Origin of the sequence: Erythrobacter sp. SG61-1L, from assembly GCF_001305965.1 — a bacterium.
GTDB lineage: Bacteria > Pseudomonadota > Alphaproteobacteria > Sphingomonadales > Sphingomonadaceae > Andeanibacterium.
Window position 1 is genome coordinate 1,413,401 of record NZ_JXQC01000003.1, and the last position, 57,076, is coordinate 1,470,476.

Here is a 57,076-nt window from a genome sequence, read left to right on the forward strand (position 1 = left end):
GGAAGATCGCAGATTCTCGTTCCATTTCCGCCAAAGCGCTAAGAATCCCTGCTCCCTGGCGTTCGACAAGCTAAGGACGAACGTAGTGGAAGGGGGAAGAGAGCGCTGCCCTCCCCCCCCTCGTATCACTCACCCGTCCGTTTCATCAGCCGCAACTGGCTTGGCTGCGCCTTTCGTCTTGGCCGGCTTCACTTCCGAAGCCACGACCGCTGTGCGGCTGGCCGGAACAGGCACTTCCGCCTCTGCCGGTCCCTTCACCAGTCCATTCAGCGAACTGCCATCCAGCCCGAGTTCCTTCATCAGCCCGTCCAGCACCGGGGCCTGCGCGCGATAGGCGAGTGCGGCGGCGACTGCGTCATTCGCCAGATTTCCGCTGCCGCCGCCCGCCGCAGGGGCTGCCGTGCTGCTACCCCCGGCCTTCTGGGTAAGCCCGTCCACCTGCACGATCTTGATCGATTCGATGGCTTCCATCGGCTTGGCGCTTTCGCGCACCAGCTCGGGCAGAACCTTGAGCAGGGCGAGCTTGGTCTGGAGCGAAATCTGATCCATCGAGAGCAGATTGGCCGCTTCGTTCACGGCGCGCTGGCCCGCTGCCTCCACTTCGAACCGCACCCGGTCCGCCTCGGCGCGCAGCTTTTCGGCATCGGCCTGACCTTCCGCCTCGCGGCGCAGGGCCTCGGCGCGGTTGGTTGCGGCATCGCGTTCCGCCTCGGCCTGCACCTTGATGCGGATCGCCTCGCGCTCGGCCGCCTTGGCCGCCTCGATCAGTTCGATGCGCTTGTCACGCTCGGCCACTTCGGTCTCGCGCGCGGTCACCACGCCTTCTTCGGCGGCAACGGCCTTGGCACGAGCTTCGTCCGCCTCGGCGCGGGCCTGGCTTTCCTCGCGGCTCTTGTTCTGGACCGCGATCTGCTGTTCCTGCCGCGCGATTTCGAGCGCCTGGGTCTGAGCGATACGGGATTGTTCGACCGAGCGATCGGCATCGATCTGGTTGGAATCGATCGCACGCTTGGCCTCGATCCGCGCGGCTTCCGCTTCCTGATTGCGCTCGGCCTGCTGGCGGGCGATTTCCGCCGCCTGTTCGGCGCGGCGCATTTCCACTTCGCGTTCCTGCTCCAGCCGGGCAAATTCATTGTCGCGGCTGATCTCGAAACTGCGCTTGGCCGCTTCCAGATTCTTCGTCTCGATCTGAACGCGCGTATCCTGCTCGATGTCGTTACGGGCCTTCTTGCGCAGTTCGATCTGCTCGGTCAGCTTGGTCAGACCCTCGGCGTCAAAAGCGTTATTGGCGTTGAAATGCTCGATGCTCGTCTGGTCGAGGCCGGTGAGCGAGACCGATTCCAGTTCCAGACCGTTCATGGCCAGATCGTTGGAAGAAACCTGCTGCACCTTCTGCACGAATTCCGCCCGCTGTTCGTGCAATTCGTTCATCGTCATGCCTGCCGCGACCGAGCGCAGAGCGTCGACGAACTTGCCTTCCACCAGATCCTTCAGCGCATCCGGGATCATGGTGCGCTGGCCCAAGGTCTGTGCGGCCATGGCGATGGAACCGGCATCCGGGCGCACGCGGACATAGAATTCCGCCTTCACGTCGATCCGCAGGCGGTCGAGCGTGATCAGCGCGTCCTGGTTCTTGCGTTCCACCGCCAGCCGCACGGTGTTCATGTTCACCGGCATGGTTTCATGCAGCACGGGCAGCACCAGCGCGCCGCCATTCATGATCACCTTTTCCCCGCCAAAGCCCGTGCGCACGAAGCTCACTTCCTTGGTGGCGCGGCGATACAGCTTGGTGATCGTCAGGCCGATGATGAGGACGACGAGAAAGCCCGATCCTCCCCAGATGCCGACTTCGATCAGATTATCCATCCCAATACTCCCGTAATTCAGTCGGCAGGCGCCAGCCGGCGATCCTGCAAGGCTATGCCGTAAAATGTTTCACCCTCGCGGCGGACGAGCAGCACTTCCTCGCCCTCCCCGATCTCGGCGCCATCTTCGTGGGGAACGACCATCACGTGATGGGGATGATCGTGAATGTCGCGCACCTGCGCGCGGGCAGGCGAACCGGCCCGCGACTTGCCGGTGACGATCCGGGCACGGCGACCCACGAGGCTGTCCAGAGTGACGGCGCTCGTCTCGTCACGCGGAAGGATCCGGGCGAGCGGGCGCGAGACCAGTCCGGTTACCGGCAATGCGGGCACCACGGTAAGGGCCGCGGCCAGCCAGCGGTCCAGCGGTGCGCCCAGCAGGCCCTGCGCCAGCGACTGGATGCCAACACCCAGCCCCGCGAACAGGAACAGGAAGAGCGCCAGCCAGACAGTGAACGGCACCCGGCCGATCCCGAACAGCGACAGCAGCCCTTCGACAAAGCCGAGATCGCCGTCGCCATCCAGATCGGCGTCGAAGCCCGCCTCGCTGTCGAAATCCAGCGCGCCGAACAGCTGCGCCAGCGCCAGCAGCAGCATTACCGCCAGTGCCGCCATGAATGGCAGATTGTGGTCTGCAAGTAGGTTCATGCCGAACCCCTCGCCGCAAATCCGGACATTTCCCCCCTCCGAATCGTCACCCCGAGCGGGCGGCTGGCGGCATTGAACCGGCACGGGGGCGAAGAATCCAGCATAACCGGATGAGCCGCCGCCGAATTCCGTACCGATACGGATAAGTCCTTATCGCCCCGCACCTTGCCGCAGGAACCGCATTGCCGCCTGCCCTCCGGATGGTAGGAAGCGGCCATGCGCTTGCGATTGCCTGTCCTTCTGCCCGCCCTTGCCGCTGGCCTGCTTGCCGCCCCTCTGGCGGCGAAGGACAGCCTTGGCGTGTTTTCCGATTGGGGCGCCTTTCGCGATCCGCAGACCCCGCGCTGCTATGCCATCGCCATGGCCCTGAACTCAGGCGCAGCACATGATTACCAGCCCTTCGCCAGCGTCGGCACATGGCCGAAGCGGCAGTTGCGCAACCAGATCCATTTCCGCCTGTCCCGCAATGTCAGCCCGGCGAGCAAGATCGTGCTGACGGTGGGCCGGGGCACCGCTTTCGAGCTTACCGGCGGCGGCGGGGATGCCTGGGCACAGGATCGCAAGATGGATGCCGCTATCATCGCCGCCATGCGCTCTGCCGGGGGGATGACGCTGACCGCGCGCGATCGCAACGGAGCCAGCTTTACGGACCGCTATAGCCTGTCGGGAGCAGCCACCGCGATGGATGCGGCCACCGTGGGCTGCGCGAAACTGCGTTAGGCCGCTTTCGCCCGACCATGCGAAACGGGCCGGGATTGCTCCCGGCCCGCGGCATGTGCGCTTCCGTGCTGATCCGAAATATCAGAAGCGCACGCCAAGGCCCGCAACAACCTGATGCCGGTCGAGATCGACATCGAAGCGATCGCTCTCCAGTCCGCTCGGAGCCTCGGCCTCGCCTTTCGCGTAATTGGAATAACGATATTCGCCCTTGAGGAAGACGTTCTTCGTCAGGGCGAATTCCGCGCCTGCGCCAAGGCGCCAGCCGTCCAGATCCACGTCGGTTTCCGTGTCCGTCGTATTGTCGGTGGCGAGGACATTGAAGCGGGTATTGGTGTAGCCGCCCTTGGCATAGACCATGGCCGAAGGCCCGATGGGCACACCCACGCGGACGCCTGCATAAAGGTCTCGCCCGGCATCGGCATTGGCCACGCCGAAGCCCGAGAAGGCCGCCGTGTCATATTCGGTGCTGGCCTGCGATTCCATCCACTCGCCTTCGACGCCCAGGATCACGCCGCCGGCATTGAAATCATAGCCTACGCCGACACCGTAGGTAACGTCGTCGATCGACTGGTCGAGATCGTCGGCATTATCGATATCCTCGGTGCTGCCGGGCCGCACGCTGTCATAACCGACCAGACCTTCGAGGCGGAATCCGGTGAAGGCATCGGTCTGTTCCTGGGCGGCGGCAGGGGCGGCAATCGCCGCTGCGGTGCCGGTAGCGATGAGGAAAAACGTCTTCTTCATGGGTTCACTCCCTTGCTTTTCACGCGGCGGGTCTGCCGCGCTTCTTGTTGGGTGAGACCGAAAATGCCCTCGCCAGATGAACCTGAGGCAACAAAATTATTGTTGTAATTCAGCCACATCGTCCTGTGGTTGAACTGTGCTTCTCAGGCGGCGAGATGCCCGGAACGCCCTGCCGCCAGCGCCCTTTGCGCGCGACGAAACTCCCCCTATATGCGGCGCATTGTGACAGACACTCCGCTTATCCCGATCCCCGGTCAGTTTGACCCGGTTCCCGTCGCGCGCGACATCACGCCGCGCGAGGATGGCCGTATCGACCTGATCGGCTTGCCCAAGGCCCGCATTGCCGAACTCTTCGCCGAGGCCGGACTCGATGCGAAACAGGCAAAGCTGCGCGCCAAGCAGGTATTCCACTGGCTCTACCATCGCGGTGTGACCGAGTTCGAGGCGATGACCGACATCGCCAAGACCATGCGCCCCTGGCTGACCGAGCGGTTCGTGATCGGCCGTCCGCAGATCGTGGAAGCCCAGCATTCGACCGACGGCACCCGCAAATGGCTGTTGCGCACGGCGGACGGGCACGATTTCGAAATGGTGTTCATCCCCGATGCGGATCGCGGCACTCTGTGCGTATCCAGCCAGGTGGGCTGCACGCTCAATTGCCGCTTCTGCCACACCGGCACCATGCGGCTGGTGCGCAACCTCACGCCGGGCGAGATCGTGGGTCAGGTCATGCTGGCGCGCGATGCGCTGGGCGAATGGCCCAAGGGTGCGAACGACCTGCGCATGGCCACCATGGCCGGCCTCGATTATGACGAGGACAGCGACGAAGGCGAAAGCAGCTACACCTCCGACGGGCGCCTGCTGACCAACATCGTGATGATGGGCATGGGCGAGCCGCTGTATAATTTCGATAATGTGCGTGATGCGCTGCGTCTGGTGATGGATGGCGACGGGCTGGCCCTGTCCAAGCGCCGCATCACCCTTTCCACCAGCGGCGTGGTGCCGATGATGGAACGCTGCGGCGAGGAAATCGGCGTGAACCTTGCCGTCTCGCTCCATGCGGTAAGCAAGGAAATCCGCGACGAAATCGTGCCGATCAATCGCAAATACGGGATCGAGGAACTGCTGCAGGCCTGTTCCGACTATCCCGGCGCTTCCAATGCCCGGCGCATCACCTTTGAATATGTGATGCTGAAGGACAAGAACGACAGCGACGAAGACGCGCATGAACTGGTGCGCCTCATCAAGCAGTATAAGCTGCCCGCCAAGGTGAACCTGATCCCGTTCAACCCCTGGCCGGGCGCGCCCTATGAATGTTCCTCGCCGGAACGGGTGCGGGCCTTTTCCAACATCGTATTCGAAGCGGGCATTTCCGCCCCCGTGCGCACGCCGCGCGGGCGCGACATCGATGCCGCCTGCGGTCAGCTGAAAACCGCCGCCGAGAAGAAGAGCCGCGCCGAACTGGACCGGCTCGCGGCGGAAAAACAGGCCGCACTGGAAGCGGATTTTCCGCAAGGATAATCGTCATTGCGAGGGCCAGCGGCCCGAAGCAATCCAGGGCCCAACGCGTTACGCTCTGGATTGCTTCGCTACGCTCGCAATGACGAAGTGATCTGAAGTAAAGCTGCCGCTATCTTGCGTGACAGGGCGGAAACCCCGCCCTATCCCTGCGCCATGCCCTATATCTATCTGCTGATCGCCATCGTGGCGGAAGTCATCGCCACAACGCTGCTCAAGGCGGCAGACGGCTTTTCGAAACCCCTGCCAACCATCGGCTCGGTGATCGGCTATGCCATTGCCTTCTATTTCCTGTCGCTCACGCTGCGCACTGTGCCCACAGGGGTCGCCTATGCGATCTGGTCCGGCGTGGGGATCGTGCTGATCACCACCGTGGCATGGCTGCTTCAGGGCCAGAAGCTCGACAGCCCGGCCCTGATCGGCATGGGCCTGATCACAGCCGGCGTCATCGTGATGAACGTGTTTTCGAAAACCGCCGCGCACTGAACCGGCGCAGGTGCATCAATCCTCGTCGCATTCCGCATCGAATTTCGCGCGCGCATCCGCGATGGCTTCGCGATTGGTCACGGCCCAGGCGCCCAGCGCCTTCACCGGGCATTTGAGCGAATGGCCAAGCGGTGTGAGCGAATAATCCACCCGCGGCGGAATGCTGGGTGTGACCGCGCGGCTCACCAGCCCATCCCGCTCCAGCCCGCGCAGGGTGCGGGTCAGCATGCGCTGGGAAATCCCGTCAATCGCGCGGCGCAATTGGTTGAAGCGCACCGGCCCTTCATCGAGGCACATCACCACCTGCATTGACCATTTGTCGCCCACGCGGCTGAGCACTTCGGTAACGGTCCGGCAGGCGCCGCTATGCGGCACGTCGAGGGCGACGAAGGCCTCCATGGGAACATCGATGTTCCTATCGGACAATAAAGTGCCTTCTTGCGCGAGAGTGGTAGTAGTTTCCATATGGCCCTTGGTTATCGTTTGTTACCGGAGAATTCCAGATGAAGATTCTGCATATCGACAGCGCCACGACCGGCCCGAACTCGGTCAGCCGCGAACTTACCAAGGCGATCGTCGATCATTTCACGGCCAAGAATCCCGGTGCTGAAGTCTCGGTTCTGGACCTCGAATCGAACCCGTTGCCGCACCTCACCAATGTGACCACCGGCGCCATCCGCATGCCGGCTGAAGCGCATACCCCCGAAATGGCTGCTGCCTTCCCCGCCGAACGTGCAGTGCTGGACCAGTTCCTGGCTTCCGACGTGGTGGTGATCGGCGCGCCGATGTATAACTTCACCATTCCCAGCTCGCTCAAGGCATGGCTTGACCGTCTCGGCGTGCCGGGTGTGACCTTCAGCTATTCCGAAGCCGGCCCCCAGGGCCTTGCCGGCGGCCGCAGGGTGATCGTCGCTTCCTCGCGCGGCGGGGAATATGGTTTCGACGGCCCGATGGAGCATCAGGAAACCTACCTGCGCGACATGTTCGGCTTCATCGGCGTCGACAATGTCGAATTCATCCGCGCCGACAAGATCGGCTACGGCCCGGAAGTCCGCGCGGCTTCGATTGCAGCAGCCAAGGAAGAGATCGCGAAGCTCTGATCTCTCTTCGTCATTGCGAGGAGGCGAAGCCTGCGAAGCAATCCAGGGTCCGGACATAACGGCCCTGGATTACCGCGCGACCTGCGGTCGCTCGCAATGACGACTATCCGAATGAGGGCACCACGCCCCCGCTGGAAATCGTGGCCACCCTGCCCCCGACCCACACCGCATTGTTCTTGTCCACCGAGCAGAACACTCGCCCATCGGCGCCCACCATCCGGCCCTGCGCCGCGACATAGCTTTCCCGCGCGAGGCCGGTGCCGAACAGATACATGGCCGCTGCCGCGTTGAAGCTGCCGGTCACCGGGTCTTCCACCAGCAGTCCCTTGTCGTTGACGAAGAAGGCGCGGATTTCCCACGCGGCGTCAGATCCTTCGGCACAGGGTCCCGCCAGGCCAATGTCGGTCGGCACAGGCGCGCGCGACAAAGGCTTGGCCGCCAGCACATCCTCTGCCGAGCGCAGGCGCAGCATCTTCCAGCCGGGGCCGTTATCGGCATGGACGGCGGAGACGATGGCACCTTCTTCTACTCCGGCAATCCGCGCGGCTTCGGCGCGTTCTTCCGCGCTGAGTTCTCCGCCCTTCAGCAGCGGCGGTGCGCAGAAGGACAGCATCGCGCCGTCCTGCTTCACTTCAACCAGCCCCACGCCGCATTCCTGCACCACCACGCCATCCCGGCCCGGCTTGCCGCCTGCTTCCAGCCACGCATGGCACGTGCCCAGAGTGGGATGCCCGGCAAAGGGCAATTCGCCTGCCGGATAGAATATCCGCACCCGGTAATCCGCCGCCGGATCGGTGGGCGGCAGGAGGAAGGTCGTTTCCGAAAAGCCGAGCCACTGGGTCAGCCGCAACATCTGTTCCCCGCTCCAGCCATCCGCCCCGCGCACCACCGCCAACGGATTGCCCTTGAGCGGGGCGGAGCCGAAAACATCGACGAGATCGAGCAGGATGGGGTCACTCACCGGGAAACGCCTTTCTTCAGAACAGCCACTCGCAATGACGGGGCCGATCACCTAGACCCTCACCATGGACCCGCAGACCGCCGAATTCTACCGCACGCGTTCGCGCGAATGGGCAGCCGCCCTGCCCCGCGAGCTTCGCCCCGAACTCGATGCTTTTCTCGATGGCCTCGCCCCCGGCGCGCGTATCCTTGAGCTGGGCTGCGGTGACGGGCGCGATGCGCAGCGCATGATCGAGCGCGGCTTCGACGTTGATACCAGTGACGGCGTGCCCGAAATGGCTGAGCTCGCCAGCGAGCGGATCGGCCGGCCCGTGCCGGTGATGCTGTATGAGGAACTGGAGGCCGAAGGCGAGTATGACGCAGCATGGTGCCATGCCTCGCTGCTCCACGTCCCGCTGGCCGATCTGCCCGGCATCCTCGCCCGTATTCACCGCGCCCTGAAGCCCGGCGCGCCCTTTTATGCCAATTACAAGGGCGGCGATGGCGGGCACCGAGACGATTTCGGAAGGTATTACAGCTACCTATCCGTGGCCGATCTTGAAGCAGCCTATCGTACGGCGGCCGATTGGGCGGAACTGGGATTCGTCACCACGCAGGGCGGCAGCTTCGGCGGCACGCCCACCATCTGGCACTCAGTAACGGCTCGGAAATAGCGTTCCGCCTCCACCTGCCGCTCAAAATCCACGGCTCGGCTCCTGTCGGCAAATCCAACGGTTTGTTCAGCTAAGGTTTTGCCAGTCTGAACGAAACCGTGGTCATTGGATTTGATCGAGCAAGGAAAGGATCGAGCCATGAAGAAGTTTATGATGGCCATTGCGGCCGCCGGCCTGGTTCTCCCCGCCGTTCCCGCCGCTGCCGACCCGCCGCGTCACGCCCCGGCCTACGGCTATCGCGACAAGCACGGCCACGACATCTACGACAGCAAAGGCCGCTATCGCGAACCGCGCCGCGTTTCCCGCAACGATCGCATCTGGCGCGGGAACGATGGCCGCTATTACTGCAAGCGCGATAATGGCACGACCGGCCTGATCATCGGTGCCGCAGGTGGCGCTCTGGTCGGCCGCGCGGTGGATACCGAGGGCGATCGTGCCGTCGGCACCATTCTGGGCGCCGCCATCGGCGGTCTGCTGGGCCGCGAGATCGACCGTGGCGAGGCTCGCTGCCGCTAAGGCACAGCCTTCCACAAGCTGAAACAACGAAGGGCTGCGTGGTGAAATAGCTGCGCGGCCCTTTGCCTTTTCGTGTTATTGCCATTGCGCGTCGCGACCATGCCTGCCATGTCGAGAGCAAGCTAAGCAATAATTTTCGGAGAGACCCCCATGATCGAAACGCCGCTGGTTTCCTGCGACGATCATCTCGACCTCAACATGCTGCCCGCCGATGTGTGGACCCGCCGCATGGCCTCCAGCTGGGGCGAACGTGCGCCGCATATCGAAGAGAACGAGCGCGGTTGCCACTGGGTGTGCGACGGCCAGAGCTGGGGCATGTGGTCGGGCAAGCCGTTCAATTTCGGCCCCGGCCCCAAGCCGATCAAGACAGCCTATGATCGCGGCGGCGTGGAAGACACGACGCAGCTGCGCGCCGGCCATCCCAAGCTGCGGCTGGAAGACATGGACCGCGACGGCGTGTGGGGCCATCTGGTGTTCGGCCCGGTCACTTCGATCAAGACCGATGACGAGGCGCTGATGCGCGCCTGCTATTCCTCCTTCAATGACTGGCTCTACGAAGATTTCTGCTCCGCCGCGCCAGACCGGCTGATCGGCGTGGCCATGCTGCCCCCGCATCCCGAACCGGCGATTGACGAGTTGAAGCGCCTCGCCAAGCGCGGCGGCGTGAAGCAGGCCAATCTGCAGATCGCCGTGGCCGAACCGCGCCTTGAAGATCCGCGCTGGGAACCGCTTTTCGCGCTGCTGGAAGAAACCGGCATCGTCCTGTCGTTCCACGTCACCGTGTTCCCTTCCGCCACCAAGGCGTTCGACAAATACAAGGGCAGCCCGGGCGCGACCTTCCTTCACGCCAAGATGTTCATCGACCAGTTCCTCGATCCCTTCGTGGATTTGTTCGCCTGGGGCATTCTGGAACGCCATCCGGGCCTGAAGATCGTGATCGCCGAAAGCGGCGTGGGCTGGGTTCCCTGGGTGGTCGAGGAATTGGACTATCGCCATTATCGCCTGTGGGAATGCGCCGATTACTGGGACGACAAGGGCGGCATCCCGCACAAGATGAAGCCTTCCGAAGTGTTCCAGCGGCAGGTCTACGGCACCTTCCAGCAGAGCCCCACAGCCATGCGGCTGCTCGAATTCTGGGGGCCGAACAATCTCCTGTGGGCCAGCGACTATCCTCACCCGGATTCGATCTGGCCGAACAGCCAGTCCACCATCGCCAGGACGATGGGCCACATGAACCCGGAAGACGTGCGCAAGATCGTCGGCGGCAATGCGGCCAAGCTCTATGGGCTGGACCTGAGCAAGGCGACCGTGCTGGGCAAGCTGGCCATCGGTCGGGAGGCTGTAGCGGCGTAAGGGCCGCGCTCACCGACCTCCCCCGCTCAGCCTGAGCTTGTCGAAGGCCACGGGAAACCGTCAGCCAGGCACCCCTGCTGGGTGGCCGTTGGCGCGTGGCCTTCGACAGGCTCAGGCTGAGCGGGGGTTTGCCGAGGGAAAAAGAAGAAGGCCGCGCTCCCTTATCGGAAACGCGGCCTTCCCTGCCCCACTCGGAATTTCGTCAGTTCGGCAGTTTCGATCCATCCGCCCAATTGCCATGCAGGCCGGAACGGATCCGGATCGGCAGTTTGGCCCGGCCAATCGGGCCCTCGCTCATGTGCAGCGCATCCAGCACCACCAGATCGCTGTAATTGGTGATCAGATTGTCCACCAAGGCAATGATGTAGCCATCGCCTTCCGCGCTATCCTTGTGGCGCGGCACGAAGCAGGGTTCCTGCACGATGGACTGCGGCCCGGCCCACCAGAAATCCTGCTTGCCGGTGGCATGGTCCCAGTGGCCGATCTTGTTCATCTTGAAGCCCGAGGCCCGCCCGCGCAGGAATTCCATCGGCATTTCCGGGTCCATCACCAGCCCCCAGCCATGGCGATAGGGCTGGCCGACATAGCGTTCGTCGATCCGGGGGAATTCGTCGATCCAGTCGGTCAGCTTCTCGACGGATTCGAACTCCTCGCCATTCGATCCCATGTCCACCGTCCAGCGGTGCAGATAGGGCAGCGCCGCCACCGGATCGAAGCTGTCGTCATGAATGTCGGGGAAGAAGGGGAAGCTGTTCCCTTCGGCCTGCGGCACGTCGAAGTGGATCTTCGTGCCGTTCTGGAAGGCGTTCATCACATGGCTGGCGAAGATCGTCTTGGGCGCCTTGAACCAGCGCATGTCCTTGTTCGTCACCCCGCTGCCGCGCGGCAGGATGCCCAGATAGACAGGCAGCGTCTTGTCGAAGCCGAAATGCGGTTTGCCTGCCTTCAGCCGGTCCCAATTGCCGGTGGAGGGCACGATGTGGAAGATCGCGTAATCTTCTGTCAGGCCGTAATCGTGCATCATGCAGTAATAGGGCACGGTGAAGAAGGTCTCGAACAGCACATTGCCTTCGGGATCGATCTCGAAATAGCTGCAATCGGTGGTGAACAGGCCGGTGGCCGCATAGCCGAAATTGCAGAAATTGCCCGTCACCGGATCGATCTTGGCATGGGCGGAAAAGGTCTGGTTTTTGATCTTGCCGCCGAAATCGGTGTAACCCTCGGTCTCCAGCGTCAGCGGGTCCATGATCAGGCAGGGGCTGTCTTCCTTCATCGCATAGAGCTTGCCCGCATGGACCATCACATTGGTGTTGGCCGTGCCGCGGATCATGCCCTGCACGCTGTCCTCGTCGGTCAGCGGGTTGCGATAGGCACCGAACAGGCTCCGCCCTGCCTCACGCTCTGCCTTCCACTTGTCGGTCTGGGCATAGCGCTGCTTGAAATCCACCTTGCCGTCATGGAAATGGAACATGCTGACCATGCCATCGCCATTGAAGAACTGATCGTTCTCGAACTTGGGCGGAAATTGCGCATCGGGATGGACGCGGTGGAAAGTGCCGTTGAGCTGGGAAGGAATCTCGCCCTCGATCTCCACGTCGAGAATATCGCCCTCAAGGCGGATGGGGCGGAGCACGCCGGTGAAGCCGGGTGTGTCGGGATAGTGAGCCAAGGCAACTCTCCAGGTTCATTGATATTTCATCAATCTAGCGAGTAGCTTTCGGAGCGAATTGATCTGGCGCAAGAAACGCGCGAAAGCGGCAGGGATTTTTTGCGGGAGACAGCGCGTGGCATACCGGATCGAAGCCATCCTCACCGGCAAACCCGTGCCTTTTCGCGGCGAGGAAAAGAGCGCCATCGCCAAACAGCCCGCCCCCGGCCCCGTTGCGGTCGGCCCGATGGGTCTGGCGGGGGACGAACAGGCAGACCGGGTGCATCACGGCGGCACGCATATGGCAGTGCACCACTATCCGCTGGACCATTACGAAGGCTGGCGCGAAGAACTGGACGGCCATCCGCTGCTCGCCGCGCCGGGCGCCTTTGGCGAGAATGTCTCCACTCTCGGCCTGACTGAAAGCACCGTGCTGATCGGTGACCGCTATCGCCTGGGCAGCGCACTGGTGGAAGTCAGCCAGGGCCGCCAGCCCTGCTGGAAGATCGACCACAAGTTCGAGCGCAAGGGCATCACCGCCAGCGTGCTGAAAAGCGGCCGCTGCGGCTGGTACTACCGCGTGCTTGAACCGGGCACGGTGGCCGCGGGCGACAGCTTCGTGCTGGAGACACCCGGCCACAAGGGCTGGAGCGTCGAGCGGGTGTTCGCCCTGATGTTCCACAAGGGCGCGGATCTCGGCGAACTGGCGGAACTTGCCGAACTGGATGCGCTTTCGCCCGAATGGCGGACAAGGGCTGCGGCCAAGGTTGGGTGATACTCCCCATTCGCGGGAATGACGATTGTGGTGAGTGTACTGCGCCTGATCTCGCCTTTCCCACATGGCCGAAATATGGTCCATTGCGTCATGTTAAGAACCCACACGCCAAGCCCCGTGCTGCTTCTCGCTGTACTCCTCGCATCCGCCCTGTGGCTGGCCCCGGCAGAGGCGCGGGCGCAGACCGACCGGGGCGATGAAATCATCGACCATTACGATCCCGAACCGATCCGCTGGGTGGCAGGCCAGATGGGCTGGACCGTTACCGCATCACAGCCGAACGCTGCCGGCGAAGTGCTGGTGGTGGAGGCGGGCAGCGGAGTGCCCATCGTGTTGGGCGGCGCGGAATGCAACCCGCCCCCCGCGCATGGCGGCGCCCGGCTGTGCGAGGCAGTCAACATCATGGCCACTGTCAAGAGCAGCGGCAAGCCCGGGGTCCAGCAGGTGGTCGACCAGTTCAACACCGAGGAACGCGTGGGTGTGGCGGTGGTGATGAAGGACGATTGGGTGGCGCTGAAGCGGTTGGTGCTGCTGGAAGGCGGGATGACCATCGTGGCGCTGGCGGTCAACATTCATCAAATGAATGGCGATGTGGCCGATCTGGCCAAGATGCTGGCCGCGAATTGAGGAGCGCGCAATGACCGCGATGACCAAGCCTATCCGCTTGCTGCCCGCCCTCGCCTCCCTGCTGCTGCTGGGCGCGGCACCGGGGCCCGACCTGATCGGGGAATTCGATACGGCGCAGTTGCGCAAGCTGGTCGAGGATATGGGTTATGTCTGGGTCGATTCCTATCACCCCGACAGTGTGAGCCCCTGGGCGGTGATCGAGGCGCCCGACGGGCGGCGCCTGCAATTTCGCCTCAACAGCACCGAATGCACGAAAGAGGATGGCGAATGGTATTGCACCGCCTTCCTGATCGAGCCTTTCAACCCCGCCGCCGTGGGCGTGGCGGATGTCGCCGCCTATGCGCGCAGCCTGAACGAATCCCAGTCCTTCGTCCGCGTCCACGCCAATTCCGAAACCTTCCAGAGACAGAAGACGATCGCGCCGGTCCATTATGTCAGCCTGGGCGGGGGTGTGACCGCAGCCAATATCCAGGCCCAGATCCGCATGTATGCCAGGCTGGCCGACGCCGCCTATGGCCCGGCCGGAACAGTTGCAGGCGGCGGCACGAGCGCGGTCCAGACCGCCAGCGGGCTGGCGCCGGGGCTGTATTCCTTCTCGACGCGCGCCAGAACCTTTAACGACAGCGGAACATTCTGCATCGACCAGACCAAGAAGGACTACAATCTCGGCCGCATCATCGCCCAGCAGATTAGCGGAACCGGCGGCTGCACCGGTTCGGCGCCCAATGGGTCCTCGGTCAATCTGAGCTGCCATGGCTCCATCGCGGATTCCACTCTTGGGATCACGAGGGGTTCTACTTCATACAACTTTTCCGGCGATATAATCCTCGAAACGGATGGCTTGGGCGGCCGCGGGCGGTTGTTCATCGAAGGCCACGCCAATCGGGTGGGGGACTGCTAAACCAACCTTCGTCATTCGCGCGAAAGCGGCAACCCAGCAGCAGCCGTTGAACTGGGTTCCCGCGTGCGCGGGAATGACGAAATATTGTGGGCGCATTTCCCCCAATCACGCCTTTCCTACACGGCCGAAATATGGTCCATTGCCCTGGATGAAGCGCCCCATTTACCACCGCCAAAGGTCACACCCAAACGCCCGAAAAGGCAGGGAATTTCACCCGACCCACCCCCTCGGAATCCAACCCATAGGAGGGTGTAACACGTGTAACACCCCCCTCCCCGCATGACTGGCCGCGCATGACCCGGCCCGCTGTCCTTGTAACCGGCGGTGCGAAACGGATCGGCGCGGCGATCGTGCGGCGGTTCGCCAGCGATGGCTGGCATGTGGTGATCCACTGCAATCGCTCTCGCGGCGAGGCCGATGTGCTGGCCGCCGCCCTGCCCTCGGCCGAAGTGGTGGTGTGCGATCTGATCGACAGCGAAGCGGCCATCGCCATGATCGAAAGCCTCGCCGCCCGGCTGCCGGACTGGCGGGTGCTGGTCAATTCCGCCTCGATCTTCGTGCCGGACGAAGCAACCGGGCTGGACCCTGAAACCAGCCGCCTTTCCATGCGCATCAATGCCGTATCGCCGGTGCGCATGTCGCAGGCCTTCCTCGCCAATGCGCGCAGCCCCGCCGGGCGCAAGGTGATCGACATCACCGATCAGAAGCTGGCCAATCCGAACCCGGATTTCTTCTCCTACACCATGAGCAAGCACGCGCTGGCCGCCACCATTCCCATGCTGGCAATGGCCGACCGGCGCCGGCGCGACCGGATTTATGGCCTTGCCCCCGGCGCGATCCTGCCCAGCCATGACCAGACGCCGCAGGAATTCGAAGTATCGGGCCGCCTCAACCTGCTGAATCGCCTGACCAGCGCGAAGGAAGTGGCCGATGCGGCCTATTTCCTCGCACAGGGCTGGCTGGAAAGCGGCACCACCCTGTTCGTCGATTCCGGCCAGCATCTGCTTTCCCAGCCTCGCGATGTGCTCTATCTAGCCCGCGAGGAGGACCGGCCTTGAAGAAGCCCGCCCCGAAGAGGAAACACGCCCTGACAACGCGCCTGTGGCACTGGCTGAATGCCGTGTGCCTGGTGGTATTGTTCATGTCGGGCCTTGGCATCTCCAACGCCCACCCCCGCCTCTATTGGGGCGCCTGGGGCTTCGAGCGCTCGGAGGCATGGCTGCATCTGATCCGCTTCCCCAACTGGATCACCATTCCCGGCTATTACAGCCTTGCCGAAGCGCGCCTTTGGCACCTGCTGTTCGCATGGCCTTTCGCCTTCGGGCTGCTGCTGTTCATGCTCGCTTCGCTGGTGAACCGGCATTTCGTGCGCGATCTGGTAACCCGCCTTTCCGAATGGCGCTGGCCCGCGATCCGCGAGGATATCGTCAAGCATCTGAGGCTGGATTTCGAACATCACGGCACGAAGTTCAATTTCCTCCAGAAGCTGAGCTACGGCGTGGTGATCTTCATCCTGCTGCCGCTGATGATCTTCACCGGCCTTGCCATGAGCCCGGGCATGGATGCCAACTGGCCCTGGCTGCTGGACATCTTCTTCGGCCGCCAGAGCGCGCGCTCGATCCACTTCCTTTGTGCATGGACGCTGGTGGGTTTCCTGCTGCTGCATGTGGTGCTGGTGCTGCTTTCCGGCCCCATCGGCCAGATCCGCGACATGATCACCGGCGGGCGAGTGAAGGAGGATAGGCCATGAAGCGCCGCTCCGTCCTCGCAGGCGCCATGGCCTTTTTCGCCACGGGCTGTTCCAAACTGGCGGAAAGCGGGCCGGTTTCCTCCCTGCTTTCCTCGGTGGAAAACTGGAACAAGGGCCTGCATGAACTGCTGGGCCGCCGCAAGGCGCTGGCCCCGGAGTTCCAGCTGGACGATATTTCGCCCGTCTTCCGCGGCAATGGCACGACCGATCCCGACGACGAGGCCTACAAGGCCCATGTCGCAGCGGGCTTTGCCGATTGGCGGCTGGATGTGACCGGGCTTGTCGCCACGCCGCTCTCGCTCACTCTGGAAGATGTGAAGGCCCTGCCCCAGCGCACCCAGATCACTCGCCACGATTGCGTGGAGGGGTGGAGCGCCATCGGCCAGTGGACCGGGCCGCAACTGGCGCATATCCTTGAAAAGGCCGGCCTCCGGCCGGAAGCGCGCTTCATCGTGTTCCACTGCGCCGACATGCTGAACGGCAGTGCCTATTATGAAAGCGTGGATCTGATCGATGCCTTCCACCCGCAGACGATCATCGCCCACAGCCTCAATGGCGAACCGCTGCCGGTGAAGAACGGTGCCCCGCTGCGCATGCGGATCGAGCGGCAATTGGGCTACAAACACGCCAAATATCTCAGGGGGATCGAAGCAGTCGCCAGCCTGGACGAGATCGGTTCCGGCAAGGGCGGCTATTGGGAAGATCGCACCGGTTACCAATGGTATGCCGGTATCTGATTTGACAGACGCCAGCCGATTGACAGGGACTTGCCGCCCTGTTCAAAGTCCGGCGGCGGGGGCCTTAACTGGCTAGGGGAGAAGGCCCATGTGGCTGCTCGAGAAGATTTTGCGGCAAGTCATCCGGCAAGGACGGCTGGTAATCACCGATTACGATGGCCGCACCTATGATTTCGGAGACCGGGCTGAAGAGCCGATCTCCATCCGGCTGACCGACAAGGGCGCCGCGATGCATATCGCCCGCCACCCCGATCTCGGCGCGGGCGAATGCTATATGGACGGCCGCCTTGTGGTGGACCCGCCGCATGACATTCGCGACATGATCCTGCTGGTGATGCGCAATGCCGGGCGCAAGGGCCTCAAGCCGCCGAATCCCTTCCGCAAGAGCCTCGATTTCGTGGCCGCCAAGCTCGACGGGATCAATCTGCGCACCAAGGCGAGCAAGAACGTGGTTCACCACTACGATCTGACGCGGCGGTTCTACGAATTGTTCCTCGATGAAGGCCGGTTCTACACCATGGCCTATTATCGCGATCCGGCGAACTCGCTGGAACGCGCGCAACTGGACAAGCTGGCGCTGATCGCGGCCAAGCTGCACATCCGGCCCGGTCAGGGCGCAGGCATGCGCATTCTGGACATCGGCTGCGGCTGGGGCGGCCTCGCGCTTTATCTCAACCGGCACTATGGCTGCGAAGTACTGGGCGTCAGCCTCGCCCCCGATCAGGTGAAGTTCGCCAATGAACGGGCCGAGGCGGCAGGCGTGGCGGACAAGGTCCGCTTCGAACTGCGCGATTATCGCGACGTGCAGGACAAGTTCGACCGGATCACCAGCGTGGGCATGATCGAACATGTCGGCGCGCTGCATTATGGCGAATATTTCGCCAAGACGAACGAGTTGCTCGCCGACGATGGCGTGATGCTGACCCACACGATCGGCCGGGCGCGCGGACGCGGAACGACCGACAAATGGACCCGCAAATACATCTTCCCCGGCGGCTATATCCCCGCGATGAGCGAACTGGTCTTCGCCATGGAACGCACCGGCTGGGAAGTGGGCGACGTGGAAGTGCTGCGCTATCACTATGCCCATACGCTGGCCGAATGGTATCGCCGCGCCTGCCAGCATGAACGCGAGATCGTCGAGCTTTATGACGAGCGGCTGTTCCGCATGTGGCAGTTCTATCTCGCCGGGGCGGAACAGAGCTTCATCGCCGGCGGCATGGTCAATTTCCACCTTCAGTCGGTGAAGAACCGCGAGGCTTTGCCGATGACGCGGGATTACATCGCGCAGGAAGCCGCCCGCCTGATGGCCGCCGACGAAGCGCCCGAATGGCACCTCGCCCGGCAGGCGGAAGCGGCAGAGTAAGGCGGGCCCCAGCCCGCTTGTCACACCATGGGCCTCATGCAATGGGCGCCCATGGCTTCGCCCCTCACCCGCCGCGCCATCTTCGCGCAGGCCTGGCCGATCATGCTGGCACAGGCGACGATCCCGCTGGTCGGGCTGGTCGACACTGCCGTCATCGGGCGTACCGGCGATGCCACGGCACTGGCGGCGGTGGCACTGGGCGTGGCCATCGTCAATTTCCTCGTCTGGGCCTTCGGCTTCCTGCGCATGGGCATTACCGGCCTCGTCGCGCAGGCACGCGGCGGCGGGAATGACGGCGAGGTAAACGCCCTGCTGGCCCGCGGCGTGCTGCTGGGCGGCTCGCTGGGCATCGGCCTGTTCGCGCTGCAATGGCTGATCGTGCCCGGTACCCTCGCTCTGATGGCCAGCGGCGAAGCGCTCGACCGGGAGGCCGCTGCCTTCATCCACGCCCGCCTGTGGGGCGCCCCGGCGCTGCTGGCCTTCTATTCCATCAATGGCTGGCTGCTGGGCATGCGCCAGACCCGCGCGGCGCTGGCGCTGCAACTGGTGATGAACGGCGTGAACATGGCCGCCGACATCACGCTCGTCTGGGGTTTCGACATGGGCGTGCGCGGCATCGGCTATGGCACGGCCATCGCCGAATGGACCGCACTGGCGATGGGCCTGTGGCTGACCCGCAGCGTATGGAGCAAGCCCCCTCACCGAGACACGATCCTTGACCGGGCAGCGCTCGGAATGCTGTTTGCCGTCAATCGCGACCTGATGATCCGCACCATTGCCCTGCTGGGCCTGTTCACCTGGTTCACGAATGCCGGGGCGCGGTTGGGTGAGGAAGCACTGGCCGCACAGCAGGTGCTGATGCAGTTCGTCTCCGTCACTGCCTTCGTACTCGACGGGTTCTGCTTCACGGCGGAAGAACGGGTGGGCAGCGCCATCGGCGCCCGTTCCCGCGCCGACTTCCTGCGCACCGTCAGGCTGGTGGCGGAATGGTGCCTGTGGGCGGCCCTTGCCTTTACCGCGCTGATCCTGCTGGCGGGGCAGCCGCTGATCGCCCTGCTCACCACCAGCGAAGCCGTGCGCGAAGCCGCCGCGCCGCTGCTGTGGCTGGTAGCACTGGTACCGCTGGCAGGCCTCGCCTCATGGCTGCTGGACGGCGTGTTCATCGGCGCCACCGAAGGGCGCGCCCTGCGCAATGCGGCGATCTTTGCCACGGCCGCCTATATCGCCACGGACCTGTTGCTGCGCCCAATGGGAGCCACCGGCATCTGGCTCGCCCTGCTGGCCGGCTATGTCTTCCGCGCCCTTGCGCTGGGTTTCCATTGGCCCCGCCTGCTCGCCCGCCTTGCACCGGGGCGCGATGGCGCATAGAGCGCCGGGCGATTCCATAGTCTCTTATCCGGAGCCGCCCATGTCCGATATCAAGCGTGTCGTCCTCGCCTATTCCGGTGGTCTCGACACCAGCGTGATCCTCAAATGGCTGCAGGTGACCTATAATTGCGAGGTAGTGACCTTCACTGCCGATCTCGGCCAGGGCGAAGAGCTGGAGCCTGCCCGCGCCAAGGCCAAGCTGATGGGCGTGCCCGATCACCACATCTATATCGACGATCTGCGCGAGGAATTCGTGCGCGATTTCGTCTTCCCGATGATGCGCGCCAATGCCCGCTATGAAGGCGACTATCTGCTGGGCACTTCCATTGCCCGCCCGCTGATTTCCAAGCGCCTGATCGAGATCGCGCGGGAAACCGGCGCCGATGCCGTGGCCCATGGCGCCACCGGCAAGGGCAACGATCAGGTGCGCTTCGAGCTGTCGGCCTATGCGCTGGAGCCGAACATCAAGGTCATCGCCCCGTGGCGCGAATGGGATCTGACCAGCCGCACCGCGCTGATCGCCTGGGCCGAGGAACACCAGATCCCCGTGCCGAAGGACAAGCGCGGCGAAAGCCCCTTCTCCACTGATGCCAATCTGCTGCACACCTCTTCCGAGGGCAAGGTGCTGGAAGATCCGTGGGAAGAAACCCCGGATTACGTCTATTCGCGCACCGTGAACCCGGAAGATGCGCCGGATAGCCCGGAATATATCACCATCGACTTCGAGAAGGGCGACGGCGTTGCCCTGAACGGCGAAGCGATGAGCCCGGCCACGCTGCTCGCCGCGCTCAACGATCTGGGCCGCAAGCATGGCATCGGCCGCCTCGATCTGGTGGAAAACCGCTTCGTCGGCATGAAAAGCCGCGGCATGTATGAAACCCCGGGCGGCGAGATCTATGCCCGCGCCCATCGCGGCATCGAACAGATCACGCTGGATCGCGGCGCGGCTCACCTCAAGGACGAGCTGATGCCGAAATATGCCGAGCTGATCTATAACGGCTTCTGGTTCAGCCCCGAGCGCGAGATGCTGCAGGCGGCGATCGACCACAGCCAGGAAAAGGTTTCCGGCACCGTGCGCCTCAAGCTCTACAAGGGCAGCGCCAATGTGGTGGGCCGCAAGAGCCCCAACAGCCTCTATTCCGAACGCCACGTCACTTTCGAGGACGATGCCGGCGCTTACGATCAGAAGGATGCGGCGGGCTTCATCAAGCTCAACGCCCTGCGCCTGCGCCTGCTGGCCCAGCGCGACCGGGGCTGATTGCCGCCCTGCGGGGCGCGATTCTTGCGGCAACGCAACAAAATCGCGCCCTACAGCAGGGATTTCTCGCAGCCGCAACACAGATTCCCAAGTTATCCACACTTATCCACCGCCAATTCTGGCGAAAGTGGATAAGTCGGCCTTGCGCGCCTTGAACGACTCACTCCTTGGGCGCACCTTCCAATCATCGAGACGGGAAATCCGGACCGAAACCGCAGAAAGCCGCAAGGCCGGACGGGGTGGAAGGCAAGGAAGACGCTTCTCGAGGCGATGGCCACAACCGCGCAATTCGGAAGCAGGCATGATCGCGACAGTCCTGGGATGCAAATCTTCGGACAGGCGCGTGGCCGGTGAAAGGAATGTGAGGGGCAGACCATCGGTTGGCCGGAAAGTCCGGCTCGGCATGGATGGGAATGCACGGCTTCGGCTAGGCAGGCCCAGGTGAAACGCAGGGCCCCCAACGGACAGGAAAGCCGCGGAACCGCCGGGCGGGAGTGAGAGTGCCTTCGGGCTCCATCCCCCGCCTGACGGGACCGGATGCCGGCGCGAGCGCCGGGCGACACAGCGCCCTCTCGGGGGTCGCCAAACGCCGGTAAACGCAGCCGGTGCAGTGAGGGTGGCAGCGATGCCGCCCTCATTTGCATTTGGGCGCTCTCGTTCTCTTCCTCCCTCGCCTCCACCCCCATCGTCATTGCGAGCGGCGAAGCCGCGCGGCAATCCATGGCGAGGCGTAGCGTATCCTGGATTGCCGCGGGACCTCCGGTCCCTCGCAATGACGAGTAATCTCGAACGTCCCATCACCACCGAATCCTCCTTCCGCCACCCGATTCGCCCCGAAAATCAGCCCACACCGCCTCCGCGCCCGGTGGAAAACCGCCTCCACTCACCGCAGATTCCGCCGATGAGTCGGTGAACCGTTCATCGTCAGCGACAGGTTGTGGGGCGTTAATTCCCTCCTCCACCAGATGCTGTATGCGCTGCCCCCGATGAAAAGCGGTTCGACCATTTTCGCCCAGCCCTCCCGGCGGCTCGTTTCCGGGATCGCCGCGGCGATGCTGTTTGCAGGCCTTGGCGCCAGTGCGCCGGCCCATGCCGAAACCGGCGTCGCGCCGGTTCTGGTGCCCGCTGGCGTGCAGATCAGCGCGTTCGACACCGCTTTCGCCCCGCTGGACACTGCCCCCAAGCCCGCCGCCGTCGAAGCCATTACCGAACAGGCCGAAGGCGAGCTGCTCGGTTCCGGCCTTGCCAGCTGGTATGGCAAGGAATTCAAGGGCCGCCGCACCGCCAGCGGCGAAAAGTTCGATCCCGCCGAACTCACGGCCGCCCACCCCACCCTGCCCTTCGGCAGCCTGGTGCGCGTGACCAACACCAAGACCGGCCAGAACGTGGTGGTCCGCATCAACGATCGCGGCCCCTATACGCACAAGCGCATGATCGACGTCAGCCAGGCCGCCGCCCGCGAACTGGGCCTGATCGGCCCCGGCAGCGGCCAGGTCAGCATCGCGCTGCTGGGCGAGTAAACGCCTCCATCTTTGCAGCGAACGGCCCGCGCGGCTGGCCTGTTACACCTGTTACACAATCCCCTTGCCTCGCCTCGCCCTCGCGCGGCTCAGCGAAACCTGCCCGGCTCTTGACCTCGTAAGGTTGCTTCGGCGGCAGGGCATCCACTTCCTCGGCCACCCTGTCCAGAATATCGTCCTGTGCGCGGCAGAGCGCATCGATCCGCGTGCAGAGAGCCGCATGGGCCTCGTCCCATTCGGCCCCGGCGCGGGCGCGCGCTTCCTGCGCGGCGACAAGGATCGGATCGGCGCCAGTGCCATCCCAGTCCGCCGCATGCTCTCCCTCGCTTTCCCCGTCCCCATCCTCGTCCTCGTCCTCGTCCTCATCCCCGTCCTCGTCGCCATCCCCATAGGGTTCGAAATCCTCGGTCCAGGGATCGTCGGGAAAAGCCACTTCCAGCGCCGCGCGCCTGGCCTCGGCTTCCGCCTGCGCCACATGCTCACCGCGCGAAGGCAGCGCCGTTTCGCCCTCTTCCAGCCCACCCAGCCGGGCCAGCAGCAGGTCGAAGGCCTCCACATCGCCCGACGCGCCATGCCCGCCCCGCGCATCCAGCGCCTCGCAGCGCCGGTCCAGCCGGGCGAGATGGGCCAGCAGCAGCTTGCCGTCATAGCGCTGCCTGTGGCCCACCAATTCGCCGCCATGGAACACCGGCTCGGCAATGCCCTCCAGCGCGCGGTCGGCCAGCACCGCTTCGGCATGATCGCGCGCCAGTGCAAGCGCCCGGTCCCATACCTGCGCGAACAGCGGATCGCGCCGCCGCGCGCGATAGGCCGTCATGGCGGAAATGCCGCTCGTCGCGCAGGCCAGCCGCACATTGCCGCAGGAGGCCAGCCGGTCGCAGAAACGCATCCGGCGCTCAGGCGTGAAGGCAGTGTGGATTGCGCCTCCGGCCCCCGCCCCAGCCACCACTTCCGCCAATCCCGCAAAGGCAGATTGGGCCGCATCCGGCCNGTCAACGCCCGAACCTCACCCGCACAAGGTCGATCCAGCCCCGACCGGCTGGATGGACCTTGTGCGGGTGAGGTTCGGGCGTTGACGAGGCAGCCTCTGCATCCAGCCGGGCCTGTTCCTCCCGCGCCTCCCGCGCCTGCTGAGCCGCCCAGCGCGCGCGATAGTCGGCCTCATAGGCCCGCTGCCGCTTGCCTTCGGCATCTTCCCAGAAGGCCACGTCCATGAAGAAGCTCACTTCCTCCGGCGGCGGCAGACGCATGGCTGCCTCCCCCTGCGGCGCGGTGGAGGACGTGGAGATATTGCTGTGCGAAAGTGCTGACATGGTTCACCTCGTCATTTCGAAGGAACCAATTCAGTTATACAGACCGGGGCCTGTAGGAAAGTTGGAAATAGGCCGCGCCTTCCCCGTCAGAGCCACGGAGGACGCGCACAGAAGCGCGCCCCACCTCACCCATTCGTCACCCCGGACCCGTTCCGGGGTCCCGCTTGGTCGCGTGCAAACGACGGTGCTTGCGGGATCCCATCAGTAATTCCGCAATCCAGTCTATCGGCACACCATTGCCGGACCATCGAAGCCATGACATTCAGCAAAGGTTACAGGAATTTGCGGGATACAAATGGCGTTCTGGGACGGCCTGATATTTCTCTATTGGGAACTGGGAGCCTTCGTCAGAAGGTTTTGGTGGAGCGTGGTTCTTTTGGCGCTTCCCGATCTGATCTACTTCGGATTGCAGATAATTCCATCTTCTCAGGACTGGGCATTCTGGCGCGACGGACTTGCGCCATACATCTGGCGCACAGCGGCGCTTGTCCTCCAAGTTTCAGTCTTTTACGTGCTGATCAGATTTCTGGCCCTGAACCGCGACGCACAGGGCGCGACGAGGCTGGACCCAAGTTCAATAAAGACATTTGCGCCCTTCGCGGTGTTCTACGTCTTCTTGCACCTCGCCTTGTATTTCGCAGGGACAATGGTGGAACTGTCGCTGGCCGTCCTGGGCAGTATCGTGATGATAATGCTCGCCCTATGGGCGGTTTCCGCATCAAGCGGTCGAACCGTAATTCCTCCGCTTGCTTCGTGCCGAGCCGTCGCCCCGAACCTGATCTGGGCGGTCGGTTTTGTGATCGTTTCTTTGCTGCCGCTGTCTCTTCTCGGCTTGCTGAAGGACGCAATTGAACATGCAGACTGGGCGTATTCCACGTGGGCGTTGCGCGCCTTCTTCGCGCTGGACCTTGCCTATTCGATTGCAGATATACTGATCTTCTTCGGCGCGCTCTACGTTATCGCCAATCGCGCCGGGCTGAGAATCAAGCACGCTGATGAACGGGCGGAGCCCGCCCCGCGATGACGCAGGGACAGAAACTCCCTCGAAGCCTGACACAGCTGGACCCCGGAACAAGTCCGGGGTGACGAGTGAGGTCAGGCATCGGCGCGCGCGCCTTCTTCGCGGGTTCGTGGCTTCGCGTGAACCCGGCCGCTCTCCCCTCTGCGCCTCTGCGTCTCTGCGCGCGCAAAATTCCGGCCTTGCCGCCCGCGCATAGGCTGGCCTGAGAGCAAAATACCTGACGAGCGCGTGGGGCCAGTGCCCCTCACTACACTTCGCGTGGCCCCCTCCCCGGAGCCGGGGGATTTCCGCCTACTTCCCGCCCTTGCCCTTTTCGAGCTGCGCGCGGATCGCGCCGCCCGGATATTCGGCATTGTGGACATTGACGTAATAGGCCGCCGGATTGGCGATCAGATCGGTGGCCAGTGCGGCGTCGATGGGGGTGCAGGTCTGGTTCTGCATATAGGTCGGGGTGGCGAGCGTCAGCACGGCGTCGCCCGATGTGCCCGGCGCGCCCTTGTGGATATGGGCGGCCGTCGGCGTGGCTATGCCCGCGACCGACAGGGTGTAGCACAGGCGCCCGTAATCCAGATCGACGAAGCCGGCGAACTTGCCCGCCCCGTCGGGATCGCCCAGCGGCACGGCACTGCGCCCGTCAAACAGGCCCACCACTTCCGCACCGGGATAGGGCTTCACCGGCTTGGCCCCGGTCTGCGCCATGCAGCCCGGCAAGGCGAGCAGCGCGGCAGTCAGGAAAAGCGCGGAAGTGCGGGCGGGCTGGATCATCGTAACCTCTTCGGGGAAATGGCACGGCACGGCCGATTAAGGTAAGGGATAGCCGATTGCGGAGACCGGCGTGACACCCTGCGTCAGCCCCTCCACATCTTTCACCATTTGCCGCCAGCTTCCTCGATCGCCTTGAGCAGCGCCCGCTTGCCAGGTGTGCGGTTCTTGCCGGAATTGCGGGGCACCTTCACCTCGCCCAGTTGCGCACGACGGCGCTCGATACGCTGCCCGAGCGTATCGAGGGAGACGGGTTCACGCTTCGTCCTGAAGGTCTTGAACGCCATATTCGCCACCGGTTTCCTCTGAAATCCTGCGCTCCATATAATGCATGTCCAGCCCTTCACAAATCGCGAAGAGGGCGCGGGCCTGCCCAAGCATATCGGGCGCGCTGCCAGAAGCATATTGCCCCATCCTGTCGGCAATAATGTCCTCCGGAGCGATAACTGCGATCTCACTCCCATCGTCCAGCGCGACGATTTGAACCATGGTGCGGTCAGCCATTCCATCGAGCAGAGTGTCCGACACGCATTCGAAGCCGAGCTTCAGTTGTGGATGTACCCAGCCACGCGTCGCGATGCCTGCGCCGGAAGGGCGGACGAAGCCCTGCTCCACCATCAGGCGTTCGAGCACATCCTGTCGCCCGCAGCACAGGTCGAAATCCCCGGTTGCGACGGCGCCTCGCGTGTAGATTTCTACCGCCGCCCCGCCGACCAGAATTGGAGGGCGAAACCCGGAATCGTCCATCGCCCTGCTGATGCGGCCAAGCAGTCGCAAAGCCGCCTCGAATTCAGGGCGGTAGAGGCTCATTTCCCCAGCATCGGTGCCAGATATTGGCCCGTATAGGAACGCGGTTCCTTCACGACCTGTTCGGGCGTGCCCTGCGCGACGATCTCGCCGCCGCGGATGCCGCCTTCGGGGCCGAGGTCCAGAATCCAGTCCGCCGTCTTGATGACGTCCAGATTATGTTCGATCACCACCACGGAATTGCCCTGTTCCACCAGCCGGTGCAGCACTTCCAGCAGCTTGCGCACATCCTCGAAATGGAGGCCGGTGGTCGGCTCGTCCAGAATGTAGAGCGTCTGCCCGGTGGAGCGGCGGCTGAGTTCCTTGGCCAGCTTCACCCGCTGCGCCTCCCCGCCCGAAAGCGTGGTGGCCTGCTGGCCGACCTTCACATAGCCCAGCCCCACTTCGTTGAGCATATGCATCTTGTCGCGGATCGGTGGCACGGCCTTGAAGAATTCTTCCGCATCCTCAATCGTCATGTCGAGCACATCGGCGATGGAAAGGCCCTTGAACTTCACTTCCAGCGTTTCGCGGTTGTAACGCTTGCCGTGGCATTCCTCGCAAGTGACGTAGACGTCCGGCAGGAAGTGCATCTCGATCTTGATCAGGCCGTCGCCCTGGCATGCCTCGCAGCGGCCGCCCTTGACGTTGAAGCTGAAGCGCCCTGCCTTGTATCCGCGCGCCTGCGCTTCCGGCAGGCCCGCGAACCAGTCGCGGATCTGGGTGAAGGCGCCGGTATAGGTGGCCGGGTTGCTTCGCGGCGTGCGGCCGATGGGCGACTGGTCGATCTCGATCACCTTGTCGCAATGTTCGAAGCCGGTGATCTTGTCATGCGCGCCCGCGATCACTCGCGCACCGTTGAGCGTGCGGGCGGCCCCGGCATAGAGCGTGTCGATCGTGAAGCTGGACTTGCCGCTGCCCGATACGCCGGTGATGCAGGTGAAAGTGCCGAGCGGCAGGCTGGCGCTGACATTCTTGAGATTGTTCGCCCGCGCGCCATGCACGGTCAGCTTGTGGCCATTGCCCTTGCGGCGCTGTTTCGGCACTTCGATCTGGCGCGTGCCGTTGAGATAGGCGGCGGTCAGGCTGCGCTTGCTCTTGAGGATATCCTTCAGCGTGCCTTCGGCCACCACTTCGCCGCCATGCACGCCCGCGCCGGGGCCAAGATCGACGACATGGTCCGCCGCGCGGATCGCATCCTCGTCATGCTCCACCACGATCACCGTATTGCCGAGATCGCGCAGGCGCTTGAGCGTTTCCAGCAGCATGTCGTTATCGCGCTGGTGCAAGCCGATGCTTGGCTCGTCCAGCACGTAAAGCACGCCGGAAAGGCCGCTGCCGATCTGGCTGGCGAGGCGGATGCGCTGGCTTTCCCCGCCGGACAAAGTGCCGCTCGTCCGGTCGAGATTGAGGTAATCCAGCCCGACATTGTTGAGGAAGCCCAGCCGCTCGTTGATTTCCTTGAGGATGGCCTTGGCGATCTGGTTCTGCTGCGCGGTCAGTTCGTGCTGAAGATTGCCGAACCATTCCACCGCATCGCTGACCGAGAGGCGCACCGGTGTGGCGATATCCGCGCCGGCGACCTTCACGGCCAGAGCCTTCTCGTTGAGGCGCTTGCCGCCGCAGGTCTCGCAAGGCTGCGCGGTCTGGAACTTGGACAATTCCTCGCGCATCCAGGCGCTGTCGGTCTGGCCCATGCGGCGGTTGAGATTGCCGATCACGCCTTCAAAGGCCTTGCGCACGGTATATTCCTTGCGCCCGTCCTTGAAGGTCAGTTCCACCGGCATGCCGCCCGTACCGTGCAGGATGATCAGCTTCTGGTCCGGCTCAAGGTCTTTCCACGGCGTTTCCAGACTGAAATCATATGCCTTGGCCAGGCTGGCCAGCACCTGCATGTAATAGGGCGACGGCGGATTGCTCTTGGCCCAGGGCACCACGGCGCCCTTCTTGAGGCTCAGTTCCTCATTGGGGACGACCAGCTGCGGATCGAACAACAGCTTCTCGCCCAGCCCGTCACAGGCCGGGCAGGCGCCCTGCGGCGCGTTGAAGCTGAACAGGCGCGGCTCGATCTCCTCGATAGTGAAGCCGCTGACCGGGCAGGCGAATTTCTCGCTGAACACGATGCGATTGGCAGGCAGGCCCGCACCCTTGAGCTGGCCGCCCGTGACATTCGGCCCGCCCTGCTCCGCCTCGCGCCCCGGCACCACGCCATCGGCCAGATCGACATAGGCCAGCCCTTCGGCCAGTTTCAGCGCGGTTTCGAAACTGTCGGCAAGGCGCGTTTCGATCCCTTCGCGCACGGCGAGGCGATCGACCACCACTTCGATGTCATGCTTGTACTTCTTGTCGAGCGCCGGAGCCTCGGCAATCTCGTAAATCTCTCCGTCGATCCGCACGCGAGTGAAGCCGGCCTTCTGCCATTCGGCCAGTTCCTTGCGATATTCGCCCTTGCGCCCGCGCACCACCGGGGCGAGCAGATAGAGCCGCGTGCCTTCGGGCAGCGCCATCACCCGGTCCACCATCTGGCTGACGGTCTGCGCACTGATCGGCAGGCCGGTGGCGGGGCTGTAGGGCACGCCCACCCGCGCCCAGAGCAGGCGCATGTAATCGTAGATTTCCGTCACCGTCGCCACGGTGGAGCGCGGGTTGCGACTGGTTGTCTTCTGTTCGATCGAGATCGCCGGGCTGAGGCCGTCGATGTGTTCCACATCCGGCTTCTGCATCATCTCGAGGAACTGGCGCGCATAGGCGGAGAGGCTCTCCACATAGCGGCGCTGCCCCTCGGCATAGATCGTATCGAAGGCGAGCGAGCTTTTCCCCGAGCCGGAAAGCCCGGTGATGACAATCAGCTTGTCCCGCGGAAGGTCAATATCCACGCCCTTGAGATTATGTTCACGGGCGCCACGGACGGAAATGGTGGTGAGAGACATGAGCGCGATCTGGGGGCTGGAGGGCGAAGAGTCCAGTGACCTTCAAGGCAGGCCACCGGACGCCCTTTTGTTCCGCAAATGTTCGCGCCCGTCAAGAGGGCTGCGAACCTCACCTTCGCGCCGCCTGCCCGGCCCCTATTGCCCGGCCGTTCGCCCGATCAGCGTCCCGGCCAGAGTCGGCCCGCCATTCGTGGACTGGAATACCGAGCCGACTTCCTGCGCCGACGGGCCGTAGAACTTGCCGAGCCATTCTGCGCGATCCATTCCGGAAACGGTAAGGCTGCCCTCGAAGAAATTATAATCGCTTCTGAGCTGGGCATTACCCGTCCAGTTCCGGCTCGTCTCAAAAACACCGGACTGCGCATATTGCTTTGCCGCACCCGACGTGGTGATCGCGCCGCTGGCGAAATTGACGCCCAGAGTGCCACTGCCGTGAAGATCGTGCAGGGCACCATCTGCGGCGATCACGGCGAGCATGTCGACATTGTAGCTGCCAGACCCCGATCTGGGCACAGAGCTTTCGGGTGTTTCGACGCCGTAGACGAATGCCCTCAGATAGCCCCTGACAAGGTCGGAATATTCCTGGACCTGCTGCAGGAAGCCTGCCCCGACATAGCGATATGTGAACTGGCCCGACGTTCCCGGCGCAGTAAGGACGAGGCTCTGGCCCGTATTGCCGGCAATCTTCTGGAAGGTCGTGAATTGTCCATTGCTTGCGCCATTGACCTTATCGGCTGGACCGAAAGCGATCCCGTTGACCGTGTAGGTCTGCGCGGCGGAATCATAGGTGATGCTCAGCCCCTCGGTCCAGGAACCGTTGCTGCCTGCACCGTTAAGCTTCGAGATTTCGGCGGTTCCCACCACGCCCAGGGCCATGAATTGCTCGCTGGCCAGGGGAGACAGCAAATCGTCGTTGACCGATGGCGTCGGCGTGGGGGCCGGAGTTACGATGACCACCCCGCCCCCGGACGGCGGCGCCGTCTGCGAAGATGACGCAACCGCAAGCGCAGGGACGAATGATGGCAGCGTGGAATTGGGCTGGCTCGGTGTCGGTGTAGGCGTTCCGCCGCCGGGCGTCGGCGTCGGCGAACCGCCGCCACCCGGAGTTGGCGTTGGCGTGGAGTTCACCCCGCCACCGCCACAGGCCGCCAGCATAAGCCCCAGCGCAGCGAGGGAAGCCCCCGCGAAGCAACGCAAAACCGTCATCGAATACCCCCGCCCAGGCGGCCCGCAGTGCCGCCTGAATTGCTGACGGGCCAGCAAGCCCGCCCGTCAGACCTATGGAAATCATGTGACTCCACAAATACCAGGGCATCGGGACTGAATCCGAAACGGAGCGACTACATCGTTCGATTTACCCCCTTCCCGCGCCGGAACGGGGGGAGGAATATGCTCAATCCTTCTTCCCTACAGCGATGCCGTAGAAAGAATTGCCCAATGCGCCGCCAACCGCGCTGGTGTAATAATACAGCGTCCAGGCAAAGCCGTATTCATCGGCATTCGGGCCGTAGAAGTCGCCTGATAGCTGGCCGGTGTAATCGTGATGTCCGGTTGCCGTTCCATACAGGCCATTCGTCCCGATCCCGCCGTCGTACAGATAGGTGCCGAGCGATTGGGGCGTCGCCTGATCGGTGAACAGGGTGATTTCGCTGGCAAATGTTCCATTGCCGAAATCGGCGGTAAGGCCCGATGTCCCGTGTACCCCGCCAATATAGCCCGTCGACGCCATTTCGGCCTGGCCGATGGCGATCCCGCTATAACGGGCAGTGCCGGATCGCGGCATCAATGCCTCCGGCGTCACATTGCCGAAGGTGAGCATGTATTGCTTCTCCTGCGTTCCCAAGCCGAAATCATACCGGGTCTCGAACGCGGCGAAGCTCGTATAGGTCAGGTTGATTTCGGAATTTCCGGGGGCAGAATTGTGTACCCAGCCGGAAAGCTGCCTGTCGCCTTCATTGGTGCTGTATTCGATGCGCGCGGCAGCCTGCGTCCCGGCGACGATGTCGCTCTGCTTGATTGTGAATAACAGGGGCGAGTGGTTGTAGCTGTCGTGGAATACGAAGCGGTTCGCTGCCGGATCGAAGTCCAGTTCGACCCCGCCATCGACATCGGCCGGATATTGAGCCGTATTCGTGGCGAATGTCACCGGGCTGGAATAGGCCGCGAGCGGGGTAGATGCGTCGATCAGGGCCTGATCCTTCGCCCCGACGAAATAGCCGGCCAGAAGCGCGTTCGGGCCGTTTGAAGCCAGGAAGGTTCCGCCGACTTCCGCCGCGCCCGGCCCGAAGAACTGCCCGTCGAAATTGCCGCTGTAGCTGTTGTCGGGCGAAGTCGCGGTCAATGTTCCGGTGAAACCGTTGGACGAGGAGGAGATCGAACCGCTGCCCTCGATCAATGCCGGAGAATGCAGGTTTGTGGCTTCCAGATAGAGTGCCAGTTCGCCTTCGAGCGTGAGTTTGCCGCTGGCGAAATCGGCGAACAGCGTGCCGTCGCCCGAAGATGCGATAAGCGCCGCAGGTTCGCTGGAGAAGTCCGCCGCCTGATATTTCCGGTCAACGATGGTTCCGGCCATCGACAGATCATACGCGGCCTTGCCGGATACCGGCACGGAATTGGCCGCGGTGGGGAAACCATAGACGAAATTGCGGAAATCCAGCTTTTCCTTCGAACCGTCGAGCAGGATGCGCGACGCCCAGCTCATTCCGGTGACATATTTCAGCGTTTCGAAACTGGTGCGATAATCGGTCTGATAGACCTCGATCCGGTCGACCGGATAGAAGCGCTGCTGGTACGGCTCCACTGTGTGGACCGCCACGCGATCTCCCGAAGTCATGACATATTTGCCGCTCGCCGGCTGAAAATTGATGAGCACCGGCGCGGAACTGTGGGCGATGGAGGAATAGGTTCCGGCGGCTGAATCATACGTGGTCGACAGGGACTGTGTGTTGGACGTGAAAAACTGGCTGTAGGCCGGGTTCACGAAATCACTGTTGGTGCCGCCTGCGCCATCCTTGCGGCCGATCAGCACGCCGACGGCGGAGTTCAGCTTCGTATCCTGCGTCGAGAAGACGGCCCCCACTTCCTGCGCGTTGGGGCCGTAGAACCGCCCTTCCAGCGTGCCGGTGAAATGCGAATAGTCGAAGAACGAGAAAGTGCCGGAAAAGCCGTTATCCGTGGTGCTGAGCGTTGCCTTGCCGTCGAATTCGACATCGTCGTAATCCGCGCGGGTCAACGTGCCGCTGGTGATGACGACCCCCTTGGCGAAATCGACATCGAGAGAGCCGGATCCGGTGATGGCATCGATGGCCGTGCCGTATTCATGGGTTTCGTAACCCATCAGATCGACAGCGTAGGACGCCGTTCCGGTTCGCGGCAGTGCATTGTCCGCCGTCTCGAACCCATAGGTCGCCACATCGATCAGGGCCGTCGCCTGCGAGGGATCGCTGCGCTGCCAGAAGGCCCCGCCCACGAAACGGTAAGTGAACTGCCCCGAAGTGCCCGGCTTTGTCAGGGTTAGCGTATCGGTTACCCCGCCGGAGGAGATTTCGTACACCGCAAGCTTGCTGGTGCTCTTCGCCTGACTGAGATCGCCGGGGCCGAACGACCGGGAGCGCGCACCGACCGTCAGCGTATAGGCCTGCGTCGCCGCGTCATAGGTGATCGTCATCTGCTTTACGGCAGCAGTAGCAGCAATCCCGGCCGAGCCGACGGAAACGGCGGACATTTCCGCCGCATCGTTAGTGAAGCTCCGGCTCTCCAGCGGCCCGGTCAGATCGTTGCCGGTCGTCGGCGTCGGGGTCGGCGTTCCTCCGCCCGGCGTCGGCGTTGGCGTTCCGCCTGTGGGCGTGGGAGTCGGTGTGGAATTAACTCCGCCGCCGCCCCCACATGCCGCCAGCATAAGCCCCAGCGCGGCGAGCGAACCGCCCGCTGCCAAACGCGAAAACCCCATCGATCCCCCCAGTACCTTTCGGCCGGCGGATCGCAAAATCCGCGCCGGCTATTTGGCAACAGGTCTATCTACTGCATTGGGATTGTGAAGCCGGGCGCCAGGCAAATGCCTCCCAATCGGATACAATCATATGACTCCTACGGGAAATTCAGGCAAAATCCCGCGCTGAGTGAGGTTATACTGACATTATTGTAAGGGAAAACGCATCGCCGCTTCGCAGGAGAACCTTCATGGATAGTTCCAGCCGCCCCGCACCTTCTGTCGAATTCTCGGCATCGCTTTTCGTGCTGCCCCGCCATAACTGGCGCTGGTTTCTGGTCCGCGGCCTGCTGGCGATTGCGCTGGGCGTGATGGCGCTGGCGGTTCCGGGGCTGACGGTTTTCGCCTTTGCCATGCTGTTCGGCGCGTTCAGCTTTGCCGACGGCGTGCTGACGCTGGGCGCCGGAATCAAAGGTGCACGCAGCCATACGGATCGTTGGGGAATGCTGGTCTTTTCCGGGCTGCTGGGGATCGCGGTGGGCGGCGTGTTCTTCGTATGGCCGATGCTGGCCGCGGCGACCTATGCCCTGTTCCTGGTCATCATGCTGGCCATGTGGGCACTGTTTACCGGCCTGTTCGAGATTTTCGCCGCGATCCGCCTGCGCCGCGAAGTCGAGGGCGAATGGCTGCTGGGCCTGTCCGGCCTGCTGTCAGTGGTGCTCGGTCTGGCGATCCTGGGGGTGCTGGCCGTCGCGCCGGGGGCCTCGCTCATCTCGCTGGGCTGGCTGATCGGCCTCTATGCGCTGGCAAGCGGCGTGGCGCTGATCACGCTGGCCCTCCGGCTGCGCAAGGGCGCGGCGTAAGGCCCGGCGGAACAGGGGCGGCGGCACAGAGGACAGCGGCACAAGGACGGCTGCCCGGGCCTCAGCCCTGGCGGCCGCCCCTCCCCACCTCAGGGCGGGGGTGCGGCAGTGGTGCCGAAGACATTGCCGTAGGCGAGGAAATCGGTGCTGTTATACGTGCCCTGCACGTTGAACACATAGCCCGCCTCCAACGCGCCCGGCCCGAAGAACGAGCCGGTGAAGCCGCCGCTGCCTGATCCGGAAAGTGAGCCGTTGAAGGCCGCACTGCCCGACTGGATCGTGCCCGTGCCGCTGACCGATCCGAACGAGGCATTGCCGCCGCTGCCCAGCATATCGTCGCCGGCAAGGTTGATCAGCGTGGAAACCGTGCCGCTGCCGAAATTGGCGCTGAATGTGGCCGATCCCTTCCCGTCACCCATCGCATAAAGCGAAGGGCTGGTGCCGTTGGGCACGAAGACCGCGCCATAGACGTCCGACGAATAGGTGGCGCTGCCGGAAGTCGGCATGCTGCCGCCCGCCGTCGGCTGGCCGAAGACGAAAGCCGCCAGCGGCTCGATCTTCTGTTGGAACAGGCTGACATTGATCTTCAGATAGGTGCCGAAGCGCGTGTAGCTGAGCGGCACGCCATTGATCTGCGGCACGTGCAGTTCCAGCACTTCCTCCGGCAAGGTGGTGCTGGTCAGCGGAATGGAGACCTGCCCCTTCTGGAAGATCGCCAGCCCGTTCGCACTATTGGCTGTATCCAGATCGGAAGGCAGGAAGGATGCCACCGTTTTGTCCGACTTGATCAATTCGATATTGCCGGTGGTGACCGAATAGCGGACCTGAACGGTGGACCCGTAATTGTTGCGCCCGCCGCTGACTGAACCGGACAGATTGACGCCGCCATAGAAGGATGCGGTGTTAATCTTCGTGTCTGCGGGAAGCCCGCTCATCACCGAGGAGATCGGAGTCGGAATCGGCGTTGGGGTCGGGGTCGGCCCCGGTGTCGGAGTTGGGGTCGGCCCAGGAGTCGGCGTAGGCGTAGGTCCGGGTGTCGGAGTTGGGGTCGGCCCAGGAGTCGGCGTAGGCGTTCCACTCGGTGTCGGGGTCGGGGTTTCCGACGGCGTAGGCGTCTGCGGTGGGGCCGGAGTGGGCGTGGGAGACGGCGTGCTGTTCATGCCACCACCGCCGCAACCGGCCATTACCATGGCGATCGAAACCAGCGACGCACCGGCCGCGTAACGCATCAACTTCATCTGCCCCCCCTTGGCTGCCCGCGATCCGGGCATCTGTTTCCCTGCCGGCCGCCCCTGTGCAGATGCGGCCGGCCGGAAGACTAGTCCTGCTTCTTGCCCGCAGCGAAGCCCTGAGCGTCAAAATCCGAACCCAGGAAGTACCAGCCATAGGCCACTTCGCCCGCGCCCGGGCCGAAGAAGCTGCCCGAGAATTCACCCTTCGCACTATTCGCGCCGGTAAGCGCTCCGTTGAAATACGGAGATGCGGCAGTGAACGTCGTGCTGCCGGTGGCCGTGCCGAAATCGCTGGTCGCCCCGCCGGTCGCCTCACCCTTCAGCGCAAGCGTGGTGTCGATCTTGCTGGTGGCGAAATCGGCCGTGAAGGTACCGGTGGACAGGCCGCCGAGCATATAGGTCTTGCTATCCCCGTCGCGCGTGGCCGCACCGTCCACCATCATGGTGTAAGAGGCCGTGCCGGTGCGAGGCATGTCGCCGGACTGGGTCGGGATGCCACCCACGCTCTGCCAATGTTCCACCTTGCCGGACGAACTGGTGCTGCGCGAGAAGTCGAACAGCATGGTGTAGGACAAGGGCACGCTGTTCACCTGCGGGATCGTCAGGTTCAGCGTATCGGTCACACCGCTGGTGGTCTTGGTGAAGGTGGACGTAGTGCCCGGTGTTGCCGAACCGATCGGAAATTCGACAGCATCCAGTGCGGTTCCGGTAGCGCCGCCGGTATAGGAAACCGGCGTCACCTTATAACTGTCGGTCGTCTCGTTATAGCCGACGACCAGTGCGGTGCCGAAGGCGAAGGCCTTGTGCCCGGTAGCGTCGGCACTGCCGGTCTTCGACCAGGTCACGCCGGCCGAACGGAAGATCTTGTTGCTGGCCGAAGCGAAAGCATCTGCCACCGAAAGATAGGGAACGACCGGTCCCGGAGCTGGCGTGGGCGTTTCAGTGGGGGTGGGAGTCGGGGTGGAATCCACGCCGCCACCGCCACAGGCTGCCACAGTCAGCCCCAGCACGAGGAGCGAAGCCCCCGCCATCATCCGCATCGCACTCATCACAGAAACTCCCGCTTTCACCCGGCCTCTAGCACTAGACGTACCGGCAGCACACAAACCTTAATCCGCGCTTCCTGCACCAGAATGCCCGGTCTGGGCAAAGGAAGTCTCGCCTCTAGCCACAGTTTGTGGACGAAACGGGGGCCAGCCGCACTCCCTTTGGCCGATGAAAGCGGGCGGTCCGTCGAATTTGCCTAAGCGGGGCACTGCCGGCGCGGGTCAGTTCTTCTTGCCGGATGCGTAGCCCTGGGTATCGAATTCGGTACCGTCGAACGACCACGCATAGCCGACTTCTGCCGCCTGCGGCCCGAAAAAGGCCCCGGAGAATACGCCCGTACCGGCTGGCGCCCCAGCCCCGGTTCCGTTCAGGTTGCCCGAGAAGCCGGGACCGTTCGCGGCGATCGTGCCCGTCCCGCCAATCGTGCCGAAAGACGCTGTCTCATTGGTGCCAAGCTTTGTTCCGCTGAGGGTGAGACTGGTGCTGACCGTGCCACTGCCGAAATTGGCCGTGAAGCTGGCTGCGGAATTGGCACCCAAAAGATAGGTCGTGGAGTCGGTCTTGGACAGGAGGCCGGAGAATTCGATGCTGTAGTTGGCGCTACCGCTCTTTGGCAGATCGCCCGCCTTTGTGAGAACACCGTAAACCCCCAGGTTGGAGACACCGCCAGCCGAATAAAAGGTCGCCATGCGCGTGTAGGTCAAAGGGACCCCCGCGAGATTAGGTGTCAGAAGATACAACGTTTCGCCACCAAGCGTATCGAACCTCATCATATTCGCCGAGCCGGAACCAGCTGCTGCGTCAAATGACACGGCAGGCGCTCCACCCTTGGTAACGCGATAGGTGTTCGAGGCGGCGACATATTCGAGCGTGAGTTGCGATCCCAGCGGAGCGATCGCATAGGGACTGGAGCCGTTGGCTGCGATCCCGCCCGTCTGAAACGACTTGTCGCCCGGCGCGGCCATCACTTCAGAAAACGTGGAATAGGTCGGCGGCGGCGATGGAGCCGGGGTGGGCGGCGGAGTCGGCGTTGGCGTCGGCGTGGAGTTCACTCCGCCTCCGCCACAAGCCGCAAGCGTAAAACCGAGCACAGCCAGCGAAACGCTGGCCGCATACCGCATCCCTCTCATGAAACCCCCTAAATCCCCAGCATGACGGGTGCGATATCCGCCCCGCCTTGTCGAAGGATTATCCCAGCGGGACAAAATGAGAATTTGTAATGTATCCGTTTCGGAGTGACGCGAAAACGTCCGCTCAGAAGGCCGCAACCAACCCGACTTCCGCCGAAATCCGGTCAAAATCGTAGATCTCCACCGTCGACCAGTTGCGCTGATAGGCCACCCGCACCAGCGGCGCGAAAGTGCCGAAGGTCAGGCCGCGAAAAGTGCCGGAAAGGCTGGCGGAGAACGTGTCGTCCTTGCGGCGCTGGGGATAGAGGAACAGGCGCTTGTCCGCCTCCAGCCGCCGATAGCCCAGATTGAGCACGGTGGTGGTGCGGCCCATCTCGCGATAGAGGTAGGTATTCACGCCCCCGCTAGCCGTGGAATAGCCGGGATCGGACGCGACGTCGCGCGATCCGTTGATCTGGAAACCGCCGCCGAACCGCGCGGAAAAGGCCCGGTCCAGCCCCACTGCCAGCGTGTAGCGTTCTCCGTCTTCCAGATTGTTGCGGTGATTGTCCTCCAGCAGCACGGTGCCGTCCATGCGCAGCTGGGTGCGCTTGCCCAGCGGATGCTGCCAGTTGCCGGTCACGCCGTAAGATGTGCTGTAAGGGTCCATCCCGTACCAGCGCCAGCTTGCCGCGCCTGCGAGCGAGAAACGGTCCGCCCCCCAGCGCCATTGCGGACCGGCCTGCAGCGAGGCCGAAATATCGTCGAACCGGCTTTTGCGATAAAGATCGGCAGAGCCGGAGGCCCGCAGGAGAATATCCGTCTTCGCGCCCACGGGCAGGCGATGATAGAGCTGGCCGCGCACTGAAAGGCCGATGCCGGATTGCGCCTTCGCATCGTCATCCAGCGTGAAATCGCCGATGATCGTGCCCAGAGTGTCGGAATGGGTGGCGTTGTTGATATTGGTGCTGGGCGCCGCGGCCACTTCAAACCCGCCGCCCGTGCGCTTCAGTGCGGAAAGGGCATTGGCGAAGAAGCGCACCTGCTGTTCCACCTGCGGCGGCAGGCCGGTGGCTTCGGCCGCGCGCAATTCGCGCCGCGCCTCGCCCATATTGCCCATTTGCGCCTGAAGCCGCGCAAGCTGGAGGCGCACGGCGGCGGCATCGGGCTTGTCGTCCAGAATGCGGCGCAGCAACACGGCCCCTTCGCGCGGCTTGTTCATCCGGTCCGCCAGCATCAAGGCCAGTCGAAAGCGCGCTTCGGTGCGCAATTCGACGTCCGGATCTTGCGTAAGGGCGCGATAGGCAGCCTCAGCCGTTTCGAAATCGCCGCGATCGCGCGCGGCATCCGCATATTGGAACAATTGGGCAGCAGTCATTTCAACACCGCCGGCTTCCTGCGCGCCAGCGGCCGGATCGGCCTCAGCCTGCCCTACTCCAGACTGCTCTGCTCCGGACTGCGCTGACAGATTTTCCGCAGCGGCACCTTCCTGCGCCAGCGCTGGCGCGGGCACCATGCCGAACGCCAGCAATGCCAGCGGAGCCGCGCCGATAGCCGGTTTTTTCACCCAACATCCCCTAATCACGTGTTGGCGGCACCGACCACACCGCGCTTGCAGAGGTTGGGGACATAGCTGCCACGGCTGCGCGGGTCGAGAGGGGCATTGGCGAACCTCTTCGAAGGCGGAGCAATTTTCCGTTAAGACTGGACAGGGCAGGAAGATCGAGCGCGGCAAATCTGCCGCCAGAATCGACAATCGTGCGCCTGGGTGCAGGTGCAAAGCCTTGCCATCCGGCCTGCCGCTCCGCATTGTCGAAGCGAAGAAGAAGGAGAGTCCGATATGGAACGCCCCGCTACCCTTTGCCCCACTGCCCTTCGTCGCCGCATTGCCCTTCCCGCAGCGCTTGTCGCCGGTGCCCTCATGGCCCTGTCCGCGCCGTCACTTGCCCAGCAGACAGACGCTTCCCAGCTGCCCGAAGGCAATTCGCCCGAGGAAGTGGCCCAGCGCAAGACCGCCAATGAACAGCAGGCGGAATTCGCATCCAGCCAGCTGCAGAACAACGCCAACTCCCAGGCCGAATACGATCGCCGCCTGAAGGAAGTGGAAGAAGCCAAAGACAAGATCGCCGCCGATCAGGCTGCCGCGCAGGCCGCCTATGAGGCAGAGAAAGCCAAGCGCGAACAGGATTATCAGGCGGCCATGGCCAAATGGCGCGACGATGTGGAAGCCTGCAAGGCTGGCGACCTTGCCAAGTGTGGCGCATCGCCCGCCGTTCAGCCGTGAGGCTGCGGCCCACAGCCATTCTGGCAACGCTGCTGGCGGCGGGGTTTGCAGCCCCGCTGCTGGCGGTGGAGCCGCCTCCGCCCGAAACCTTCCCGATGGAACCGGCTGACGACGCAGCCGCTTTCGCCGCTGCCGGCTTCAAGCTGACCAACGGCGACTGGCACGGTTGCGACGATCCGGGCACGGCAGCCTATGCCCCCGGCCAGATCGAGCAGGTGGCGGACTTCAATGGCGATGGCCAACCCGAGGCGGTCATCACCGAGAGCAGCAGCTTCTGCTACGGCTTTACCGGGCAAGGCTATTTTCTGGTCAGCCGCAATGCCTCCGGTCAGTGGAAGCTGATGGATCAGGGCATCGGCATATTGCGGGCGCTGGAAGCGCGCGGCGCGGGTAACTGGCCGGATCTGGAAGTGGGCTGCCCGGGCTTCTGCTTCCCGGTACTGCGGTGGAATGGTTCGACCTACGAACCGCATCGCAACGAATATGAGGGCAAGGCCTGCACTCCCTGAGCTGCCCCGCTCCAGTTTCGGTCACCCCTTGTTCAGTCGACGATTTGCAGGCATGCCCGAAACTTTGATTTCGGGCGCAACCATCTCGCGCCTGCAACAGGAGATAAGCCCGATGAAGACCCGCCTGCTTGCCGCCACTGCCCCCATCGTTCTTGGCGCAGCGGCTCTTGCCGGATGCGCCGGAACGGGCAATGCCGAAACCGTGAACAGCACCACCAGGACTCCGCAGGCCAAGATCCCGCAGGCCACCGGCTATTTCGCGCAGGAATCCACCCTGCCCTTCCACGCCCCGGATTTCACCAAGTTCAAGGACGAGGATTTCCGCAGCGCGCTGGAACAGGGCATTGCGATCCAGCTGGCCGAGATCGACGCGATTGCGAACAATCCCGAAGCGCCCACTTTCGACAACACTTTGGTGGCCATGCAGCGTTCGGGCCAGATGTTCCTGCGCGCCTATCACCCCTTTGGCCAGCTGACCTCGGCCAATACCAACGACACGCTGGATGCGATCGACAAGGATATCTCGTCCAAGCTGGCGGCGATGCAGGATGCGATCTACCTCAACGACAAGCTCTTCCAGCGAGTGAAGGCGGTATACGATAATCGCGCCGCCATGAGCATGACGGGCGAAGACGCGATGCTGCTGGAAACGGTCTATGCCGATTTCGTCCATGCGGGCGCTCTGCTCGACGCCAAGCAGAAGGAAGAGCTGAAGGCGATCAACGGCCGCCTTGCCGGGCTGGAAACCGAATTCTCCCAGAAGCTGACCGAAGGAACCGCCGCCAAGGCCCCGATCTTCGACAGCGCGGCCGAACTCGACGGGCTTTCGCCTGCGGAAATCGACGCGGCGGCCAAGCTGGCCACGGAAATGGGCCATCCGGGCAAATATGCCCTGGCGCTGATCAACACTACGCAGCAGCCGCAGCTCACCAACCTCAACAACCGCGCCAGCCGCGAGAAGCTGTTCAAGGCCAGCATCACCCGCACCTCCAGCGGCGACGAATATGATCTGACCAGCACGATCGAGGAAATCGCCCAGCTTCGCGCCAACAAGGCCGCGCTGCTCGGCCAGCCGAATTATGCCGCCTTTGCCCTTTATGACCGCATGGTGAAGGACCCGGCCAAGGCGATTTCCTTCATGCAGGATTTCGTGCCCGCCGTTGCCGCCACCCAGCAGCGCGAGCGCAAGATGCTGGAGGAAATGGCCGCATCGGAAGGGCAGAACATCAAGCTGGAACCGTGGGACTGGGCCTATTACGCAGAGAAGGTCCGCAAGGCCCGCTATGACATCGACGATGCGACGGTGAAGCCCTATTTCGACGTATGGAAGACGCTGGAAGACGGCGTATTCTTCGCCGCCAACAAGTTCTACGGCATCAGCTTCAAGCGCCGCACCGACATTCCCACCTATCACCCGGACATGCGCGTCTACACTGTCTACGACAAGGACGGCAGCGAGATGGCGCTGTTCTATTTCGACCCCTTCGCCCGGCCCAACAAGCAGGGCGGCGCCTGGATGGGCAATTTCGTCGAGCAGTCATATCTGCTGGGCGACAAGCCGGTGATCTACAACACCCAGAACGTGACCCCGCCCGCACCGGGCGAGCCTGCGCTGGCCACGGCCGACGATGTGAACACCATGTTCCACGAATTCGGCCACGCGCTGCACGGCATCTTTGCCAGCCAGCAATATCCCGGCCTTTCAGGCACCAACACGGCGCGGGACTTTGTGGAATTTCCCAGCCAGTTCAACGAGAACTTCGCCTTTCTTCCGGAAGTTCTGAACAATTACGCCAAGCACTACAAGACCGGGGAGACCATCCCGGCCGAGCTGGTGAAGAAGATCGAGGCGGCCAACAAGTTCAACCAGAGCCTGTCCTTCGGCGAGTTGCTGACCTCCGCCCTGCTCGACATGAAGTGGCACGATCTCACCCCGGCCAATGCCAAGGTGGATGCGGAGAGCTTCGAAAAGGCGGCGCTGGCGGAAATGGCGCCGCTGGACGCGAACCTGATCCCGCCGCGTTATCGCTCGCCCTATTTCCGGCATATCTGGTCCAACGGCTATGGCGCCGGATATTATTCCTACATCTGGACCGAAATGCTGGCCCACGATGCGTGGGACTGGGTGGTGAAGAATGGCGGCCCCACCCGCGCCAATGGCGATCACGTGCGCGCCACCTTCCTCGGCCAGGGCCACACGAAGGATTATGCGGACATGTATCGCGATTATTCCGGCCACGATCCGCAGATCGCCCCGATGCTCGAAGCACGCGGCCTCAGCGGGCAATAAGCCCTTCTGCTTCAGTGTTTGATGAGTGAGCTCCTGCGCAAGCAGGAGCCCAATTCGCGATAGGCTCCTGCTTGCGCAGGAGCTCACGAAACGCCTGTGGTCGGCTCGATCCTATCCTACCGCCACCAGTGCCCGCGCGCCGGGCCGGCCCAGCCAGCGCGCGGTCACGCCCCAGACCCGGGCAATGCTGACATCGCTCAGCGCATCGTCCGGCAGGGCATCGGCCACCAGTTCCCCCTTGTCGAGCAGCAGCACCCGCTCAGCATGGTTCATCGCCAGCGCGAGATCGTGCAGCACCAGCACTACCCCGGCCCCGGCATCGGCCGCCTGCCGGAGCGTGGCCAGCAGACCGAGCTGATGCGCCAGATCGAGCGCGGCAAGCGGCTCGTCCGCCAATATCCAGTGCGGTTGCCCCGCCAGAACGCGCGCCAGCAGGGCCCGCGCCTTCTCCCCGCCTGAAAGGGTGGAAACCGGGCGCGCGGCAAGCCCTTCCAGATCGCAGGCCGCCAATGCAGCCTCGATTGCCTCGCTGTCAACATCGCCATGCGGCAGGCGGCCCACCGCGACGAGATTGCGCACGGACAGATCCCAGGCCACTTCCCCCGCCTGCGGCAGATAGCCGACAGCCCGTGCCCGCTCGCGCGGATGGAGGCCAGCCAGCGGCGCATTGTCCAGCAGCACCTCGCCCGCCGTGGGTTTGGTCAGCCCGGCCAGAGCCGCGAGCAGAGTGGACTTGCCCGCCCCGTTCGGCCCGCAAATCGCAGTGACAGTGCCGGGGAGCAGGCCTGCCGTGACCTCGTGCAGAATATCGGCCTCACCCAGCCGAACCGACAGTTTTTGTGCGGCGAGCTTCATGCCAGCCCCCTTCTCATCTTCAGCAGCAAGGCGAGGAAGAACGGCGCGCCGATCAGGCTGAGGGCAATGCCCAGCCGCAATTCAGTGACCAACGGCAGGATACGGCACAGGCAATCGGCCACCAGCACCAGCAAGGCCCCCGCCAGCGCACTTGGCAGGATCAGCGAACTGGGCCGCCGGTCGGTCAGCGGGCGGACCAGATGCGGCACGATCAGCCCGACAAAGCCGACGATCCCGGCCACGGCCACACCCGATCCCACGGTCAGGCCCACACCCGCCACCAGCAATAGCTGCAACCGCGCCGGGTTTACGCCCAGCGAGCGCGCCGCCGCCTCGCCCAGTGTCAGTGCATCGAGCGAAGGCCCTGCCAGCCGCAACAGCGCTATCCCGACAAGAGTGAGCGGCGCGGCGATCCACACATCGGCCCAGCTCCGGTCGGTCAGCGCGCCCATCAGCCATGTGACGATTTCACTCATGGCAAAGGCGTTGGGGGCAAGGCTGATGACCAGCGAGGTGAGCGCGCCCGCAAGGCTGGCGATCATCATCCCGGCCAGAGTGAACAACCCGATCCCGCCGCTACGCCCGGCGATCAGCACCAGCAGCATCATGGCCCCGGCCGCACCGGCCAGCGCGAAGGCGGGCAGCAGCCAGACCGAGGCCGCATAGCCGAACAGCAGGCTCACCACCGCGCCAAGGGCCGCACCCGGCGCAATGCCGAACAGGCCCGGATCGGCCAGCGGATTGCGCAGATAGCCTTGCATGGCCGCCCCGGCTGCACCCAACCCGCCGCCGATGACGAGCGCAAGCACGGCGCGCGGCAGGCGCAGTTCCATCAGGATCAGGGCCGCATTGGGCGTTGTCGCCGGGTCGATCCAGACACGGCCTGCGAGGAGCGAGAGCGGGATCATGACCGCCAGCGCGAGGAGCAACAGTGTCACAGGGCGGCTCATATCTGCCCCCGCTTACGAGTGCCCTTCGACAAGCTCAGGATGAACGGGTCTTTTTCGGACCGCCCCAACGCCGCTCGTGCTGAGCCTGTCGAAGCACGCGCCCCGACCGTGGCCCTCACTTCGCTCAGCCGCTTTGCCGCCCGCAGGATGGTCGGTCCGCCACAATAGAGCAGCGAGGGATCGAGCCTCTCGTAACGGGTGCCCTTGAGCTGCCCGAGCGCCGGATGGCTCAGCGCGCGTTCCCCGCCAGCCGCCAGCACCAGCGAAGGCGGATCGGCCAGCACCTGCTCCAGCGGCAGATAGGCGCCCTGCCCCAGCCCGCGCGTGGCGGCATGACTGGAAAAGCCGGTGCGCGCCAGCAGATCGGCAATCAGGCTGTCCGGCCCGGCGACGATCCCGCCCTGCTGCCACACCAGCGCATCGACCGGCGCAGAACCGACAGGTGCGCGCGCCTGGTCCAGCGCAGCCTCGATCCGGGCAACCAGAGCCTCGCCCTGCGCCGGGCGACCGGCCAGAGCAGCAAGCTGGCGCACCTGCGCCTCGCTCCCGGCAACATCATGCGCGACATCAAGCGTTTGCACGCGAATGCCTTGCCGCTCGAATGCGCGGCGGGTCGCGCCGGGCAGGAAACTGCCTGCCACAACCACGTCCGGCCTGAGGGCAAACACTTCCTCCGCCGTGCCGCCGGTGGCGGCGAAGCGGCGCGCCGTGGCAAGGTCCATCGAAGTGGCGCGCGGATCGTGGCTATAGTGCGAAATGGCCAGCAACTGGCCCGGCGCGGCAACTTCCGCCAGGATCGCATCGCTACAGGGATTGAGCGAAACGATGGTCGGGCCGCTCGCTGAATGGCCACTGCGCTGCGCAGGCGCGCAGCCACCAAGGCCAGCCATAATCGCAAATAATACAAGATAGTTAGGCACCATACCTCCCGCCGCGACACAAGTGCCGTCCATGGCGAAAGGCGCGCGCCGGTTTCCCGGCACAGGCCAGTGCGCTTGCCATCGGTACACCCCGCCCGTGGCCGAACGACGCGTAACAGGCAGGTCTCCTGGCTCGCCGGATCACAGCTTTCGCGCCCGCCTTCCCGCTGCCTTCAAGAAGGCAGCAGTGGCATGATGAGCGCGCGGCTCCCCGGTCACAGTTGCGGGGGCAGCGCAGGATTCGGGTTCCCCCTCACCTGCTTCCCTCTTCGGCCCGCTCTCGCGGGCAACCTATGACGCAGGCCATGCGATAGGCCGCCGGAATGACAGCCGCAAGCACCGCGCTTACCCAATGTTCAGCACTTAACCTTTATGCGCGCGCTGTACCGCTTCGGCACGAACCGGATTTCGCGGCTGCGAAAGCCCCGCTTTGCCGATACGCGCCAAGGCGCGATTTCACAGCCTGCCCCTGAAAGATCTTTTTGACCGCTACTGCTGCCCTTCCCGTCACGGATACCGCCAGCCCCCGCAATTTCCTGCGGGCGAAGCCGCGCGCCACCAAAGGCTGGGCGCATGGCTGGCGGCGATTTGCGGCGCTGGCACTGGCGCTGGGCGTTCCTGCCATGGCCGCGCCTGCCGAGTGGCGCAGCCTCGATCTGTTCGGCAGCGAGGAAGCAAAGGCGGCCAGCCCGATGGGCTTCGAAGTGGCAGGGGAGAGCTTTCCCGGCTCTGCCTTCTATTACCTTGCCGACGAACCTTCCGCCTATGCCGCGGCGCCTGTTGGAGGCACCTTCACCCTGGCCGGCCCGAATGCCGCCGACGATGCATTCGGGCCAGCCGCACGGCCAATCGCCAATGCGGGCAGCGCCATCGACAAGGCGCGCGCGCTGCAATGCATGACCATGGCGATCTATTACGAAGCCGCCACGGAATCCGATGCCGGCCAGCGTGCCGTGGCGCAGGTCGTGCTCAACCGCGTGGCCCATCCCGCCTATCCCAACACAGTCTGCGGCGTGGTCTTCCAGGGTTCGGAACGGTCGACCGGGTGCCAGTTCAGCTTCACCTGCGACGGCTCGCTCGCCCGCGCGCCCGCGCGCAAGTTCTGGGACCGGGCGCAGCGCGTGGCGATGGCATCGCTTGCCGGGTCCGTCTATCGCCCGGTCGGCCTCGCAACCCATTACCACACGGTGCAGATCCATCCCTATTGGGCGGACAGCCTGAACAATATCACCACCATCGGCGCGCACACCTTCTATCGCTGGCGCGGCGCGGCGGGCCTGCCTGCCGCTTTCACTCAGGCCTATTTCGGGGCCGAGCCGCTGCCCCAGCGCCATCGCCCGACGGCCACGCCCGACGCGGCATCGCTGGCCGACCCGCTCGAGCTGGCCCGCCGTTACGAAGCCACTCTGGTGGCCGCGCAACCGGCCACCCCCGTTGCCACCACGCGCGGCGCAGCGGGAAGCAACGCCCAGCCTGCCCAGAAGCTTCCCGCCCCGACCTATTCGACCGAAATCGAGGCACGCGGCGGCGAAACGCTTTATTCCGGCAACCGCCTGCCCGGCGGCGGCGAGGTGAAGAGCCAGTATTCCCAATCCGGCCAGTGGATAGGGCGCCCCTGACGCGCGACGAGGCGTTACCCCTCGGGAATCCTCCGCTTTCAAAGGTTTACAGGCTGGAAACCATGCGCGGGAACGAAGGCTTCAACTTGCCCGGCTAAACCGCTTGCACGTTGAGCGTCCGGCACATGGACGGGGCGCCGCCGGGATGATGAAGGTTCCTGCATTATGACGATCCATTTCGCCGCCGCAGAAGGCCGGTTGCTTCCCAATCTTAACACCGTGCGTGCCCGCGCCACGATGGGCCGCCCGGCCAATGACAATATCGCCCTGCGCCCCGATGCAGCGCGCGATTCCGCTGCTGACCCTGTGGCAGAACGTGCGATCCTGCACGCGGCGCTGCGCCAGTTTGCCCAGCATGGAATCGGTGCGGCCGATCATGCCCGCAATCAGGCCGAACGCGCCTTTTTCTCAGGCGACCGGGAGACCTATCGCTGGTGGCTGGGCGTCTGCCGCACACTGGACCGGCGCATGGCGGCCCGCCTTGCCAGTCAGGCTGGTGAATTCGAAGGTGTTAATCCTCCACGCCGATAAATCCCACAGGGGCTGGTAAGGATCGCCTTAACCATTCAGTGACCTCTTCTCGCTATTCCCGAAGGCGTGACGCTCGGGAGACGACCGATAAAGAAGGTCAAGGAAATCCTTGCACGAACGATCTCCGGCGATGCGCTGGACGATCGCGTGCGTCGCAAGCTGGTCACGTCGCTTTACACCCAACCGTCCAGCCTTGCGATCGGCGCCCTGTGCGGTGTCAGCGCGGCTGCCACGGTCGCCTATGTCTCGGGCAATCTTCAGATCATCATCGCTGCGCTGCTGCTCACCGCAGTGGCGGTAATGCGCGTCGGAATGGCCGCAAGCCTTGGCCCGGAGACCGACCGGCGCGACGCCAGGCTGCTTGAACTGCTCTACGAAGCAGGCGCCTTCAGCTTCGCCTTCATCGTCGGTACCATCGGCGCGCTCACCATCTGGTTCGACCTTGCGACCAGCATGCAATTGCTGGCCGTAAGCTATGCCATTGCCTATGGCGCGGGCACTTCCACCCGCAATGCCGGCCTGCCGATGATCGCGCTGGGCCAGATGATTCTCTCGCTCGCGCCGCTGATCGTGGTTGCGGCGATCCGGGCGGAACCGATCTACATCGTCTTTGCCGTCACTACCCTGCTGTTGATCCCGGCCATGGCGTCGGTGACTTTCAACATCTTCGATGTGCTGCGCGAATCCGTCGCCGCGGCCGAAACAAGCCAGCGCATGGCCGACAAGATGCGCGATCTTGCCCGCACCGACGTCGTCACCGGCCTGTCCAACCGCGCCGGTCTCAACCACGAGATGGTCGAGAAACTGATGACCATGCGCGACGATCAGAAGCTGGCGCTGTTCTGGCTCGATCTCGACAAGTTCAAGGAAGTGAACGACACGCTGGGCCACCCGGTCGGTGACCGCGTGCTGTCCGAAGTGGCCCGCCGCCTGCGCGAAACAGCGCCTGATGGTGCCACGGTCGCCCGGTTCGGCGGCGACGAATTCATCGTGGTTTGCGAAGTGGACACGCGCTCCGAAAGCGAGCGCCTTGCCAGCAGCCTGCTCGACGAAATTTCCCGGCCCTATCGCATCGACGGCGAACGTCTGGAAATCGGCACCTCCATGGGCATCGCGCTGATGCCGGACGACGGCAGCGATCTCGACACTGTGATGCAGAGCGCCGACCTTGCGCTGTATCACGCCAAGGTCAACGGCCGGAACCAGACCAGTTTCTTCGACGCTTCGATGACGCGCGACCTGATGCGCCGCAAGGAGATTGAGGCCGAACTGCGCGCCGCCCTGCAGCGCGACGAACTGTCCATCTTCTTCCAGCCGATCGTCGATCTGGAAACCGGACGCATCAAGACCTTCGAGGCGCTGGTGCGCTGGTTCCACCCCGAAAAGGGCGAACTGCGCCCCGACGAGTTCATTCCGGTGGCCGAGGAAACCGGCGTCATCATCACGCTGGGCAACTGGATCACGGCTCAGGCTGCCAAGGCCTGCGCGCAGTGGCCGGAAGACGTGACCATCGCCGTCAATCTCTCCCCGGTGCAGATCAAGGCGCCCGGTTCGGCTCTGGGCATTCTCAATGCACTGAAGGAAGCCAAGCTCGATCCATCGCGGCTTGAACTGGAAGTGACCGAAAGCCTGTTCCTGGAAGACAACCACCACACTGCCCGCTTCATCGAGAAGCTGGCGGCCGAAGGCGTACGTTTCGCGCTCGACGATTTCGGCACGGGCTATTCCTCGCTCGGCTACATCAACAAGTTCCCCTTCAAGAAGATCAAGGTGGACCGCAGCTTCGTTTCCGGCCCCAACGTCGGCCGCAAGAGCGATGCAATCATCCGCGCCGTGGCCGAACTCGGATCGCGGCTGGAAATGGACATCGTGGCCGAAGGCCTCGAAACCATCGAACAGGTCCGCGCCGTTCGCGAAGCGGGCTGTACGCTGGGCCAGGGTTACTATTTCAGCCGTGCCGTGCCGGATTACCTTGCCGCTACCCTGCTGGCGCAGGAACGCGACAAGGAACCGGCCATCCGTCTGGTCGGCTGATGCACGCGGGCTGATGTGCACTGCATATCGGCCATTGCCCTATCCGGTCCCATCCCCGGACCGAGTCACCGCCAACCTCCTTTTCCTGACCGCATGCCGGGTTCATCTTCCGGACATTCGCAACTGTTATTGGCGTGCCCGGCTGGCGGACGACACAAGTGTCTTGCCACCTCTCGCCGGGACGTCGCGCAGGGCGAAATTACACCCTTATTGATATTGCGAACTGTTATCACAAATTCTCAGGAATTGGCGGCTTTTCGCGGTTGCCAAAGCAAATCCACAGGCCTAGGGCCGAGTCAAACTTGGGGCGCTCGCCTCTCGCGGGATGCGGGGTGTGCGCCATTCGGATGAGCATCGCTCCCGCTCTTTCGCGAAAGGCAAGCATCGCACATGGCTCGCAAGAAGATCGCCCTCATCGGCGCCGGCATGATCGGCGGCACCCTGGCCCACCTCGCCGCGAAGAAGGAGATGGGTGACATCGTCCTGTTCGACATCGCCGAAGGCATGCCCCAGGGCAAGGCGCTGGACCTTTCCCAGTGCGGCCCGGTCGAAGGCTTCGACGCGAAGATCACCGGCACGAACGATTATGCCGACATCGCCGGTGCGGACGTCATCATCGTCACCGCAGGCGTGCCCCGCAAGCCGGGCATGAGCCGCGACGATCTGCTGGGCATCAACCTGTCCGTGATGAAGGCCGTTGGCGAAGGCATCAAGACCCACGCGCCTGACGCCTTCGTGATCTGCATCACCAACCCGCTCGACGCGATGGTCTGGGCGCTGCGCGAATTCTCCGGCCTGCCCGCCAACAAGGTCGTCGGCATGGCTGGCGTGCTGGACAGCGCGCGCTTTGCCACTTTCCTCGCATGGGAATTCGGCGTGTCGGTGAAGGACGTGAACGCCTTCGTGCTGGGCGGCCATGGCGATACCATGGTGCCGGTCACCAGCTACACCACCATTTCGGGCATCCCGGTGGATGACCTCGTGAAGATGGGCAAGTCCAGCAAGGAAGCGATTGACGCGATCGTGGCCCGCACCCGTTCGGGCGGCGGCGAAATCGTCGGCCTGCTCAAGACCGGTTCGGCCTATTACGCACCCGCCACTTCGGCGATTGCCATGGCGGAAGCCTATCTGGGCGACCAGAAGCGCATCCTGCCCTGCGCCGTCTATGTCGATGGCCAGTATGGCCTCGACGGCCTCTATGTCGGCGTCCCCGCTGTGATCGGCGCCAATGGCGTTGAGGAAGTGGTGGAAATCGCACTGGACGATGCAGCCAAGGCCAACTTCCAGACCTCGGTCGATGCGGTCAAGGAACTGCTCGTCGCTTGCAAGGCCATCGACCCGAGCCTGGGTTGATCCTGCCTTGATCCTCGCCGCAGCCCTTCTCCCCCTCGCAGTGGCCGCAGCGAGTGAGGACCTCGCGGAGCCGGAACCCTATCCGGCTCGCGAGGTTCTGGCCGCCTTCGCCACGGCCTGCTCCGGGATAGAGGAAATTCCCGTTGCCCAGGCATCCGTGCAGGCTGCCGGGTGGGAACATTACTCCCCCGCTGCCGACAGCGCGATTGCCCGCATCGTCGCCTCCGGTGAAGAGCTGATGGCGAAGGAAGACCCCACCGTGCAGATTCTGGATGGCGGCATCTGGCGCAAGTCGGTTGCCGGACGCGAATTGTTCACGGTGATTTCCGGCGTGGAACTGGAAGGGGTCGTCTCGCATGGCTGCCGCGTCTACGATCTTTCCGCCCCCGCCGCACTTCCGCTGGAAGAACTGCGCGACTGGGCGGTGCGCGATCCGGCGGAACGGCCCAACGGCATTCCCGGCGGCAGCAAGTTCGTCTGGAATCCGGGGCTGAAGCCGGGCCACATGGAAATGGAAATCAGCTTCGTGCCCCAGGGCACGGTGCTTCCCGAACCCCTTGCCGGCATCCCCTTGTCCGGCATCGTTTTCACTGCCTCCTCGGTGGAGTTTACCGATCTATGAGCATTCTCATCAACAAGGACACCAAGGTCATCACTCAGGGGATGACCGGCGCGACGGGCACGTTCCACACGGAACAGGCCGTGGCCTACGGCACCCAGATGGTCGCAGGCGTGACCCCCGGCAAGGGCGGCACCAGCCATATCGGTATCCCCGTTTATGACACTGTGGCCGAAGCGAAGCACGCCACCGGCGCGACCGCTTCCGTGATCTATGTTCCGCCGCCGTTCGCAGCGGATTCGATCCTTGAAGCCATCGACGCCCAGATCGAACTGATCGTGGCCATCACCGAAGGCATCCCCGTGCTGGACATGGTGCGCGTGAAGCGCGCCCTTTCCGGCAGCAACAGCCGCCTGATCGGCCCGAACTGCCCCGGCGTGCTGACGCCCAACGAATGCAAGATCGGCATCATGCCCGGCTCCATCTTCAAGAAGGGCTCGGTCGGCGTCGTCAGCCGTTCGGGCACTCTCACCTATGAAGCCGTGCACCAGACCACCATGGCAGGCCTTGGCCAGACCACTGCGGTCGGCATTGGCGGCGACCCGGTGAACGGCACCAACTTCATCGACGTGCTGGAACTGTTCCTGGCCGACGATGAAACCAAGTCGATCATCATGATCGGCGAAATCGGCGGCAGTGCCGAAGAAGAAGCCGCGCAGTTCCTGAAGGACGAGGCGAAGAAGGGCCGCAAGAAGCCGATGGTTGGCTTCATCGCCGGCCGCACGGCCCCTCCGGGCCGCCGCATGGGCCATGCCGGCGCTATCGTGTCGGGCGGCCAGGGCGGCGCGGAAGACAAGATCGCCGCGATGGAAGAAGCGGGCATCCGCGTCTCCCCCTCGCCCAGCGAACTTGGCACCACGCTGGCCGATCTTCTCAAGGAACTGGCGTAATCCCTCGCCCCCGCTCCGGCGGGGGCAAATCACGGTGAACCCCATGGGTAACGAACTGCACGATTTCCCGCTCGATACCGGCTCCGAAGGGCCGCAACCCGGCCCCAGCTGGCAGAACCCCCGCTGGCCGCTGAGCGATGTGGCCAGCGAGGACGACCTGACGCAGGCGCTCGACCCCTTCGCGATGAAGGAAGTGGTCAAGCAGTCTGCCGAAAAGGCCGGACTGAAGCTGGACGAACGGGCAATCGAACAGGCCGCTGCGGATTCCATCCGCGCCATGATGCTTGTGCGCACCTATCGCGTGCGCGGGCACCTCGCCGCCGATCTCGACCCGCTGGGCCTGCACCAGCGGGAGCTTCCGGCCGACCTGACGCCCGAATATCACGGCTTTTCCGGCGCCGCGCTGGACCGGCCCGTCTATATGGGCGGCAATCTCGGCCTCGAATGGGCAACCGTGCGCGAGATCGTCGATATTCTGCGCGCCAATTATTGCGGCCATGTCGGCCTTGAATACATGCACATCACCGATCTGGAGGAACGCCGCTTCCTCCAGCAGCGCATGGAAGGCGCAGGCAAGGAAATCGAGTTCACCGAAAACGGCAAGAAGGCCATTCTGGCTGCCGTGATCCGTGGCGAGGAATATGAAAAGTTCCTCGGCAAGAAATATGTCGGCACCAAGCGCTTCGGCCTGGATGGCGGCGAGAGCATGATCCCGGCGCTGGAAGCCGTGATCAAATATGGCGGCGCGCTGGGCGTGCGCGAGATCGTTTACGGCATGGCCCATCGCGGCCGCCTGAACGTGCTCGCCAATGTGATGGCCAAGCCCTATCGCGTGATCTTCCACGAATTCTCCGGCGGCAGCGCCAATCCGGAAGACGTGGGCGGTTCGGGTGACGTGAAATATCACCTCGGCACCAGCACCGACCGCGAGTTCGACGGGATCAAGGTTCACATGAGCCTGGTGCCCAACCCCAGCCACCTCGAAACGGTGGACCCGGTGGTACTGGGCAAGGTCCGTGCGCAGCAGGCCTTCCGCGAGGATCTGGACAAGCACGAGCAGGTTCTGCCCGTGCTGATCCACGGTGACGCGGCCTTTGCCGGCCAGGGTATCGTGTGGGAATGCTTCGGCCTTTCCGGCGTGCGCGGCTACAGCACCGGCGGTTGCATCCACTTCGTGATCAACAACCAGATCGGCTTCACCACCAGCCCGAAATTCGCGCGCAATTCGCCCTACCCGTCCGACGTGGCCAAGGGCGTCCAGGCACCGATCCTGCATGTGAACGGCGACGATCCGGAAGCCGTGACTTTCGCCTGCAAGCTGGCAGTGGAATATCGCCACACCTTCAAGCGCGACATCGTGATCGACATGTGGTGCTATCGCCGCTTCGGCCACAATGAAGGCGACGAGCCCAGCTTCACCCAGCCGCTGATGTATTCCAAGATCCGCCAGCACCCCCGTGTCAGCGAGATCTACGCCGAGCGGCTGATCGAAGAAAACGTGATCGACAGGAACTGGGCCGGGGAAACCGCGTCTCACTTCATCGCCGTGCTCGATCAGGAATTCGAAGCGGGCAAGGGTTACAAGCCCAATGAGGCGGACTGGTTCGCCGGGCGCTGGAGCGGGCTGAACAAGCCCGCCGATCCGGAAACCGCGCGCCGCAATATCAATACCGCGATCGAACCCAAGCTGTTCGAAAGCTTGGGCCGCACGCTCAGCACCGTTCCTGCGGATCTTGAAATCCACAAGACGCTGTCGCGCGTGATCGACGCCAAGCGCGAGATGTTCGAAAGCGGCAAGGGCTTCGACTGGGCAACGGCGGAAGCCCTCGCCTTCGGCAGCCTGATGATGGAAGGCTTCGGCATCCGCCTGTCCGGGCAGGATTCCAGCCGCGGCACTTTCAGCCAGCGCCATGCGACCTGGATCGACCAGCGCGACGAGCGCAAGTATCTCCCGCTCTGCGAACTGCCGCACGGCAAGTTCGAAGTCTATGACAGCCCGCTGTCCGAATATGGCGTGCTGGGCTTCGAATATGGCTTTGCCAGCGCTGATCCGAAGACTCTGGTGCTGTGGGAAGCGCAGTTCGGCGACTTCGCCAATGGCGCGCAGATCATCATCGACCAGTATATCGCCGCTTCCGAAGCCAAGTGGCTGCGCGCCAACGGCCTCGTGATGCTGCTGCCGCATGGCTATGAAGGACAGGGCCCGGAACACAGCTCCGCCCGTCTGGAACGCTTCCTGCAGCTTTGCGCGGGCGACAATCTGCAGGTGTGCAACATCACCGTTCCGGCAAACTACTTCCACGTGCTGCGCCGGCAGATGCTGCGTCCGTTCCGCAAGCCGCTGATCATCATGTCGCCCAAGTCGTTGCTGCGCCATCCCATGGCGAAGTCGCAGGCGAGCGAGTTCACCGGCGAAGGCCACTTCATGCGCATCGTTTCGGACATCAAGCCGATCGAGGACAGCAAGGTCCGCCGTCTGGTGCTCTGTTCGGGCAAGGTCGCCTATGACCTGATCGAAACGCGCGACAAGGAAGGGTTGGACGACGTTTCCATCGTCCGCATCGAGCAGCTCTATCCCTTCCCCGGCGAGCCGCTGGCCGCACGCCTTTCGCGGATGAGCAATCTCGAGGAAGTGGTCTGGTGCCAGGAAGAGCCGCGCAACAACGGCGCCTGGTTCTTCGTGGAAAGCCAGATCGAAAACGCGCTGACCGCGTCGGGCAAGGCAGGCATGCGTGCCTGCTATGCGGGCCGCGATCCGGCCGCCTCGCCCGCCACGGGCCTCGCCTCCAAGCACAAGGAACAGCAGGAGGCGCTGGTCGCCGCTGCGCTGGGCCTCGACCATTCCGCCCCCGCCGCCACGGCGAAGGGCAAGTAAGCCTGACCCCACAGGGAAGAACGACCATGACCATCGAAGTCAAAGTCCCCGCGCTCGGCGAATCCGTCACCGAAGCCACCGTTGGCGAATGGCTGAAGAAGCCCGGCGAAGCCGTGAAGGCGGATGAGCCCATTGCCAGCCTCGAGACCGACAAGGTCGCCGTGGAAGTGCCCAGCCCCGTTGCGGGCGTGATGGGCGAGTACAAGGTTGCGCTCGGCGATACGGTGGAAGTCGGTGCGGTCCTCGCGCTGGTGGAAGAAGGCGCGGTTGCAGCCTCCTCTCCGGCACCTGCCGCACAGCCCGCCCCTGCCCCGGCAATTCCCGCTGCCGCCGCGCCCGAACCGGTCGAAGCCGATGGCCTGACCCTGTCCCCGGCCGTGCGCCGCGCGGTTCTGGAACATGGCATCGATCCCTCGACCGTGAAGGGCACGGGCAAGGATGGCCGCCTGACCAAGGAAGACGTGCTCGCCGCGGCCAAGGCCAAGGACGCAGCCCCCGTCGCCGCCAGCCCGGCCGCTGCCGCTGCACCTGTCGCCGCGGCTTCGGGCGAACGCCGGGTGGAACGCGTGAAGATGACGCGCCTGCGCCAGACCATCGCCAAGCGCCTGAAGAGCGCGCAGGACAATGCCGCGCTTCTCACCACCTTCAACGATGTCGACATGTCGGCGGTCATCGAAGCGCGCGAGAAGTACAAGGACGTGTTCGCCAAGAAGCATGGCGTGAAGCTCGGCTTCATGAGCTTCTTCTCCAAGGCATCGGTACTGGCGCTGAAGTCGATCCCGAGCGTGAACGCTCAGATCGAGGGCGATGAGATCGTCTATTTCGACTATGTCGACATCTCGATCGCCGTCTCTGCCCCCAACGGCCTCGTCGTGCCGGTGGTGCGCGATGTCGATCAGCTCAGCTTCGCGGGCATCGAGAAGGCAATCGCCGAATATGGCGCCAAGGCCAAGGACGGCACGCTGACCATGGAAGACATGAAGGGCGGCACCTTCACCATCTCCAACGGCGGTGTGTTCGGCGGCCTGATGAGCACCCCGATCATCAACCCGCCGCAGTCGGCCGTGCTCGGCCTGCACCGCATCGAAGATCGCCCGGTCGTGCGCAATGGCGAGATCGTGATCCGCCCGATGATGTATATCGCGCTGTCCTACGACCACCGCATCATCGACGGCCGCGAAGCCGTAACCGCGCTCAAGATCATCAAGGAAGCGATCGAAGACCCGACCCGCCTGCTTATCGATCTGTAATTGTGTGAGCTCCTGCGTAAGCAGGAGTCCATACCCGATGGAGGAAGGTTGGCTCTACATCGTCTGCAACAAACGAAACGGGACGCTCTATCTCGGTGTGACCAGCCATTTGCAGCAACGCATCTGGCAACACCGCGAAGGGCTAATCGAAGGTTTCAGCAAAAAATACGGATGCAGCCGCCTTGTATGGACGCAACATTTTTCCAATCTTCACGATGCAAGGCAGCGTGAGTGGCAAATGAAGAAATGGAAGCGAGCCTGGAAGATCGAACTCATTGAGAAAGATAATCCCGGCTGGCGTGACCTTTGGGACGATTTGAACAGGTGAACTCCTGCCAAGGCAGGAGCCCGGACGACGCCGCAGAACAGGTTCCTGCTTTCGCAGGAACTCACAGCAGTTGGCGATGGAGCGACGAATGGCTGATTACGATTACGATGTCCTCATCATCGGCGCCGGTCCCGGCGGTTATGTCGCGGCGATCCGCGCGGCGCAGCTGGGGCTGAAGACGGCCTGCGTGGAAAGCCGTGAGACGCTGGGCGGCACCTGCCTCAACGTCGGCTGCATTCCCTCCAAGGCGCTCCTCCACGGTTCG

53 protein-coding genes and 1 riboswitch (1 of these 54 only partly in view) are annotated in these 57,076 nt (G+C 63.6%); of the genes, 32 read left to right on the forward strand and 21 right to left on the reverse strand.

Annotated elements, in window-relative coordinates:
• Window positions 1-129: 129 nt before the first annotated feature.
• A complete protein-coding gene (locus SZ64_RS07140) occupies window positions 130-1,866 on the reverse strand; it encodes a flotillin domain-containing protein (protein WP_054530182.1) in 1,737 nt (578 codons plus the stop codon).
• A gap of 17 nt (window positions 1,867-1,883) precedes the next feature.
• On the reverse strand, window positions 1,884-2,513 hold the full coding sequence (locus SZ64_RS07145; RefSeq protein ID WP_054530183.1) for an OB-fold-containig protein: 630 nt from the start codon (window positions 2,511-2,513) through the stop codon (window positions 1,884-1,886).
• 216 nt (window positions 2,514-2,729) lie between these two features.
• Between SZ64_RS07145 and SZ64_RS07150 the strand changes: the two genes are divergently transcribed.
• Complete coding sequence (locus SZ64_RS07150) at window positions 2,730-3,233, forward strand: hypothetical protein (RefSeq protein ID WP_054530184.1); 504 nt, start codon at window positions 2,730-2,732, stop codon at window positions 3,231-3,233.
• Between the two features lie 81 nt (window positions 3,234-3,314).
• Here the strand turns inward: SZ64_RS07150 and SZ64_RS07155 are convergent, their stop codons facing one another.
• Window positions 3,315-3,977: an outer membrane beta-barrel protein gene (locus SZ64_RS07155; protein ID WP_054530185.1), complete on the reverse strand. Its 663-nt coding sequence runs from the start codon at window positions 3,975-3,977 to the stop codon at window positions 3,315-3,317.
• Between the two features lie 210 nt (window positions 3,978-4,187).
• On the opposite strand from SZ64_RS07155, the gene rlmN reads away from it, so the two are divergent.
• Both rlmN and SZ64_RS07165 read left to right on the forward strand, forming a co-directional pair.
• Window positions 4,188-5,498, forward strand: coding sequence for a 23S rRNA (adenine(2503)-C(2))-methyltransferase RlmN (rlmN, locus tag SZ64_RS07160; RefSeq protein WP_054530186.1), 1,311 nt, complete (start codon window positions 4,188-4,190; stop codon window positions 5,496-5,498).
• A 153-nt stretch (window positions 5,499-5,651) separates the two neighbouring features.
• Window positions 5,652-5,981 carry an SMR family transporter gene (locus tag SZ64_RS07165; RefSeq protein ID WP_054530187.1) on the forward strand — a complete coding sequence of 110 codons (330 nt, stop codon included), beginning with the start codon at window positions 5,652-5,654 and terminating at the stop codon, window positions 5,979-5,981.
• Window positions 5,982-5,996: 15 nt separating this feature from the next.
• Here SZ64_RS07165 and SZ64_RS07170 read toward each other — a convergent pair whose 3' ends face one another.
• Window positions 5,997-6,446, reverse strand: a complete 450-nt coding sequence (locus SZ64_RS07170; RefSeq protein ID WP_199797069.1) for a helix-turn-helix domain-containing protein — start codon at window positions 6,444-6,446, stop codon at window positions 5,997-5,999.
• A gap of 38 nt (window positions 6,447-6,484) precedes the next feature.
• Here SZ64_RS07170 and SZ64_RS07175 point away from each other — a divergent pair, with 38 nt between their 5' ends.
• Entirely contained in the window at window positions 6,485-7,081 is a 597-nt protein-coding gene (locus SZ64_RS07175) for an FMN-dependent NADH-azoreductase (protein ID WP_054530189.1), read from the forward strand.
• A 103-nt stretch (window positions 7,082-7,184) separates the two neighbouring features.
• Here the strand turns inward: SZ64_RS07175 and SZ64_RS07180 are convergent, their stop codons facing one another.
• On the reverse strand, window positions 7,185-8,042 hold the full coding sequence (locus SZ64_RS07180) for a PhzF family phenazine biosynthesis protein (RefSeq protein ID WP_241773000.1): 858 nt from the start codon (window positions 8,040-8,042) through the stop codon (window positions 7,185-7,187).
• A gap of 64 nt (window positions 8,043-8,106) precedes the next feature.
• Between SZ64_RS07180 and SZ64_RS07185 the strand changes: the two genes are divergently transcribed.
• From SZ64_RS07185 to SZ64_RS07195, 3 genes are all read left to right on the forward strand, one after another.
• Window positions 8,107-8,694 (forward strand): class I SAM-dependent methyltransferase, encoded by a 588-nt coding sequence (locus SZ64_RS07185; protein WP_054530190.1) that lies wholly within the window; start codon window positions 8,107-8,109, stop codon window positions 8,692-8,694.
• 138 nt (window positions 8,695-8,832) lie between these two features.
• Window positions 8,833-9,210 (forward strand): glycine zipper 2TM domain-containing protein, encoded by a 378-nt coding sequence (locus tag SZ64_RS07190; protein WP_054530191.1) that lies wholly within the window; start codon window positions 8,833-8,835, stop codon window positions 9,208-9,210.
• A gap of 150 nt (window positions 9,211-9,360) precedes the next feature.
• Entirely contained in the window at window positions 9,361-10,563 is a 1,203-nt protein-coding gene (locus tag SZ64_RS07195; RefSeq protein WP_054530192.1) for an amidohydrolase family protein, read from the forward strand.
• Between the two features lie 202 nt (window positions 10,564-10,765).
• On the opposite strand, the gene SZ64_RS07200 is transcribed toward SZ64_RS07195, so the two are convergent.
• Window positions 10,766-12,232 carry a carotenoid oxygenase family protein gene (locus SZ64_RS07200; RefSeq protein ID WP_054530193.1) on the reverse strand — a complete coding sequence of 489 codons (1,467 nt, stop codon included), beginning with the start codon at window positions 12,230-12,232 and terminating at the stop codon, window positions 10,766-10,768.
• A gap of 115 nt (window positions 12,233-12,347) precedes the next feature.
• On the opposite strand from SZ64_RS07200, the gene SZ64_RS07205 reads away from it, so the two are divergent.
• The 10 genes from SZ64_RS07205 to SZ64_RS07250 all read left to right on the forward strand — a co-directional run bounded on the left by SZ64_RS07205 (window position 12,348) and on the right by SZ64_RS07250 (window position 22,513).
• Entirely contained in the window at window positions 12,348-12,986 is a 639-nt protein-coding gene (locus SZ64_RS07205; RefSeq protein WP_156313563.1) for an MOSC domain-containing protein, read from the forward strand.
• A gap of 117 nt (window positions 12,987-13,103) precedes the next feature.
• On the forward strand, window positions 13,104-13,613 hold the full coding sequence (locus SZ64_RS07210; protein WP_054530194.1) for a hypothetical protein: 510 nt from the start codon (window positions 13,104-13,106) through the stop codon (window positions 13,611-13,613).
• 10 nt (window positions 13,614-13,623) lie between these two features.
• Window positions 13,624-14,514 (forward strand): hypothetical protein, encoded by an 891-nt coding sequence (locus SZ64_RS07215; protein ID WP_054530195.1) that lies wholly within the window; start codon window positions 13,624-13,626, stop codon window positions 14,512-14,514.
• A 293-nt stretch (window positions 14,515-14,807) separates the two neighbouring features.
• Window positions 14,808-15,572 carry an SDR family oxidoreductase gene (locus tag SZ64_RS07220; RefSeq protein ID WP_054530196.1) on the forward strand — a complete coding sequence of 255 codons (765 nt, stop codon included), beginning with the start codon at window positions 14,808-14,810 and terminating at the stop codon, window positions 15,570-15,572.
• Entirely contained in the window at window positions 15,569-16,264 is a 696-nt protein-coding gene (locus SZ64_RS07225; RefSeq protein WP_054530197.1) for a cytochrome b/b6 domain-containing protein, read from the forward strand. The genes SZ64_RS07220 and SZ64_RS07225 overlap by 4 nt, the downstream gene beginning before the upstream one ends.
• Window positions 16,261-17,001 (forward strand): molybdopterin-binding protein, encoded by a 741-nt coding sequence (locus tag SZ64_RS07230; protein ID WP_054530198.1) that lies wholly within the window; start codon window positions 16,261-16,263, stop codon window positions 16,999-17,001. The genes SZ64_RS07225 and SZ64_RS07230 overlap by 4 nt, the downstream gene beginning before the upstream one ends.
• An 88-nt stretch (window positions 17,002-17,089) precedes the next feature.
• A complete protein-coding gene (locus SZ64_RS07235; RefSeq protein WP_054530199.1) occupies window positions 17,090-18,367 on the forward strand; it encodes a cyclopropane-fatty-acyl-phospholipid synthase family protein in 1,278 nt (425 codons plus the stop codon).
• A 51-nt stretch (window positions 18,368-18,418) separates the two neighbouring features.
• On the forward strand, window positions 18,419-19,735 hold the full coding sequence (locus SZ64_RS07240) for an MATE family efflux transporter (protein WP_054530200.1): 1,317 nt from the start codon (window positions 18,419-18,421) through the stop codon (window positions 19,733-19,735).
• A gap of 40 nt (window positions 19,736-19,775) precedes the next feature.
• Window positions 19,776-20,993: an argininosuccinate synthase gene (locus SZ64_RS07245; protein WP_054530201.1), complete on the forward strand. Its 1,218-nt coding sequence runs from the start codon at window positions 19,776-19,778 to the stop codon at window positions 20,991-20,993.
• A 986-nt stretch (window positions 20,994-21,979) separates the two neighbouring features.
• Entirely contained in the window at window positions 21,980-22,513 is a 534-nt protein-coding gene (locus SZ64_RS07250) for a septal ring lytic transglycosylase RlpA family protein (RefSeq protein ID WP_241773001.1), read from the forward strand.
• Here the strand turns inward: SZ64_RS07250 and SZ64_RS07255 are convergent.
• Both SZ64_RS07255 and SZ64_RS07260 read right to left on the reverse strand, forming a co-directional pair.
• Window positions 22,488-23,471 carry a hypothetical protein gene (locus SZ64_RS07255; protein WP_206742897.1) on the reverse strand — a complete coding sequence of 328 codons (984 nt, stop codon included), beginning with the start codon at window positions 23,469-23,471 and terminating at the stop codon, window positions 22,488-22,490. The two genes, SZ64_RS07250 and SZ64_RS07255, sit on opposite strands and share 26 nt — an antisense overlap.
• 34 nt (window positions 23,472-23,505) lie before the next feature.
• Window positions 23,506-23,826, reverse strand: coding sequence for a hypothetical protein (locus SZ64_RS07260; protein ID WP_054530203.1), 321 nt, complete (start codon window positions 23,824-23,826; stop codon window positions 23,506-23,508).
• Between the two features lie 295 nt (window positions 23,827-24,121).
• Here SZ64_RS07260 and SZ64_RS07265 point away from each other — a divergent pair, with 295 nt between their 5' ends.
• On the forward strand, window positions 24,122-24,850 hold the full coding sequence (locus SZ64_RS07265; protein WP_054530204.1) for a hypothetical protein: 729 nt from the start codon (window positions 24,122-24,124) through the stop codon (window positions 24,848-24,850).
• Between the two features lie 288 nt (window positions 24,851-25,138).
• On the opposite strand, the gene SZ64_RS07270 is transcribed toward SZ64_RS07265, so the two are convergent.
• The 6 genes from SZ64_RS07270 to SZ64_RS07300 form a co-directional block, all read right to left on the reverse strand.
• A complete protein-coding gene (locus SZ64_RS07270; RefSeq protein ID WP_054530205.1) occupies window positions 25,139-25,612 on the reverse strand; it encodes a CHRD domain-containing protein in 474 nt (157 codons plus the stop codon).
• A gap of 101 nt (window positions 25,613-25,713) precedes the next feature.
• Window positions 25,714-25,896, reverse strand: coding sequence for a hypothetical protein (locus tag SZ64_RS07275; RefSeq protein WP_054530206.1), 183 nt, complete (start codon window positions 25,894-25,896; stop codon window positions 25,714-25,716).
• Entirely contained in the window at window positions 25,865-26,419 is a 555-nt protein-coding gene (locus SZ64_RS07280; RefSeq protein WP_054530207.1) for a hypothetical protein, read from the reverse strand. Before SZ64_RS07280 ends, SZ64_RS07275 begins: the two co-directional genes overlap by 32 nt.
• Window positions 26,416-29,325, reverse strand: a complete 2,910-nt coding sequence (gene uvrA, locus SZ64_RS07285; RefSeq protein ID WP_054530208.1) for an excinuclease ABC subunit UvrA — start codon at window positions 29,323-29,325, stop codon at window positions 26,416-26,418. Before uvrA ends, SZ64_RS07280 begins: the two co-directional genes overlap by 4 nt.
• Window positions 29,326-29,460: 135 nt before the next feature.
• Window positions 29,461-30,531: a hypothetical protein gene (locus SZ64_RS07290; RefSeq protein ID WP_156313565.1), complete on the reverse strand. Its 1,071-nt coding sequence runs from the start codon at window positions 30,529-30,531 to the stop codon at window positions 29,461-29,463.
• A 187-nt stretch (window positions 30,532-30,718) separates the two neighbouring features.
• Window positions 30,719-33,274 carry a transferrin-binding protein-like solute binding protein gene (locus SZ64_RS07300; protein ID WP_054530211.1) on the reverse strand — a complete coding sequence of 852 codons (2,556 nt, stop codon included), beginning with the start codon at window positions 33,272-33,274 and terminating at the stop codon, window positions 30,719-30,721.
• A gap of 230 nt (window positions 33,275-33,504) precedes the next feature.
• Here SZ64_RS07300 and SZ64_RS07305 point away from each other — a divergent pair, with 230 nt between their 5' ends.
• Window positions 33,505-34,116 carry a DUF308 domain-containing protein gene (locus SZ64_RS07305; RefSeq protein WP_082384469.1) on the forward strand — a complete coding sequence of 204 codons (612 nt, stop codon included), beginning with the start codon at window positions 33,505-33,507 and terminating at the stop codon, window positions 34,114-34,116.
• A gap of 89 nt (window positions 34,117-34,205) precedes the next feature.
• Here the strand turns inward: SZ64_RS07305 and SZ64_RS18790 are convergent, their stop codons facing one another.
• The 4 genes from SZ64_RS18790 to SZ64_RS07330 all read right to left on the reverse strand — a co-directional run bounded on the left by SZ64_RS18790 (window position 34,206) and on the right by SZ64_RS07330 (window position 39,071).
• Window positions 34,206-35,051 (reverse strand): hypothetical protein, encoded by an 846-nt coding sequence (locus SZ64_RS18790; RefSeq protein WP_054530212.1) that lies wholly within the window; start codon window positions 35,049-35,051, stop codon window positions 34,206-34,208.
• 383 nt (window positions 35,052-35,434) lie between these two features.
• On the reverse strand, window positions 35,435-36,397 hold the full coding sequence (locus SZ64_RS07320; protein WP_054530214.1) for a hypothetical protein: 963 nt from the start codon (window positions 36,395-36,397) through the stop codon (window positions 35,435-35,437).
• A 219-nt stretch (window positions 36,398-36,616) separates the two neighbouring features.
• Window positions 36,617-37,360, reverse strand: a complete 744-nt coding sequence (locus SZ64_RS07325) for a transferrin-binding protein-like solute binding protein (protein WP_156313566.1) — start codon at window positions 37,358-37,360, stop codon at window positions 36,617-36,619.
• A 289-nt stretch (window positions 37,361-37,649) separates the two neighbouring features.
• A complete protein-coding gene (locus SZ64_RS07330; protein ID WP_162225083.1) occupies window positions 37,650-39,071 on the reverse strand; it encodes a surface lipoprotein assembly modifier in 1,422 nt (473 codons plus the stop codon).
• Between the two features lie 273 nt (window positions 39,072-39,344).
• Between SZ64_RS07330 and SZ64_RS07335 the strand changes: the two genes are divergently transcribed.
• From SZ64_RS07335 to SZ64_RS07345, 3 genes are all read left to right on the forward strand, one after another.
• The gene (locus SZ64_RS07335; RefSeq protein WP_156313568.1) at window positions 39,345-39,788 is read left to right on the forward strand and encodes a hypothetical protein; all 444 of its coding nucleotides are present in this window, start codon (window positions 39,345-39,347) and stop codon (window positions 39,786-39,788) included.
• Entirely contained in the window at window positions 39,785-40,297 is a 513-nt protein-coding gene (locus SZ64_RS07340) for a hypothetical protein (RefSeq protein ID WP_054532145.1), read from the forward strand. The genes SZ64_RS07335 and SZ64_RS07340 overlap by 4 nt, the downstream gene beginning before the upstream one ends.
• 112 nt (window positions 40,298-40,409) lie before the next feature.
• Window positions 40,410-42,587 carry a M3 family metallopeptidase gene (locus SZ64_RS07345; protein WP_241773002.1) on the forward strand — a complete coding sequence of 726 codons (2,178 nt, stop codon included), beginning with the start codon at window positions 40,410-40,412 and terminating at the stop codon, window positions 42,585-42,587.
• Window positions 42,588-42,698: 111 nt separating this feature from the next.
• On the opposite strand, the gene SZ64_RS07350 is transcribed toward SZ64_RS07345, so the two are convergent.
• Genes SZ64_RS07350 through SZ64_RS07360 form a run of 3 tightly spaced genes read right to left on the reverse strand, consistent with a single transcriptional unit; the run spans window position 42,699 to window position 45,282 of the window.
• Window positions 42,699-43,442: an ABC transporter ATP-binding protein gene (locus tag SZ64_RS07350; protein WP_054530217.1), complete on the reverse strand. Its 744-nt coding sequence runs from the start codon at window positions 43,440-43,442 to the stop codon at window positions 42,699-42,701.
• A complete protein-coding gene (locus SZ64_RS07355) occupies window positions 43,439-44,392 on the reverse strand; it encodes an iron ABC transporter permease (RefSeq protein WP_054530218.1) in 954 nt (317 codons plus the stop codon). Before SZ64_RS07355 ends, SZ64_RS07350 begins: the two co-directional genes overlap by 4 nt.
• Entirely contained in the window at window positions 44,389-45,282 is an 894-nt protein-coding gene (locus SZ64_RS07360; RefSeq protein WP_082384471.1) for an ABC transporter substrate-binding protein, read from the reverse strand. Before SZ64_RS07360 ends, SZ64_RS07355 begins: the two co-directional genes overlap by 4 nt.
• 130 nt (window positions 45,283-45,412) lie before the next feature.
• A riboswitch (cobalamin riboswitch) is annotated at window positions 45,413-45,622 on the reverse strand.
• Window positions 45,623-45,794: 172 nt separating this feature from the next.
• Here SZ64_RS07360 and SZ64_RS07365 point away from each other — a divergent pair.
• From SZ64_RS07365 to lpdA, 10 genes are all read left to right on the forward strand, one after another.
• Window positions 45,795-46,931, forward strand: a complete 1,137-nt coding sequence (locus SZ64_RS07365) for a cell wall hydrolase (RefSeq protein WP_241773003.1) — start codon at window positions 45,795-45,797, stop codon at window positions 46,929-46,931.
• Between the two features lie 165 nt (window positions 46,932-47,096).
• Window positions 47,097-47,462, forward strand: a complete 366-nt coding sequence (locus tag SZ64_RS07370) for a hypothetical protein (RefSeq protein WP_054530219.1) — start codon at window positions 47,097-47,099, stop codon at window positions 47,460-47,462.
• Window positions 47,463-47,528: 66 nt separating this feature from the next.
• Window positions 47,529-49,496, forward strand: a complete 1,968-nt coding sequence (locus SZ64_RS07375) for an EAL domain-containing protein (protein WP_241773004.1) — start codon at window positions 47,529-47,531, stop codon at window positions 49,494-49,496.
• 390 nt (window positions 49,497-49,886) lie between these two features.
• Complete coding sequence (gene mdh / locus SZ64_RS07380) at window positions 49,887-50,849, forward strand: malate dehydrogenase (RefSeq protein ID WP_054530220.1); 963 nt, start codon at window positions 49,887-49,889, stop codon at window positions 50,847-50,849.
• Window positions 50,850-50,889: 40 nt separating this feature from the next.
• Window positions 50,890-51,471, forward strand: coding sequence for a hypothetical protein (locus SZ64_RS07385; RefSeq protein WP_206742898.1), 582 nt, complete (start codon window positions 50,890-50,892; stop codon window positions 51,469-51,471).
• A complete protein-coding gene (sucD, locus tag SZ64_RS07390) occupies window positions 51,468-52,358 on the forward strand; it encodes a succinate--CoA ligase subunit alpha (RefSeq protein WP_054530222.1) in 891 nt (296 codons plus the stop codon). The genes SZ64_RS07385 and sucD overlap by 4 nt, the downstream gene beginning before the upstream one ends.
• A 43-nt stretch (window positions 52,359-52,401) precedes the next feature.
• Entirely contained in the window at window positions 52,402-55,233 is a 2,832-nt protein-coding gene (locus tag SZ64_RS07395; RefSeq protein WP_054530223.1) for a 2-oxoglutarate dehydrogenase E1 component, read from the forward strand.
• 26 nt (window positions 55,234-55,259) lie between these two features.
• Window positions 55,260-56,483, forward strand: coding sequence for a 2-oxoglutarate dehydrogenase complex dihydrolipoyllysine-residue succinyltransferase (odhB, locus tag SZ64_RS07400; protein WP_054530224.1), 1,224 nt, complete (start codon window positions 55,260-55,262; stop codon window positions 56,481-56,483).
• A 37-nt stretch (window positions 56,484-56,520) separates the two neighbouring features.
• Window positions 56,521-56,811 carry a GIY-YIG nuclease family protein gene (locus SZ64_RS07405; protein WP_054530225.1) on the forward strand — a complete coding sequence of 97 codons (291 nt, stop codon included), beginning with the start codon at window positions 56,521-56,523 and terminating at the stop codon, window positions 56,809-56,811.
• Between the two features lie 88 nt (window positions 56,812-56,899).
• Window positions 56,900-57,076: the 5' portion of a dihydrolipoyl dehydrogenase gene (gene lpdA / locus SZ64_RS07410; protein WP_054530226.1), read on the forward strand. Its footprint extends 1,224 nt past the window's final position; the window shows 177 of its 1,401 coding nt (coding positions 1-177); its start codon is at window positions 56,900-56,902; its stop codon lies beyond the right edge, outside the window.

Coding starts and splice junctions, on each gene's coding strand:
- SZ64_RS07165 (WP_054530187.1), top strand. CDS start 5,652: ATGCCCTATATCTATCTGCTGATCGCCATCGTGGCGGAAGTCATCGCC.
- rlmN (WP_054530186.1), top strand. CDS start 4,188: ATGCGGCGCATTGTGACAGACACTCCGCTTATCCCGATCCCCGGTCAG.
- SZ64_RS07405 (WP_054530225.1), top strand. CDS start 56,521: ATGGAGGAAGGTTGGCTCTACATCGTCTGCAACAAACGAAACGGGACG.
- SZ64_RS07275 (WP_054530206.1), bottom strand. CDS start 25,896: ATGGCGTTCAAGACCTTCAGGACGAAGCGTGAACCCGTCTCCCTCGAT.
- SZ64_RS07345 (WP_241773002.1), top strand. CDS start 40,410: ATGAAGACCCGCCTGCTTGCCGCCACTGCCCCCATCGTTCTTGGCGCA.
- SZ64_RS07235 (WP_054530199.1), top strand. CDS start 17,090: ATGTGGCTGCTCGAGAAGATTTTGCGGCAAGTCATCCGGCAAGGACGG.
- SZ64_RS07305 (WP_082384469.1), top strand. CDS start 33,505: ATGGATAGTTCCAGCCGCCCCGCACCTTCTGTCGAATTCTCGGCATCG.
- SZ64_RS07280 (WP_054530207.1), bottom strand. CDS start 26,419: ATGAGCCTCTACCGCCCTGAATTCGAGGCGGCTTTGCGACTGCTTGGC.
- SZ64_RS07245 (WP_054530201.1), top strand. CDS start 19,776: ATGTCCGATATCAAGCGTGTCGTCCTCGCCTATTCCGGTGGTCTCGAC.
- SZ64_RS07355 (WP_054530218.1), bottom strand. CDS start 44,392: ATGAGCCGCCCTGTGACACTGTTGCTCCTCGCGCTGGCGGTCATGATC.
- SZ64_RS07335 (WP_156313568.1), top strand. CDS start 39,345: ATGGAACGCCCCGCTACCCTTTGCCCCACTGCCCTTCGTCGCCGCATT.
- SZ64_RS07195 (WP_054530192.1), top strand. CDS start 9,361: ATGATCGAAACGCCGCTGGTTTCCTGCGACGATCATCTCGACCTCAAC.
- SZ64_RS18790 (WP_054530212.1), bottom strand. CDS start 35,051: ATGAGCGGGCTTCCCGCAGACACGAAGATTAACACCGCATCCTTCTAT.
- SZ64_RS07350 (WP_054530217.1), bottom strand. CDS start 43,442: ATGAAGCTCGCCGCACAAAAACTGTCGGTTCGGCTGGGTGAGGCCGAT.
- SZ64_RS07265 (WP_054530204.1), top strand. CDS start 24,122: ATGGCGTTCTGGGACGGCCTGATATTTCTCTATTGGGAACTGGGAGCC.
- SZ64_RS07190 (WP_054530191.1), top strand. CDS start 8,833: ATGAAGAAGTTTATGATGGCCATTGCGGCCGCCGGCCTGGTTCTCCCC.
- SZ64_RS07260 (WP_054530203.1), bottom strand. CDS start 23,826: ATGTCAGCACTTTCGCACAGCAATATCTCCACGTCCTCCACCGCGCCG.
- SZ64_RS07325 (WP_156313566.1), bottom strand. CDS start 37,360: ATGGCCGCGCCGGGCGACAAGTCGTTTCAGACGGGCGGGATCGCAGCC.
- SZ64_RS07140 (WP_054530182.1), bottom strand. CDS start 1,866: ATGGATAATCTGATCGAAGTCGGCATCTGGGGAGGATCGGGCTTTCTC.
- SZ64_RS07230 (WP_054530198.1), top strand. CDS start 16,261: ATGAAGCGCCGCTCCGTCCTCGCAGGCGCCATGGCCTTTTTCGCCACG.
- SZ64_RS07395 (WP_054530223.1), top strand. CDS start 52,402: ATGGGTAACGAACTGCACGATTTCCCGCTCGATACCGGCTCCGAAGGG.
- SZ64_RS07150 (WP_054530184.1), top strand. CDS start 2,730: ATGCGCTTGCGATTGCCTGTCCTTCTGCCCGCCCTTGCCGCTGGCCTG.
- SZ64_RS07220 (WP_054530196.1), top strand. CDS start 14,808: ATGACCCGGCCCGCTGTCCTTGTAACCGGCGGTGCGAAACGGATCGGC.
- SZ64_RS07170 (WP_199797069.1), bottom strand. CDS start 6,446: ATGGAAACTACTACCACTCTCGCGCAAGAAGGCACTTTATTGTCCGAT.
- SZ64_RS07240 (WP_054530200.1), top strand. CDS start 18,419: ATGGCTTCGCCCCTCACCCGCCGCGCCATCTTCGCGCAGGCCTGGCCG.
- uvrA (WP_054530208.1), bottom strand. CDS start 29,325: ATGTCTCTCACCACCATTTCCGTCCGTGGCGCCCGTGAACATAATCTC.
- SZ64_RS07145 (WP_054530183.1), bottom strand. CDS start 2,513: ATGAACCTACTTGCAGACCACAATCTGCCATTCATGGCGGCACTGGCG.
- SZ64_RS07250 (WP_241773001.1), top strand. CDS start 21,980: ATGAAAAGCGGTTCGACCATTTTCGCCCAGCCCTCCCGGCGGCTCGTT.
- SZ64_RS07290 (WP_156313565.1), bottom strand. CDS start 30,531: ATGACGGTTTTGCGTTGCTTCGCGGGGGCTTCCCTCGCTGCGCTGGGG.
- SZ64_RS07360 (WP_082384471.1), bottom strand. CDS start 45,282: ATGGCTGGCCTTGGTGGCTGCGCGCCTGCGCAGCGCAGTGGCCATTCA.
- SZ64_RS07270 (WP_054530205.1), bottom strand. CDS start 25,612: ATGATCCAGCCCGCCCGCACTTCCGCGCTTTTCCTGACTGCCGCGCTG.
- SZ64_RS07155 (WP_054530185.1), bottom strand. CDS start 3,977: ATGAAGAAGACGTTTTTCCTCATCGCTACCGGCACCGCAGCGGCGATT.
- SZ64_RS07320 (WP_054530214.1), bottom strand. CDS start 36,397: ATGAGTGCGATGCGGATGATGGCGGGGGCTTCGCTCCTCGTGCTGGGG.
- SZ64_RS07215 (WP_054530195.1), top strand. CDS start 13,624: ATGACCGCGATGACCAAGCCTATCCGCTTGCTGCCCGCCCTCGCCTCC.
- SZ64_RS07370 (WP_054530219.1), top strand. CDS start 47,097: ATGACGATCCATTTCGCCGCCGCAGAAGGCCGGTTGCTTCCCAATCTT.
- SZ64_RS07185 (WP_054530190.1), top strand. CDS start 8,107: ATGGACCCGCAGACCGCCGAATTCTACCGCACGCGTTCGCGCGAATGG.
- SZ64_RS07300 (WP_054530211.1), bottom strand. CDS start 33,274: ATGGGGTTTTCGCGTTTGGCAGCGGGCGGTTCGCTCGCCGCGCTGGGG.
- odhB (WP_054530224.1), top strand. CDS start 55,260: ATGACCATCGAAGTCAAAGTCCCCGCGCTCGGCGAATCCGTCACCGAA.
- SZ64_RS07175 (WP_054530189.1), top strand. CDS start 6,485: ATGAAGATTCTGCATATCGACAGCGCCACGACCGGCCCGAACTCGGTC.
- sucD (WP_054530222.1), top strand. CDS start 51,468: ATGAGCATTCTCATCAACAAGGACACCAAGGTCATCACTCAGGGGATG.
- mdh (WP_054530220.1), top strand. CDS start 49,887: ATGGCTCGCAAGAAGATCGCCCTCATCGGCGCCGGCATGATCGGCGGC.